Genomic DNA, 57,671 nt, shown 5'->3' on the forward strand with positions numbered 1-57,671 from the left:
TTTTCAGGATGAGGGAAATCATTTTATATAGAAGCTTTCCTGAATAGTTTAGCAGGAAAAAGGAGGTAATTATGTTTCAGGCATTAACCAAACGAACAGCGTTATTTCCGTCTTCCGACGACTTTTTCAAACCCAACTACAACAGCTTTTCGAGGAGTTTCAATTTACCGGATGGGGTCAGGAAAGATAAGATAGAAGCTAAATATGAAGATGGTGTTCTTAAAGTGAAGTTGCCAAAAAGCGAAGAAGCTGTGAAGAACGGGAAAATCGTCCAGATCTCCGTTGATTGATCCAATCAAACTTTTTTCAACCCCGCCGGTATATCGGCAGGGTTGAAAAATGCAAAACTATTTTATGGAAAAGATATTGTATGTAACAGATGCTGTTAAACTGAACCGGGTAGCGCTTGAATTTGCGTGCTATCTCTGCAATCTGACACATTCAAAACTGACCGGCGTCTTTCTCGAAAATAAAGAACTTGAGCTCCGTTCAGGAGAATACATCAGAGAGATGGCAGAGATCCCGGAAGTGCCCGGCGCCGAACTGGCTGGTCAGAAGGAGCTTTACAGAGACGATAGTATCTGCCGGTTCCGGAATATCTGTGAGGTGAATGGTGTTAATAATATCACGCATACGATGCCGGGATTACCTTCTGTTGAAGTAATAAAGGAAAGCCGTTATGCTGATCTTATAGTGATAGATGCCTCCAGCTCCTTCTCATGGAAAACCGAAGCTATTCCGTCTTCTTTTGTAAGAAGTGTATTAAGGCAGGCAGAATGCCCGGTAGTATTGGCTCCCGAAAGTTTTGATGGCATAGATGAGATTGTATTTGCATACAATGGAAGCCGCGCTTCCATGTTTGCTATTAAACAATTCACTTACCTGTTTCCTCAATTCCGCGGGCACCGGGTAAAGTTGTTGAGTATTATAGAAGAAAGAAAAACAGTCAGAGGCGATGAAGAGAAATTAAAAGAATGGTTGGATTGCCATTATGAAAAGGTATCAGTTACTATATCTAAAGACGATAATATGAAGGCCGGCTTGTTGGAGAAGCTGTTCGGAAACGATAGCACTTTCATTGTCATGGGTGCTTTCGGCCGAAGCAGCCTGGCAGAGTTATTTATTCCTAATCCCGCCATCCCGGTAGTAAAGCTGGTAACACAACCGATTTTTATTTCACATTATTAAACACCAAATACTATGACAAGGATTATTGCTGCAATAGACCCGCTTAATTTTTCAGAAAGCCAGATTGCGGGGTTTAAGTATTTTGAAGGATTGGCAGATAGTGATTTATCTATTGTCTGCCTGGATAACCTGACAGCGGAAGTAGTTCCGCAATATGGCCGCACGGAAGCCTATGCTTATAGTGATGAGCGTATTATTGCTGAAACCCGTGCTGCCCTGGAATGGGAACGTAAAAAGAATATTGCCCGGGTGAAGGAAATATGTGGCAACGTTCATTTAAAAGCGGAGATACGGGAAGCCAGAGGATTCCCGGAATACGAAACCATCCTCGACAGCCGGTTTGCCGATTTGCTGCTTATCAGCAACGGTACCTCGTTTGCCGTACTGCAAGACAGTAACCCCACTGTTTTCGTGAAGGAAGTATTGGCGAAAGCGGAGTGCCCGGTTTTAGTAATGCCAGATGTGCTCGGAACAATCAGGGAGATTGTTTTTTCTTATAATGGAACTTTTTCTTCCATGTACGCCATTAAGCAATTTACGCAGCTTTTCCCCGGATTTTCGCACCTTCCCGTAGAGGTGGTATATGTAGCGGAGAAAGGCGAACCTGCAATACCCTGGAAAGATAAATTGAAAGAATATCTTGAGCAACACTACCAACATATCGAATATATAGTGTTGAACGGCGAACCTGCAACAGAATTTCTGGCACTGCTACACCGCCGGACAGATTGTGTAGTCACTTATGGTGCTTACGGAAGAAGTGCAGTGTCCCGTTTCTTTCACAGAAGCGATGCGGAAAGTGTACTGCGTACTACCAATATCCCCGTATTCATCACACATCCTTAAAAGGGTATCTTATGAAAGGTATTATCATTTTTAAAGGAAAGTATGGCGCTACCCATCAGTATGCTTCCTGGCTTAGCGCCATACTTAATATAAAGGCTCTTGTAGCTGGTACCGAAACAACAGAACAACTGAAAGAAGCAGATTATGTTATCCTCGGTACCAGCATATACATAGGAAAACTACAGCTGAAAAACTGGATAGAGAAACATCAGCTGTTGTTGCAGAAAAAGAAACTATACCTGTTCCTGGTATGTGGAACACCTGTGGATGAAACAGAAAAATTGCAGGGGTACATTACGGCAAACGTTCCTGCTGAGATCAGAATACGTTGTGACTGTTATTTCTATCCTGGTAAACTTGAATTTAAGAAACTATCTTTTATTGATAAGTTACTGCTAACCATTGGTGCCAAACTGGCCCGAAGCAGAGGAGAAGAAATTCATCTCGAAGATTATAACCATGTAAAAAGAGAAAATCTGGATGCTCTGGTTAATGCCGTGAACATCCAGATTAAAACAGCTGTTGCATCTTAACCTATTTTTGCTTACCCGTTATTGTATCTATTTTATTTCTTCTTATTTTGCTGATAACATCCCAGGGTTGCGCATTCAGAATATCTGATTTGCTGCAGCCCGCTTTTCTTGCAGTGGCGATGCCAAGGTGGATGAAATCAAAATGCGGTAATGTATAAGCATCAGCATCTATCGCCAGTTTTACTCCATGTTTAATGGCCTGGCGAGCCAGATCTGCACTCAGATCAAGACGATCAGGCCTGGAATTTATTTCCAATGCGGTACCCGTTGCTGCCGCTTTCCGGAATACAGCATCCCAGTCAACCGGATACCCGTTCTGTAAGCTGATGATCCGCCCTCCGGGATGCGCAATACAGTTTACAAAAGGATTTTCACAGGCGCTGATCAGCCGCTGCGTATTATCCCGGTTTAGACCGTCCTGTATCGTAGCAATAACCCAGTCTGCCTGTTGTAACAGCTCTCTGGGCTGATTAAGTTCCATGTTCTCCTGAATAATTGCTTCTACTCCTTTCTTTACAAAATTTAATCCCAGGATTTTGTTAATATTATCTATCTCTTCAAATTGCCTCAGATAATCCAGGTAGTTCATTTGGGCTTTATCTTTACCAGGAATGCTATGGTCTGTTATAACCATATATTGATAATGAGGAAAAGCATGGATAACATACCGGGCTATTTCTATAATACCGGCAGCGCCATCGCAATAGTTGCTGTGGATCTGCATATCGCCACGGATCTGGTTGAAACTGATGAGCGCCGGAAGCTGATGGGCCGCAGCCGATGCTACCACTTCTGCATTTCCCCTTAATTCCGGCTCTGGGTACGACAGGTGCAACAACCGGTATATCTCTTCTTCAGTAGTGCCTCCTATGTAGGTTCCATTATCGGAATTGGATAAACCAGCTTCGCCAAGATGATACCCGTTTTTCTCTGCCAGTTTCATCAATTGGTCGTTGTGAGCAACAGGACCTGTGTAATGTAGCATGGTAGCTCCGTATTGTTCTTTGTTTGTCAGACGTATATCGGCCTGAAGATGATTTTGTAATAACAAACAAATCCTGCTGTTGCCAACAGCTACTACATGGCTAACCTGGGGGAGGGCATTTATTTTACTGATAAGCTTTTTTTTGTTGTTGTTACTCACCTGTACGACCATGTCGATATCACCAATGGTATCATCCTTTCTCCGGAGACTACCGGCAAAAGAAACTTTTTCTGTTTCAGGAAACTGCTCTATGGCCTTGACTATTTCTGTACCAATAAGGGTGGCATCCCAGAGCGAAATTCTGCTGCCTGCTGTCTTGTGAAGTTTTAAAGCATGCTTTATATCTTCAATCTGTTCGTCTGTAAGACTTTTTACTTCCTTTAACCGTCCACTATTTATTGCCCTGGTAAGTGTTGCCAGGTCATTTATATTCAGTTCCTGGTGCAATGCATTGACAACAGAAGGGGTTATTCCCCTGATATCAAGTAGTGCAGCCAGGCCTACCGGAATTTTCGCTGTTGTATTTTCATGTGTTTTCATAAAAAGCAATTTTGAATTTCATAATACATTTATATCCATTCATTCACTTTTATCCGTTGGCAAAGTTGATGACTTTCTTCAAGTACAATAGACTTATGAATCCCATTGATACCAGCTTGAGCCATCCTGTCCGGATTTTCATTCAGTGTTTTACATAAAATGATTCCGTTGTTGAGTAGCTGGTACTTTTCGTGATAACTAAGTGTAGTGAGACAGGTAACAGGATAAAGACCTGACTGATCAATAACGTCTTTCAGACCTTTGCCTGCCGGAGAATCCCACGACATTGTTTTAAGCCCCATGCAATGCGCATATTGGGCTGCATCGGTGCTGAACCGGGTATTGGTAACGATCCATCCGCTGCATTGATAGGTTCCCTTTTCATTCCACTTCAATGCTATATCCTTAAATCTGGACTGCACGTAGAGGGGGATTTTCACATCACAATGTGTGCCTTGTAATTGGTGGTATTTACACTCTATTATATAGGCTGTTCTCTCTCTTGTCGCCAGAATATCTACTTCATGCCGCACACAATGACCATCCATAAGGCTATTGGTACTGGCTGTAAATCCTGTATGCCGGAACAACTCAGCAACGTACTGTTCAAATGGAAAGCCAGAAGGCCCGAGTTCAAAAATGGCCTGTTTCAGATGATATTTTCCGGCAACGGTGTATGAATGTTTTTTCAGTAATCGGGATACGATTTCGTAAATCGCGCTGGTGGACATACCTGGATACACTTCTTTGTACAGCTCATCCAATATCATTTCCACAGTTTCCGGAGCAGCACCGGATCTCAAAAGCGATTTCCTGACTTTACTGCTTGAGAATGGAGCTGTTTTGCCATCTGATTTAATGACATCGAGATGTGGTTGTCTGTTGGCCATATTTCAATAGTTTATTAATTGAAATTAGACTACCGGACCAGGGAGATAAATGATATCTGTTAGACGGGACTATGATAGTTGTCAGTTATCTGAATTGACCATAATCAGCATCAGAAATGAGCATGATCATTGATGGTGGTTCTATTGGGAACTATCTTAGTAACATACTAAATACCTGGTTATGAAGCCTGTTTCCAGAATGCCCGGGCAATTCGCCTGGTTGATAGGATTGCTGATAATAATAAATCTGCTTGTGCCGTTAGGTGCACCTTTTGTTCACCAGGTTTTACGGGTAAAGAAAGAGCGGTATTCACTGGGAATGGAGAGAAAAGATACCATTCCTGTTAAGCCAGCGGAGATTGTCAACCAGGGAGATGATAGTATGATGGCATATAGGAGCAAATACAGTCAATTAATACTTCACCTTGTACATAACAGCCCTTCGGAAAAATGGCCCGTAAAAGCAGGATATCCGGCGTCGGGGGCGCTACTGCCTTTTAACAGGATCGTCGCTTATTATGGTAACCTGTATTCCAGTCAAATGGGCATCCTCGGGGCGCTGCCTCCCGAAGATATGCTTGCGCAGCTACAGGTTACTGCTAAGGAATGGGCGGCGGCAGATTCATCCATTCCGGTTATACCTGCACTGCATTATATAGCAGTTACTGCCCAAAAACAACCCGGTAGAGACAGTAAATACAGACTCAGGATGCCGGATACGGAAATTGATAAAATATTACAGATGGCGGCCGGTATACATGCAGTAGTATTCCTGGATATACAGGTGGGTCATAGTACTTTACAGGAAGAACTTCCCCGGCTGGAAAAATACCTGAGCCGTCCGGATGTTTACCTGGGGATTGATCCTGAATACGCTATGAAAAACGGAGAAGTTCCCTGTACTGTCATCGGCACATTTGATGCAACGGATATTAACTACGCTTCATCCTGGCTCGCAGGAATTGTCCGGCATTATCATCTCTCCCCTAAAATACTGGTGGTACACCGGTTTACACAGGCAATGGTAACCAACTACAGGAATATAGAGTTGCGTCCTGAAGTACAGCTGGTAATGAATATGGATGGATTTGGAGGGGTGGCTAAAAAGAGAGATTCATACAGAAGCTGGATTGAAGGGCAACCGGTACAATTCACAGGATTTAAACTGTTCTTCAGAAATGATGTGGCTACGGGGGGGCATATGATGACTCCCGCTGAAGTATTGCAGTTATATCCGGAACCCATCTACATACAATATCAGTAACCATTGATAGTAAGTAGCATAATCTGAGTTATTATGATATAAATAATCGTTACATCAGGCATAACGCGCCACAAAAAGAGGTATCTCCAGTTCTTCAAGCAGTATGTCTGCCATTCCGGGATAGAACCAATGGGAAAGCCTGCTGCGGCTATGAGAGCCGGTGACCACCATCGCGCCTGGTTTTTCTTCTCTCAGGCGTTCCGGGATATCTGTAGGTGCAAGACCCTTTAGAACAGTAAAAGCAGCATGAGGATAATGACGCCTCATAAATTCCTTCATCAGTTTTCCGTCGGGCACGTGAAGTGAGCCTACAGGGCTTTTCACTGTTATCACTTCTATTGGTAAACTTTTGAAAGATGGAAGAACATATTCGAGCATTCTTATTGCATGTACGGATGCTGGAGAACCGTCATAAAGAATGATCACTTTATTGATCGGACGAAATACGGATGGAACCAGCATCATGGGGCATGCCGCTTTGGTCAGCAATTGTTGTATAAAAGGAGACGGAGATTTCTTTTCAATGCGGTTAAATGATTCGTGACTGTCGATGATTACCAGATCCGCAAATATGCTCTCATGTATAAGCGCATCAATAGCAATATCCTTATCTTCATGCAGGGAATAATTTACCTTAGCCTGCTGACATGCTGTTTCAAACCGCAGCGCGCCATCTGCCCTGGTTTTCCTGTCTTTCTCTGAAAATCTCCTTATTCTTTCATTAGAAACTTTAGCCTCATCAACCAACTCAGAAAGTTTATAACTTCTGTAGGTGATATCATTCAAAAATACACCCACGAGATGAGCACTTTCCTCTCTAACAATAGAAAGCGCGTATTCAACAGTGGAAGAGGAATACCTGAGACCATCGATGGTGGCAAGGATCTTTTTCATAAAATTTTGTTGAATTGATGATGAAATAGATGCAGCATAGGGGCGTCAGACAATTTTTTTACTTTGAATAACAGTATAATGCAGGATGCTATCTGCATTCCCATTGCCGGGATAATCAGCCCTTTACTGTCGCCAAAAGGAATCAATGCCAGGAAAATCGCTGCTGCAACAAGTCCCGCGCTCAATACCCATCCCCTGCCCGCAATCAATAAACCGGTTACCAGCTGGTAAAACGCCACAAATAATAACAACAGGGAAATACTATCGCGGAAAGCTCCATAGATAAACTGAACACCGTACACATAGAAACGTGAATAACTATTATCCCCAAATGAGCCGGGATGCCTGAGTACGGTAACCAGATTCACGATTCCTGCTGTAGTGAAAAGAAGAAAGATAGCCAGCCGCGCAATGCGTGGGTAAAAAATGGATGCTGCAAATACCAGCAGCCCAACTACGTTGGCTATCAGATAGGCATTGGAAGAAATACCGGTATCCATAATAAGCTATTTTATAAGGTTATTAAGATCTGTATACATGTTAAAATTAGTGATACGCAAAAGGCTGGATAATGACATCCGTCAATTTTTTCGCTGATCTGAATCATGATCATTACGGATGATCGGGAATCTGAAAAAACAGGCAATAATTATTCTAGCTTCAAAAAATAAATAAGAATATTCCAAACTAACCCTATATTTGTTTAGTAGAACAGAATAGAACAAACCAATTATAAGTTTTCATTTTGAATTGAATATCAGCAGTATATGCCGATCGGGATTGCTTTGGAATAAGTGGAAGTATTGCTAAAATTCCACGTTATGGCAACAAATACCAGACAGATCAGTCAGCGCACAAGCCGATACTGATAACATGCTTCTTTAGGAACGATCAACCAGTTTATACCTATCATTAAAAAGAACCTTTATAACCACTTTATGCTACACGTTATGCATGTAAGAATTGTTTCCAGGATGTTATGGCTGCTCCTGTTCTTTGCAGCTATCCTGACCAGTGCCTCCAATGGTTTTGCCCAGGGCAACGGCAGGATCTCCGGTACTGTCACTGATATGAAAGGGGAACCTCTCCCCGGTGTGTCGGTGAAGCTCACCGGTACTAAAACCGGAACTGTAACCGACAGTCGCGGTACATTTGTATTAAACACCACTACCCGGGAAGGTATGCTGGAATTCAGTTTCCTGGGATTTGAAACACAATCGGTTCCCTTCTCGGGAGCAGCTCCGCTCAACATCAAACTGCAAAGCGCTACTGCTAACGTAGATGAAGTAGTGGTGGTGGGCGCACGTATGAAGAAATCCGATCTCACGGGTGCGGTCACCAACGTGGATTCAAAAGCACTGCTGCAACGGCCGGTAACTAACATGAATCAGGCCCTGCAAGGCAATGCTGCCGGTGTTTTCGTCAGCAACCCAACCCGCCCGAGCGACGATGCCAGCATCAGAATTCGTGGTATCAATACCATCAACGCAGGCTCTTCCCCCATCTATGTAGTAGACGGCGTGGTGATGGAAAACAACCAGGGCGGATTCAACGCGGTGAACGTAAACGACGTTGCTTCTGTGCAGGTGCTCAAAGATGCTTCTGCCACTGCTTTGTACGGTTCCCGCGGCGCCAACGGCGTGGTGGTGATCACCACCAAAAAAGGGCAGCGCAGAGGCGGCGATGGCCTAGTTACCTACGACAGCTGGGCCGGTTTTTCAAGCATCACGCAAATGCCGAAAACCATGAATGCCGAACAGCTGTTCGCCATGCGTATAGATGCTTACGCTAACGGCTATATGAAAGATCATCCGAACGCTGATCGTCAGACTTACATCGACACCGGACTAATGAAAACAAATGTGGCTTTCTCTAACCAGGAATTTGATACGTACAATAAAAAGAAAAGCTTCAACTGGCTGGATCAGGTAACCCGCACAGGTTTCCAGCAAAACCACGCGTTGAGCTTCTCCGGCGGATCCGACAGAGGAACATTTTACCTGAGCGCAGGTTATGCAGGTATCAAAGGTGTGGTGGAAAAAACAAGACAGGATAAATACACCGGCCGCTTCAATGCCGACTACAACGTGAAGAAATGGCTCAAAGTAGGTACCAACACCGGTTTTACCCGTACGAATGATAACATGCCTTCCGACGATGTGTATGGCAAAGCACTTAACGCCAATCCACTACTGGATTATGCGCCGTATAAAGATCCTGCAACCCGCTATACGTACGACTATCTCACGATCTATTACCGGTCGCACGGGGAACAGAACAACAACGACTTCAACCCGTTCAACTCACTGCTGATCCAACGCAACCGTACCCGTAACCGCGTCACGTCTTCCAACTACCTCGACATTACTCCTATAAAAGGACTGGATTTCCGTTCGAGCTATTCACTGGATTACGGCGCACAGGAATGGTTTGAGTTTACTCCTCATAACATACAGGAAGCGATCCGCCATTACAACGGCGATGCACGCGCTAAACACGAAAGATGGAGCGATACTTACTGGCAGTGGGATAACACCATTACTTACAATACCACTATTGCCAGCGATCATAAACTCACTGCACTCGTTGGTTCCAGCTCCAGCAAACGCAGATCGAATTACACATTGGCCCAGGGCGATCGTTTCGCCAGCGACGATCTGTCTTACTATGATCTGGGCGGCGCTGCTGCTGTGGAGAAATCAGTGTTGGGATCTGATTTCTACGCGTATTCACTACTTTCTTTTCTGGGCCGTGTGAACTACAGTTACAAAGACAAATACTTCCTCACTGCCACGGCGCGTTACGATGGGTCGTCCCGCTTCGCACAGGGCCATCGTTGGGGAGTGTTCCCTTCTGTATCTGCCGCCTGGAATATTACCAATGAAGATTTTATGAAGAATACTGATCTGTTCAGTCAGTTGAAACTTCGTGTAGGCTATGGCGTTGTGGGTAATCAGGATATTAGCAACTACGCCTATCAGACACTCTACGGCTCTAAGGTTAATAACGGTAATGCACTTATCGCAAATGATGGTCGTCGCGGAAACCCGGATATCACCTGGGAAAAGCAGAAGCAAAGCAACATCGGGCTGGATATGGGTTTCTTCAGGTCAAGACTTAATGTTACTGCCGACTTCTTTTATATCAATAATGATAACCTCCTGCTGAACCGCTCCCTGGCTACTACGAGCGGATATACACAGGAATGGGAAAACATCGGCCGCGTGAACAACAAGGGAATGGAATTCTCCGTAACCGGCGAGATCATACAGAAGAAAGATTTCAACTGGTCTGTTTCCGGGAACATTTCATTCGATAAGAACACGGTGAAAAAGCTGTATGGCAACGCCACCGCGTTATACAATGTCAATGAGAATGTGATCCAGCGTGAAGGGAATATTTTCCTTGGCCAATCGTTACACACCATTTATACACTTCGCTCCGGTGGAATTGCACAGGAGTCGAACCGCGCTGAATGGGAGCACCTGACATACAACGGGAAAACCGTAAACCTGGGCGATCTGTTCGCAAAAGATATCTCCGGCCCCAATGGCAAACCCGATGGCGTTGTAGATCAGAACGACAAGGTTATTGTAGCTAAGGAAGATCCCAAATTCTATGGCGGATTCTCTACTAATTTCTCTTACAAAGCTTTTTCGCTGAGCGCGATGTTTACCTATTCCTATGGTGCGAAAAAAATCAGCAGCTACTACGAAGGTCTGATCAACAGCATTGGCGAAAGTATGGCATCCACTGATCTGCTCAACCGCTGGACACCGCAGCATACCAACACCAACATTCCGCGTGTGATTGCTAATACCAGCTACAACCGCTATAATCCTTCTGACCTGGATTATTCCATTCAGGATGCATCTTTCCTCAGGCTGGCCTCACTCACACTTTCCTATACCCTGCCGGAAAAAACATTGAGTGCCTGGAAGTTCAATAACCTGCGTTTGTATGTAACCGGTTCTAACCTGTTCTGCATTACACCGTACAAAGGATTTGACCCTGAAACAGGCGACTATGGTTATCCGCCGGTGAAAATGTTTGTATTTGGAGTGAATGTAGGTTTTTAAACATCAATTGTAAAAATTATGAAACGTACTATATCATGGATGCTGGTAGCCGGATTGGTGACGCTCTCTGCTTCCTGCAAAAAATTCCTGGACGAAACGAGCATGACTAAGCTCGATGAAAATAAAGTATACTCCGATTTGGACCTGGTAGAATCAAGTCTTAAAGGTATTTATGCAAACTGGAAAGCTGTTCGGACCGATGAACAAGGCCTGATCATGATGATGGGGACCGATGAAACACAACAGGGCGCCTTTCAGATGAAGAGCGATCCTGCAAAAGGAGGACTGGACCGCTACGATGCAAACCTGAACGCTACCCTGAATCATATAGCCAATCAGTGGAACATCCGCTGGCCGCTGGTGAATGAAGCCGCTAAAATTGTTCGCGGACTTGAGAAAAAGAATGCCGCAGCTGGTTCCCGTGAAGCTAAGTTGCTGGGCGAAGCTTCCTTTGTACGCGGCTTCGTCGATTTCCAGCTGGCAATGTACTGGGGAGAAATACCTATCCGTGATCTGGACCGCGAAGCTGAACTGGGCTTCCGGCGTCAGCCACTGAAAGATGTCTGGACTTTTATCATAGCAGATCTTCAGCGCGCAGCCGACAACTGCCCGAAAACAAATGAACCTGGCAGAGCTACTTCCGGCGCCGCGTGGGCGATGCTGGGGAAAGCGTATATGTCGGCCCCGGTATCCACCGGCCTGCGCGACTTCTCCAAAGCCGCTGCCTGCTTCGAAAAAATGATGGGCGATTATTCCCTCGTTCCTTACAAAGATCTTTGGGACTATACCAAAATTAATACACCCGAATCCATCCTGGAATTTCAGTTCACCCAGGTTTATCCGAATAACAATAAACTGCAGTTCCAGATAGGCTCACGCGCTGTACAGGCATTCTTCGGAGATGGATGTTACTACTCCGGTTACGATAAAATTGTACCAACTCAATATGCATATTCGGCTGTTGATAGTGGCGGCGTCTGGGAACCGGGCGATCTGCGCAGGACTGAAAGCATTCGCTATGATTTTACTTATTATGGTACAACCCCCACGCTGGATCCCATCAACTGGGAAGACCTCGGAAATGACTATGATGAACTGAAGCCACATGTGAAGAAATATGAAGATTTCCGCACGGACAAGCACACCGACTTTAAGATCAATAACATGTGGAACTCCGGCAAAAACATACCCGTGTTACGCCTCGGAGACATCAAATTATGCTACGCCGAATGTCTGAATGAGCTAAATCGTACAGCCGATGCCGTGAGTGTAGTCAACGAAGTACGTACACGGGCCTGGGGTGGCTCGCTACCCAGTGATAAACGTTGGACGACCATGACGCAGGATGCTTTCCGTACGGCCATCATGGATGAACGTATCCGCGAGCTGTTCGCCGAAGACTGGCGCCGCATCGACCTGATCCGGACAGGTAAGTTTCTGCAGCTGGTGAAGGCACGCAATAAATGGACAAAACAGTCAGGTACCCTACAGGATTTCAATACGATATTCCCGATTCCGGATACCGAAATGAAGCTAAACGGAGATATCAAACCATCCGATCAAAACCCCGGTTATAATTAGTCGAAATAAATAAAGCAGGCCGTTGTATCTTACACGGCCTGCTTCCTGATTTTTTATGAAGAAGATGATATTACAAGGGGCCTCTCATATGTTGATGACAGTGGCCATGTTCTTATTATTCAATACAGTCCGTGCGGTAACACCCGCCGGCTGGAAAATTGTGTACGATAAGTCCACCAGGTCCCTGCACCTGACAAGATCGGCCGGGAAGGCAGACCTTCAGCTGTATGCCTCCTGGAAATGGAACGGACGGCTGATCACCACTAAAGACTACCGCCAGGTTACTCAAACTGTAAAACCGCGGCACGACGCCTTTGGCAATGGAACGATCCTGCAGGTTACCTACCGGGATGAGCAGCTGCCAACCCTGGTGCAGTCGTTCTACCAATACCCCGGAAAAGATTACCTGCTCACCGACTTCTCGCTGGAAGCTTCCTCCGGTAATATCTCCTCCGGTTATATGGCTCCGGTGAATCTCAGCAATATGACGCAGATGCTGAATGCCGGCGATATCCGCGCACTGTTCATCCCTTTCGATAACGATAAATGGATCCGTTTTCAATCCCATCCACTGGATTTCAATTCCCTCACCAGTTACGAAGCTACAGCTGTTTTCGATGCAGGTAGCCGTAAAGGACTGGTAGTCGGATCCGTAGAACACGACTTTTGGAAATCGGCCGTGATCATGAACCGAACTGATAACGGAAAAGCCTATACGCTTACCTGTTACGGCGGCGTGGCCGATTCCACTACCCGCGATCTGCTGCCTCATGGCGCCCGCGAAGGACACGTTATCAAATCCCCGAAAGTAATGCTGGGTGTTTTCGACGATTGGCGCAATGGTATGGACGCATACGGACAGGCTAATGGAACCATCGCTCCCCGCCGGCCCTGGAAGAAAGCAGTGCCCTTTGGCTGGAACAGCTGGGGCGTGTTACAGTTCGGAATCAACTATCAGAAAGCGCTGGAAGTATCAGACTTCTTTAAAGAAAACCTGCAGCCGCAACATTTTGTAAACAGCAATGGGGAAGTAGTGATAGGACTGGATTCCGGCTGGGATAGTTTCACAGAAGAACAACTGAAAAATTTCGTAAAACATTGTAAAGCCAACGGCCAGATGGCCGGCATCTACTGGACGCCTTTCACCGATTGGGGCAAGCATCCCGACGCCGCAATAAAAGAAGCACCGCAATATAAATTCAGGGATGTTTATCTTTATGCCAATGGCAAACCGCAGGATCTGGACGGCGCCTATGCGATAGACCCTACTCACCCCGCGATAGAACAGCGTATGCAGAAAATAGCTGAGCTTTTCCACCGTTGCGGTTTCCAGTATGTGAAAATGGATTTCATGGCGCATGGAGCAATTAATGCCGACAAATGGTATAATCCCCATATAAAGTCAGGGATTGAAGCCTATAACTATGGGATGCAGTTACTGGATAAATACTTCGGGGATATGTATATTAATCTTTCCATAGCCCCCATCTTCCCGGCCCAATATGCGCAATCGCGTCGTATTGCCTGTGATGCCTGGAATAAGATCAGGGATACGGAATATACGCTGAACGCAGTATCATATGGTTGGTGGATTACCAATATATACCGCTTTAATGATGCTGATCATGTGGTGTTACAGCAGGCATCAGAAGGAGAGAACCGCGCAAGAGTAACATCTGCCGTTATTACCGGGTTGTTCATTACTGGTGATGATTTTAGTAAAGGTGGAAGTGAAGAAGGGAAAACCAAAGCACGCAATTATCTGACCAATGCAGAAGTGAATGCAGCGGCGATGGGCCGGAGTTTCCGCCCGGTGGAAGGAAACGGTCGGCGTTCGGAAGATCAGTTTACACTTCAGGATGCGGATGGAAATGTATATTATGCAGTGTTCAATTATACAGATGCAGATCGCACTATACTGCTGCCAATGGAAAGACTGGGCCTGGATCCCCATGGACGTTATAACATCAGGGATCTCTGGTCGCACGCCAACATCAGCGCCACCCAAACCCTCAGCATTCCGGCAAAGGATGTGAGATTTTTGAAGATCAGCAATAAATAAGTGATATAATAAATTCAATCCATGAGGAAAAAATTATCCGTTATCTTGTTTTTCCTGATTGTTGTGACCCATACAGCAGTTAAGTCGGAAACTATTCGCATATCCACTAACGAAACAGAGCTGGTTTTACAAACAGCGGAAAATGGACGCCTGTACCAGTTGTACCTCGGAGCACGGCTGGCTAACCAGGACGAATACACGCTGTTGGCTGGCAGGGTGAAATCTCATGCCGACGGCCAGGGATGGGAAGCATATCCTGTATCCGGAACAGAAACGTTTTTTGAACCGGCATTCGCCATCAGGCATAATGATGGTAACATGACCTCCGTGTTACAGTATGTGTCCCACAAGGTAAACGTCATATCCGGCGATGTTACTGAAACAGTAATTCAGCTGAAAGATGCTTTATACCCTGTGCAGGTGAAACTGTTCTATCGTAGTTATGCAAAGGATAACGTGATTCAGGCATGGACTGAAATTAGTCACAATGAAAAGAAGCCGGTAAACATCGGCCAGTACGCTTCTTCCATGTTGTACTGGAAATGCGCCCGGTATTTTCTGACAGAGTTCAGTGGCGACTGGGCAAAGGAAGTGAATATGAGCACCGCGCCACTTAATTTCGGTAAAAAGATCATCGACTCCAAACTGGGTACCAGGGCGGATTTACACGTATCTCCTTTTTTTACAGTGGGCCTCGGCGCCGCACCGGCGGAAAATGAAGGACAGGTATTGATGGGAACACTGGCATGGACGGGCAACTTCCGCTTTACATTTGAAGTGGACAATGAACAAAACCTGCGTGTGATATCCGGCATCAATCCTTACGCTTCCGACTATACGCTGGATCCTGGAAAAGTATTCACAACGCCTGCTTTTATCTTCACATTAAGTAACCATGGTACTGGTAAAGGTAGCCGTGATTTACAGCGATGGGCCCGCAACTATCAGCTGAAAGACGGCCAGGGTGGCCGCCTGACATTGCTCAATAACTGGGAGTCTACCGGCTTCGATTTTAACGAGCCTAAGCTGGATTCCCTGATGCAACAGGCGAAATACCTGGGTGTGGATATGTTTCTGCTGGACGATGGCTGGTTTGGTAATAAGTATCCCCGCCATAGTGATACGCAGGGACTGGGCGACTGGCAGGTGACCGGCAACAAGCTGCCAAACGGAGTACCATCCCTCGTGAAGGATGCTAACCGTGCTGGAGTAAAATTTGGCATATGGATAGAACCCGAAATGGTGAACCCCAAAAGCGAACTTTTTGAGAAGCATCCTGATTGGGTGATCATGCTGCCCAACCGCGAGCGCTACTATTATCGTAACCAGTTGGTGCTGGATTTAAGCAACCCGGCTGTTCAGGAACATGTGTTCAACGTAGTGGATCACCTGATGACGGAAAACCCGGAGCTGGCGTACATGAAGTGGGATTGCAACAGCCCCGTTACAAATATTTACTCACCTTATCTGAAAGACAGGCAGAATAATTTGTACGTAGATTATGTACGTGGCTTATACAAAGTATTGGATCGTATCCGCGATAAATATCCCCGGCTGCCGATGATGCTTTGCTCCGGTGGTGGCGGTCGCACTGACTATGAAGGACTTCGCTATTTCACCGAATTCTGGTGCAGCGATAATACCGATCCTGTAGAGCGGTTATTCATTCAGTGGGGATATTCCCAGTTCTTCCCGGCCAAAGCAATGGCGGCTCACGTGACCAGCTGGAATCATGAAGCAGGTATAAAATTCCGCGTGGATGTGGCCATGCAATGCAAGTTGGGTTTCGATATTAATCTGAAAGAACTGTCGGCCCGCGATCAGACATTTTGTAAGTCGGCCGTAGCCACCTACAATCGTGTGAAAAATATTAACTTCGAAGGCGACCAGTACAGGCTTGTTTCCCCGTATGAGGGCAACCATACAGCTGTCATGTATGTGAGCAGCTCCCGGCAGCAGGCACTTGTATACGCATATGATATCTACCCGCGCTTTGGCGAAAGTTCCCTGCCTGTATTGTGTCAGGGCCTTGATCCGGCAAAGAAGTATCGCGTCAGGGAAATTAATCTCATGGAAGGATCCCGGCCAGGAGATGCTTTCAACGATAAGGTCTATTCAGGAGACTATCTGATGAAAGTAGGTCTGGATGTATTTACCGCCAGAAAGCTGCACAGCAGGGTGCTGGAGCTGGAGGCGATCAACTGATATGGAGCTTCATAGCTCCGACCTTTGAACAACCACGAATCTGAATGGATGAAAACAGTTTTTGAAAAAATACGGGAGCTGGAAGATATGCCGGCATACTCCAAACACGAACGGTTTGTAGAAGGCATTATTAACGCTATTAATGAGAAAATCATCGGGGTAGGGGACTCCCTGCCTTCTGTTAATGCCATGATCGCCGGTCTGGGATATGCCCGTGAAACCGTGATCAAAGGGTATCGCGAATTACAGGGCCGTGGCCTGATTGAGTCAAAAAACAGGCTTGGATATTTCGTGGCCGACGATAATACACAGCAGTCGCTCAAGGTAGCGCTGTTCATGTATACCATCGATACCTTCCAGGAACAATTCTATCGCAGTTTCCGTAATGAGTTAGGTGCCAATGTTCATCTCGATGTATTTTTTCACCACGGCAATATCGAAGTATTCGAAACGATGTTTTCGCTGGTAAAGAACAGATACGGTATGTATGTGATTTCCCCTATTCATCATCCCCGCACAAAGGAATTACTGAATACCATTCCTCGCCATAAACTGGTAATGTTCGACCGTTACGAGCCACTGGAAGGCGATTTCAATTATGTAGTGCAGGAGTTCGAAAAATCGTCCTATGCCATTTTTGAACAGCTGAGCGACGTAATCCGGAAATTCGATAAAATGATTTTTTATCATAATCCGGATTCCCTGTTCCCGCCGGAAATCGTACGTTCCTTTCAGAAGTTTATCCAGAAGCATCATATAAAAGGTAAAATACTGCGGGAATATGAACCGGGTTCAGTTGAAAAAGGAGTAGTATATTACGTGAATGAGAATGCCGAATTGTGGAATTTACTGAGAGATTGTAACGCAAAGAAGATAAAACCAGGTAAAGATATCGGTATTCTTTCCCACAATGATGAACCGGTAAAGGAAATTGTGGGCAATGGTATCACCACCTATTCCGTTAGTTTCAGCAATATGGGCAGGCGTGTGGCCCGTGCAGTGCTGGACCGGGAGCCTGTACAATTGGTGCTGCCTACGGAGCTGATCAGGCGTAACTCTTTATGATATTATGAATGCAGTATCCCTGCTAAGTTTTTTGTTGATCACTGTTTTAGTGGCGCTGATTTCCTGGTATAAAACCAGGAAAGAGAATCTTCAGACTTCTTCCGGCCTTTTTTTCGCCAACCGCAACCTGGGCTTCCTGGTCGTAGGAGGCGCCTTGTTCTTTACCAATATCAGCGCAGTACAATTCATAGGAGAAAACGAGCTGGTATATACCAACAACATGAGCGTGATGGCATGGGGGCTATCCTCTGTATTTGCCATGCTGGTGGTGTCGGAATTTATTATGCCTGTATACCTCCGCAGTGGTATCTCCACAACACCGGATTTCCTCGAAGAGCGTTACGATACCGGCACCAAACGTTTTGTATCTGTAATTTTCCTTGTCAGTTATATCGTGAACATGTTGCCCTCCGTGCTGTACAGCGGGGCACTGTCGTTCAATGGACTGTTCCGGATATCGGAAACATTTCATATTAGTCATTGGATAACCGTCTGGCTCCTCGTCTGGCTCATCGGGCTGATTGGCTGCCTCTATACGGTGCTGGGCGGTTTAAAGGCTGTTGCTATTTCAGACACTGTGCTGGGGATTGGTATGTTCGCTGGCGGAGTATTGCTGCCCTACGTTGCACTCAGGTATTTAGGCCACGGATCTGTGCGGGCCGGGTTGGATACGCTGCTGGCGTCGCATAGGGAGCATTTGAATTCCATCGGTGCAAAAGGTGATTCAGTGCCGTTTTCCACCATTTTCACAGGGATGCTGCTGGTGAACCTTTATTATTGGGGAACGGAGCAATATATCGTGCAGCAGGCGCTCGCTTCACGTAACCTGGCAGAGAGCCAGAAAGGCATTGCGGTAGCTTGTGTGGGAAAGATTATATCGCCCCTGCTGCTAAACATCCCCGGTCTGATTGCCGTACACTTATACACGCATTTGTCAAACACTGCTGAAGTATTTCCGAAGATCGTCAGCGATATATGTCCACCGGTACTTACCGGCTATATGGCAGCCATTACCTTTGGTGCAGCCTTTACTACTTTTAACGCCGGACTTAACAGCTCCAGCACCCTGTTTGTACTGAATTTATACAAACCACTCATGGAACGCCGCCAGCAGCCGGTCAGTGAGCGAACGATGGTAAGAGCGGGGAAGATGTTTGAAATCATCGTTTGTCTGCTGGCCATGTGCATTGCACCTTTCATTGCTTTTGCACGGCATGGCTTATACACTTATCTGCAAATGGTGAGCGGCTTTTTCAGCGTTCCCATTTTCACGATACTGGTGATGGGACTTTTACATAAACGTATGCCTGCCATCGCCGCAAAGATCGGGCTTACTTTCTTTATCGTTACTTATGCTGTATCGCAACTACTGGTAGATACCGGCTTGCATTTCCTTCATGTGCTGGCCATCCTTTTTATAGTAACAGTATTACTGATGATGATAACAGCAGCATTTTATCCGCGAAAGGAACCATTTGTACAGCAATGGAATAATGTGGTAGATCTGCAACCCTGGAAAAGAAGACACCTGTATACAATACTATTGCTGCTGGCAATGGTGGCCTTATTTGTAGTTTTTTCTCCGCTCGGAATAGCTGGTAAATTATAACAGCAATACAGTTAACGATACTAGCACTATCCCCATTAAGTTATCAACAGCCGTAATTATGTTGATAGTTATAATTTGTCATAGTTTTTCTAATAAAATCACCACCTGTTTTACTCCCATAAGTATTTTATTTGCAGTTAAATAATACCTGAATTAGTAATTGCGTACAATAGTTTTAGAGTTTTTCGAATCCTGGTGCATTATTTAAGGTGCCGGTTTTTTTACAGTTAAATCAGAAAATAATAATTGTTGACAAGTAACAGTCATTATCCGTGTTTACGGACAGATGAATGAGCAGAACATAGTGGGGCTCTTCGCTCAGGGTCTCACTGTGTTCCCTCTGAATACTGGCCGGATATACATTAAACTGGAAAAGACATTTATTACATAATCCGTTAGTTTCCCGACACGATTTTTATTGTATCACTTGTATCTACAGGAAAATACACTGCAACAACCAATTGAATGCAGTAAGCATTCATAATACTGTGGGCTATTAGCCCGCTTCGGTACGAGGTGAACAATTCGACTGTTTCTACAGTCAGATTAAACTTACTGTCACTTCTTCCGTTGAAATTGAACAGTTGGAATTATCTTTTTTTATTACATTTATTCCAGCAGTCAACCGGGGAATATCATGAGCGCAGAGTAGGGCTGGCATTTGAAGGTATCTACTATTCTGATATACGCCGTTGGGGAAACGGCGCTGTTATACGAACTATAGCAGGTCAGCAGGTGGAAGCAGGAAGTTTTGTAGATGCACTTTATCTTTGGCTAATTCCGCAAGGAGAGATGGACCTTAATCCTAAACTGACACTAAATCCAGGTTATTGAAAGTAATATTCATGTCTATAAACAAATATCCCGGCAGCTTGCTCCTGCTGACAGTAATATTGTGTTGCTGGCAGCATCTTACCGCTCAACGTAATACGGCTGTTAAGCAGCCGTATTACGATACTGTATATGTAACCGTCTATGGTGCAACCCCCGATAGCCGCAACGATGCTGTACCTGCGGTGCAGGCGGCACTGGAGGTTTGCAGAAAAAAGCGTAATCCACTGCTTTTCTTCCCGGCAGGCCGCTACGATTTCTGGCCAACGAAAGCCCGGCAGAAAGCATATTATGAGTCTAATACCACCGTCGACAATCCAAGATACAACGCCATCCTGATAGATAATTTCCGGCAACTCACGGTTAGTGGCAACGGCTCTTCTTTTATTTATCATGGCCGTATTCAGCCTTTCACCATCGACCATAGCAGTAATGTCACCATCCGGGATCTTGCTGTCAACTGGGATTTTCCGCTGACAGCGCAAGCCACCGTACTGGACACCGCTGCCGATCATATTGATGTAAGCATCGATACGGCGCAGTATCCTTACCGGCTGAACAATCAGCAACTTGTTTTTGCTGCTGAGGGATGGAGTGGCAAAATAACCGGCGTTATGGAATACGACGCCAAAACTCACCTCATTGCCTACAGAACGGGCGATCAGCCGGCATTGGGAAATAACTGGTCTTCATACAGCGCAGAGATCCGCGGTAATGGAGTGGTTCGTTTGCATCACAGGTTTCTGCGCAAACCAGCGCCAGGTAATGTGCTTGTGCTACGGCACAATGCAAGGGATCACGCCATGATATTTGTAACAGATAGTAAGCATATACAGTTTCAGCATATCAATGGATATCATTGCGCCGGACTGGGCATCCTGTCGCAATACGCTTCAGACCTTACGTTCAGTCATGTGAATATCGTTCCGGATAGCACAAAGGGACGTTATTTCAGCGGCCACGACGATGGGCTGCATTTTTCCAATTGTAGTGGCAATATAGTGGTCGACAGTTGCCGCTTCGCCGGTTTGATGGACGACCCTATTAATGTTCATGGTACCTACGTAAAGATCATCCGGAAGCTCGGCAGCAATCGCCTCCTGTGCCGCTTTATGGAGTCTATGAGCATTGGGATGGAGTGGGCAAGAACAAACGAGAAAGTGGCATTCATTAATCATCATTCTCTTCAAACTATTGGTAACAGCAAGGTAACTGCCTTTAAGGTGAATAGCCCCACCGACTTTGAACTGACGCTTTCTGATACCATTCCGGTACGGGTGGCAGAAAGCGATGGGCTCGAAAATACCACCTGGACGCCCAATGTCACTGTCCGTAATTCATCTTTTGAAAGCTGCCGCGCAAGAGGGTTGCTCGTGAGTACACCAGGTAAAGTGATCGTAACCGGCAACAACTTTTCATCAAGCGGTTCCGCGATACTCATTGCCGGAGATGTGAATTCATGGTATGAATCCGGTGCCGTCAGAGATGTACTGATAAAAAACAACAGGTTCCTGGCGCCATGTAATACCTCGGATTATCAGTTTACCGAAGCAGTGATCAGCATCTACCCCGAAATACCGATTATGAATGCCGCTACGCCACCGTATCATAAGAATATACGGATCGTAGATAATGTTTTTCAGGCCTTCGATTATCCTGTATTATTTGCCCGATCGGTAAACGGGCTGAAATTTGAAAATAATAAACTGCTCAGGAGCTACGACTTCCAACCATATCATGAAAATAAAGTAACCTTTTCACTTTCCGGCTGTAAGAATGTGAGCATTCAGCATAATTCGGTTGATCCGAAGCTGCTGGGAAAGAATATCCGGCTTAAGTTCATGGATAGGGCTGCTTTGCAATATCAACAGGAATTGGTTGTTGAATAACTAAATTCACGATTTAACTACATCATTTCATTATCTGACTACACCGGCCAATTTGTGCTACACCATCTTTGTACCATCATTTTTAAAAAGAAAATTTAAAAAAATGGAAAATTCAAAAGTATGGTTAGTCACAGGTGCTTCAAAAGGACTGGGGCTGGCATTAGTGAAAAAACTATTGAAAGAAGGATTTCGTGTTGCTGCAACTACACGCAATGTTCAATCACTTATTAAAGAAACAGGGGAGCCCACGGAATTTTTTTTACCACTTGAGGTGAATTTAGATGATGATAACGACGTAAAAAACGCAGTCAAAAAAAGCATCGGCCATTTTGGACAACTGGATATCGTTGTGAATAATGCTGGCTACGGACAGCTCGGAACCCTGGAAGAGCTTACAGACGAGGAAGCCAGAGCTAATTTTGATGTCAACGTTTTTGGCGCTCTTAACGTTATCAGAAATGTAATGCCCTACTTGAGAGCGCAAAAAAGCGGGCATATCTTTAACATTTCTTCAGTAGGTGGTTATTTTGGCAGCTTTGCTGGATGGGGGATTTATTGTGCCACCAAATTTGCAATGGCAGGCTTTACAGAAGCGCTGGTGGAGGAAATCAGGGAGTTTGGCGTAAAGGCAACCGTTGTATATCCTGGCTATTTCCGTACCGACTTTCTGACACAAGGTTCTTTGAAGAGACCAAAGCAGGCCATTCAGGCCTACAAGGCAGCAAGGCAATCTGAACAGACTCATGTCAATGACATTAACGGTAACCAGGCTAATGATCCGGCTAAGGCGGCGGATGTGCTGATTGCTGTAAGCAGGGTAGATAATCCGCCCGTACACCTGCTGTTAGGCAACGATGCGTATAACGGTCTCAGGAGCAAAATCGATATCATTACCGGGGATGCAGAACAATGGAAAGCGCTTACTTTATCCACTGCTATATAGATCATTTTTGCAAGATAAATAGGTAGTAAATTTGTGTTTATGGGAAAGACATTTCGCTTTAATTCAATAGCTGAATTTCATACTTTCTGTAATCTGCCCAGGCCTGAACATCCGCTGATCAGCCTGGTAGATTATAGCAAGGTTTCCTATCCAATAGATGGAAGTGACCTGAAATGGATACAGAATTTTTATTCTGTCGGATTAAAGCGGAATGTTAATGCCAAATTCAACTACGGCCAGCAGGAATATGATTTTGACTCGGGGGTGCTTACCTTTATATCTCCCCTTCAGTTTCTTAAAGTGGAGGTTAACCAGAATGTAGAGATAGAGCCAACTGGCTGGCTCTTACTGATCCACCCTGATTTTTTTTGGAACACTTCATTGGCAAAGAAAATAAAGACATACGATTTCTTTCAGTATGCCGTCAACGAAGCACTTTTTCTTTCAGATAAAGAAGAAGGAATTATTGTCGACATCCTGCAACGCATACAGCAGGAATACCAGTCTAACATCGATAAATTCAGCCAGGAACTTATTGTCGCACACATGGAGTTGTTGCTGATCTACTCCGAGCGGTTTTACGAACGACAATTTATCACCCGGAGAAAATCAAATCACGGATTAATAGTCCGCTTCGAGCAGATCCTTTCTCAATATTTCGATAATAAGAAGCTGCCGGAAAATGGAGTACCAACCGTTACTATGATTGCTGAACAAATGAACATTTCCCCCAATTATTTAGGGACGCTGCTTCGTATACACACCAAACAGAACACGCAACAGCATATTCAAAATAAGCTGATCGATTACGCCAAAGAACGTTTAAGTACAACAAATTTGTCAGTAAGTGAAATTGCTTACGAGCTTGGCTTTGAACATCCGCAGTCATTCAGCAAGCTTTTTAAAACTAAAACCAGGCAGTCGCCGTTGGAATTCAGACAGGCGTTTAATTGAGGCTATACTGGTAAGCGATAAAACATCAATCATCATCATCGTCAACCTGTTTCCCTGCCAGGTGCGCCGGGTACTGCTGCTCGCCTTTGGCGGCAAACCAAAGTATGCGGTTCAGTACATCGTCATTGCCACCATCAATACGGTCATATTCCTTGCGCATTGATTGCTTTGCATATTCTAAGGCTTTGCCTTTTAAGGCAGTCAGAGAAGCATTCATTTCATCCAGGGGAATCAGGTTGGTTCTTGCCATGAAAGGAGTAGGGGACGGCATATTTTCAAAACACTCAAACATAGGACGGGCGGTTGCATCCAGCAGGTTCATAGGCGGAATGCCTAGTATCTGTTCAATAGAGCGCACCATGTTGGTTTGATTATAATTCACAGAAACGGTTTTGCCTGTGCGGTTATACGGGCTGATCACAAAACCAGTGGTGCGGTAAGCGGATACATGGTCCCACCCGGCCTGAGAATCATCTTCCGTTACAAATATAACCGTGCTTTCCCAAAAGCGGCTTTTGCTCAGCGCTTCAACAATACGGCCCAGCGCCAGGTCATTATCGGCCACCATTGCACGGGGCGTAGGCATACCAGGGCGGGTACCGGCAGTATGGTCGGTAGACAAAGCCATTACCATTAATTCAGGCAACGAATCTCCCGGCAAAGCTTCATATTCCTTTAGCTCTTTTATAAAGGCATCGGCGCGATACTGGTCCGTAATTTTCAGTTCATCTGAAGCAGGGTAGTTCTGAGAGAGCCACGGTTGTACTCTCGATATAGTGGTGACGTTTTTAAACTCCAGTGGCTCCCCATTTTTATACTTTGTATAGATATCTGTCCAGCTTAGTTTTTCATCCATTTCGGGCAGGGCAGCTTCACCGTATATACGAACTTTTTTCCCGTGATCTGCGGCATTGTTCCATATAAATCCTTTCTGGTTGTACACCATGGCATCAGTTTGTACATGAGGATAACTACGGAACCAGGCGCGCACATTTTTTTCAATGTAGTCTGTTACCATGGCAGCATCTGTCCATTGATGCCCTTCGGCAGAGCATTTACCCGAAGCATGGTAATTGTCCAACAGCACATAATCGTGGGCAAACTTATGTTGATTGGGAGTGATGCTGTCGCCATAGAGGCAAAGTTCTTTAGCGCCATTTCCTTTAGGTAAATCGCCCAATACCTGGTCGTAAGTCCGGTTTTCCTTGATAACATATAGTACATGCTTAAACACGGAAGGCTCGCCAATACGTTCGGGCATTGGCCGGGCAGGTTGTTTTGGGCGCGGACTTTGCCTGCTCAACTCAGTACGAAACAAAAGCATCAGCTTTTTTACATCGGCAGTATATTTTTTTAGCTGCTGTCGGTTGGGGGCAGTGATAAAAGAGAGCGTCGCTTTTTCGTAATGAGAATTGTAGGCAGCGCCGGGATAAGCGCCCGCTTCGTTACGTTTGGTTTCTTTACTGCTAATGCGGGAACCTTCGCCTTCCAGGTTGCTGACGATAAGCTGGTTACCAATAACACGCACACCACCCGGATAAGCTTCTGTAGGAATATAGCCTTTTACAAAAGACGCACGGCTGCCATTGGCAGAAGCGTCGGCACCCAGTTCGATTACCGCCAGTGCGTTGTCCATACCATTGGCTACATACAGGGTTTTACCATCGGCAGATATATCCAGCGCATTGGGCGAATCGCCGATAAAGCCACTGTTTTTATCATCTATCTTCACAGATATGGTAGCGGTTACCGATAAGGTAGCGGTGTTGATCACCGTAATATCATCTGAATTACCGTTGGCAATGTATACAAACCTTCCGTCGGCACTGCGCGCGAGGTCGTTAGGATGCAAGCCTGTCGGTATTTCCTTCACTAAAGAACCGTTCATATCAAATACTGATACCGACCCTTCGGAAGCGGAGCCGGTAGCGGGATCAATAAACATTCTTCCATAGGGTACGCCTGCCGTTTCTCCGGATGCTGCGTTATCAGGCATTCTGCCGCCCCAGTTGGTCACAAATAGCTGTTGGTTTACAATAGCAATACCGTAAGGTGCTACCCCTGTAGGCGCGCTCCAGATGCGTTGTTTGTTGGTAAGATTGATTTTTTCCAGTGTATTGTTACCATTCAGCACCACATAGAGGTAAGGAGTACCATTTTCAATATGCACCGCCACTTCGTTAGGCAATGCCAGTGGAGCCGGGGCTATTGGCGGCAGGTCGATGGTGTCGGTAATATGTAGGTCGGTACCGTTCCATATGGCTTCAAACACCGCCGATTTGGACTGCCCGCTTTGCGCAGCACCCCAGAAAATATGCGTGTCGCTACCGCTTTGCCATACTTCAATGCCGGAATAGGTGCTCATAAACCCTTTATAGGCCGAACCTGCAAACGTACAGGCAGCCAGTTGTTTCTTTTTCTGGTAATCAACAATAGAAATACCGTAGCGGTCTTCAACGGCTATCAATCCGGTACCCGGGATCTGTTTCAGGTCGAGGCTGTGGTTTTCCAGGTTGGGATCTCCATAGCGCAGTATCGATCCTGCCGGGTGAATGATGCGGTTGTAAGGCATTAATACCGGTAGCTCATTTTTGGCCAGCGTACTATTGTCGTAAGCCGCCCCATAAGGATTTGCCGCTTTCTTTGCACCCGCTGCAACCTGTGCCTGCAACGCCTGCGTGTACATAGCTGCAATGCCGATCAATAAAACAGATAAACGAACACCTGGTGATTTTCCTGGACAGAATGAACACATACAATCTATAATTAAGCCGTTTGTTAAATGGATATCAGTAAGATAAAAATAAACAAACGCCATTTTCCCGGGGATAATATTTTATTTTCATTAATTCGTAGTAAAGAATTTCGCTTATTTGCCAACGATTATGGAAGACAAAAGCAACCCGCTCACTGAGCGGGTTGCTCCAAATTCTGCGGACCGGACGGGACCGCTGTATATCTTCTGAAATCCTTGTAAAATCAGTACTTTCTGGAAGTGAGCAAGGTTGTTAACCTTATTGCTAACCTTGGATAGGTTTAACCATTGTTGTCAAGAACTGTGATGCTCAAAAATTTATCCATGTATGTTTTAGGTAAATGCCACAGAATGTAATACTTTACCCTGGGAAATTTCATTGTTAATTTCAAAAAACATACTTATGAAGATGTTAAACATGTATGAATGTACACCACTTAATGAACAGGAATTGCTTACAGTAAATGGCGGCAGCGGGCGTTCTGCCGTTTACTTCGATGTAACAATAGTAGGTAAGGCAGCTGGACGGATTTTAGTCGAACTTTATAATGATACAATAGTTCCTAAAATTGGGGCCGAAGTTAACGTTAATGTCTAATAGCATTTCTTATTACAGTGATCACTATTGGTAAAAGTTAGCCCTTTCCTTTTTACAAGAGAAAGGGCTGTTTAGTATTTGGGATGCTACAGCGAGCTTTTCCCTTTGCTCCGAAGTCGCAAAGGGTATTGAAACGGAATTTACGATTCTGGCCAGTCTTTTGTTGCATCTTCTGCTATATCCAAAAGCTTCATTAAGACAGGAAACATCCCAGATAATATCATCCATGTTTAACAGTTCTGTTCTCCTGGTATGGATGAAGAACAATTACTTACATCCATACAAGCCAGTGCGGCAGCATGAAGGAGTGATAGGAGAAAGCGGGAGGATTAATGGGAGAATGATGCAGGTAAGGTGGAGTTGATCTGAAGATGGATGGATGATAGTTTTACCTGGGGTATAATAGCACATGGCAAAAATGCAGTAAGGTATCGGGTATTTTTCTAAGCAACAATCAGGCATATACCTGTAAAAAAGGCCGGTATTCATACATCCGGACATAGGTATCCATGAACCAATTTCCTGGAAATAATATAAGAGCAGCTGATAACAATCTCCGGTCAGGAAAAAGCTATACCTGTTCATTCCCGTTGTAAGGCTAATGAAGAGTAGCCAATAACAGAACCCTTAAGTAGCAGTACGTCCTGGTACAATGGCCATCGTTTCAATAGTGGCTTGCTGTGTTTTTTACGGGCTTGTGGGGCTGGAGATGCAGCTGTAGTTACAGCGATCACCTCTGCAGTCATGTATTTGCTGTTGTCCATAACCAGGCTCCCCTTGAAAGCGCGTACCTGTAATACGACGATCCCTGTTCCTTTTCCCGGAACGGTCATGTTCAGTTCCATGCCTTCGAACGGTTTACTGAGATCAATCCTCTTTGTGATGGAGACTGCGCCTGTAATCCGCCGGTGGGCAAAATGAGCCCGCACAGCGATGGCTTTTATCTCAAAATGGGTGAATCCGGACAATCGTGATAATTCCTGTGCAGGAATCAGCAGTATGCCATCGGGTGTGAATATGGGGGAGTGAGAGAAGAATTTTTCCAGGCCGGTGTGCCGGTTGAACCGGTATCCTTTTATGCCCTGTACACCGGATTGTATCAGCACTTTGTTCAGCCGGTTTACGAAAGCGTCGTCGCAACGAAGATCCAGGTGGGGGGCGAATGCTTTGCGTATGAGGCGGCCTTTACGGCTGGCAATACCAAAATTGCGGGCAGCCTGCCGGGTGGCCGTTGTTTGTTTTACGCGGGCAGGCATACTACGCAGGAAGTGAACTCCATTGCGTTCGTAGCCAATTACGTTATCCAGTTTGCCGGTAAAGAGGAATGGGCCTGTTTGTGTTGCCATGTTACTTACGTTTTTCTTAAAGTTATGCCAACCGGGGGGATCAGCTCCCGAGACTTCTTTAGCAATTATCAAATGTGTCTGGCCTGGGTGTTAGCGTATATTCAACGGGAAGTACCCCGGAAGAGGGAATTGTTCAGTACTGATTACACGGGTGTAAGAAGATTTCGAAAAGTTGGATGGCAAACTATTGCAGGTTACCTGCCCCAGGATTTCAACTTGATCCGATCTTTTTAGGAAAGATAGCATATCAAAAACAAAAAGCCTCCAGATTCCACATCTGAAGGCTTTTTAAATTTCTGCGGACCGGACGGGACTCGAACCCGCGACCTCCGCCGTGACAGGGCGGCATTCTAACCAACTGAACTACCGATCCGTTTCCTAAAAACCTGTTACCCAACTATTTGGGTCTTCCGTTTTGGGATTGCAAAGATAGCAACAAACTTCCCAATTAAGCAAATCTTTTTTAAAAAATATTTTCAGCGTTATCTTTACACCTGTTCTTTAACCAATTTAATCAATTTATGCAATTCCTGGATTTCGAGAAACCTATCGCTGACTTATATGAACAGCTCGAGAAACTGAAGGAAAATGGCCAGAAATCAGGCGTAGATGTATCTGCTACTGTGAGTGAATACGAACAGAAAATAGCCGCTACCCGCCAGCAGATCTATGACCACCTCACCGCTTTTCAGCGCGTTCAGCTGAGCCGTCATCCTGATAGGCCCTATACTTTGGCGTATATCGAAAAAATGTGCACCAACTTTATGGAACTGCATGGCGACCGGAATGTAAAAGACGATAAGGCGATGGTCGGTGGCTTTGCTGACCTGGATGGAGAAACTGTCATGTTCATCGGTCAACAGAAAGGCGTAAACACCAAAATGCGCCAGCTGAGAAACTTCGGTATGGCCAACCCGGAAGGCTACCGTAAAGCCCTCCGCCTCATGAAACTCGCCGAAAGATTCAATAAACCTATCGTTACGCTCATAGATACACCCGGCGCTTATCCCGGCCTCGAAGCTGAAGAAAGAGGCCAGGCAGAAGCTATCGCCCGGAATCTCTTTGAAATGGTGAAACTCCGCGTCCCCGTTATCTGCATCGTGATCGGTGAAGGTGCCTCCGGTGGCGCACTGGGCATCGGTATCGGCGACAGGGTATTTATGCTGGAAAACAGCTGGTACACCGTTATCTCTCCTGAAAATTGCTCTACAATCCTCTGGCGTAGCTGGAATTTCAAGGAAAAAGCTGCAGAAGAACTGAAACTGACTTCTGATTATATGAGTCAATTTGGCCTGGTAGACGGTATCGTACGTGAACCCCTCGGTGGCGCTCACGTAAATCCCGATGAAATGGCTGTCATCCTCAAGACCCGCATAAAGGAAACACTGGCGGAACTGAAGAAAATCGATCCGGATACCCGCATCGAACAACGCATCGACAAGTTCTCCCGTATGGGTTTCTTTGAAGAGAAATAAAAAATATTTAGAGATCACAATAAAAATTTAGAATTTCGGCCTTCGGAATTCTAAATTTTTATTCCCGTAAACACAATCATGGAACAACTAAAAGGCACCGGGGTGGCATTGGTAACACCCTTTAAAGCAGATGAAAGCATCGATTGGAATGCTTTGGAAAAATTGATCAACCACGTGATCGATGGTGGTGTAAACTATGTAGTGTCTCTTGGCACCACTGGTGAAACACCTACTCTTTCTGCAGAAGAAAAGCTGGATTTGATGAAATTCACTTTCGAAAAGGTGTCGAAGCGGGTGCCCGTAGTTGTTGGCATTGGTGATTATAACACCAGAGATGTTGTAAAAAGATTGGAAAAATGCCCGCTGGATGAGGCTGCCGCCGTACTCAGCGTAGCCCCTTATTATAGCAAGCCTACCCAGGAAGGCATCATTCAGCATTATAAAACCATTGCTGCAGCCTCTCCCAAGCCCATTATCCTGTATAATGTGCCTGGCCGTACCGGCCGTAACATGACTGCTGAAACCACGCTCCGCCTGGCTCATGAAGTCGAAAACATCATTGCCATGAAGGAAGCTTCCGGCGATATGTTGCAATGCATGCAGATTATCCGCGATAAACCTGAGGATTTCCTCGTGCTCAGCGGCGACGATGCACTGGCGCTGGCTCAGCTGGCCTGTGGTATGGATGGTGTGATCTCTGTAGCTGCAAACTATTTCGCTACCGATTTTTCCAGCATGGTGCATGCTGCCCTTATCAACGATTATCCGGCTGCTCGCATACTCAACAATAAAATGCTCCAGGGATTCGACCTGATGTTCGCAGAGAACAATCCTGCTGGAATCAAGGCTTTCCTGCATCATGCCGGCCTTGTTGAAAATACTTTCCGCCTCCCCGTCCTCCCTGTCAGCGATGGCCTCTACAAAAAGATCGGGGAGTACTTAAAAAGCTACTAGCCTTTAGCGCTTAGTCTTTAGTGATCGAAACGAATAGACAGATAACATGCCTGTTTTATCCGCTTCAATCACTAAAGGCTAACCGCTAAAAACTAAAGACTACACCAGGTAGCTTACCCCTTCTTCCGCAATCTCGGTTGCTTCAAAAATTGGGTGTGTCTCGTCCAGAAATGGCTGTAAATCAGTGTATTTAGAAGAGAAGTGACCTATCAGCAGTTTTTTAACTCCGGCAGCAGATGCCAAAGTAGCGGCCTGTACCGATGTGCTATGATACCTTTCCGCAGCTCTTTCCTGTAAATCATGCAGGTAGGTGGTTTCATGATACATCATATCCGCTCCTTTCAGCCAGGGTAGCAGATTTTCATCATATATCGTATCAGCACAATACACGTAGCGTTTACCAGGATGCGGTGGCAGCGTAACCCAGTCGTTTTTCACTATGGTGCCGTCTTTTCGCTCATAATCAGCCCCGTCCTGCAACTTCGGGAAGTATGCAGCCGGAATTTCATAGGCACGGGCCTGTTCCGGTATCAGCCGGCGCTTCCGCTTCTGCATCTCAATCGAAAACCCGAAACAGGAGATCCGGTGCTGTGTAGGGAAACAGCTTACCCGTAACTCCTTGTCTTCCAGTATAATACCACTATACCCAGGCTGAAGTGGCACAAATGACAACTCAAATTTCAAAGCCGTGCCCGAACAATCAAGCTGCAACTGTATGATAGCCTCCAGCTCCGGTGGCGCATACACGCTGAGCGGATCGGTTCGCCCCATCAGACTCAGTGTGTTCAATAACCCTATCAGCCCGAAATAATGATCGCCATGCAGGTGGCTGATAAAAATGTACCTCAATTTACTACGCCTGATCCGGTACCGGGCTATCTGTATCTGCGTTCCTTCGCCGCAGTCTACCAGCAGCAACTGGTCGTTGCAGGTAACTATCTGGGCAGTGGGGTGCCTGTCCAGGGTGGGGATGGCCGAGTTGTTACCTAATATCGTTACAGCAAACATCAAATTATAACTTTATTCTTTGCATTTGGTACCGCCGGCAGTCCGCAGGCCGGCATGGTGCCTTTCCCTATTCCAGTCCATCCAGCAACTCCCGCTCCAGCTCCTCCATCATCACCAGGTCTATCGCCTCCGCCATAGTAGGGGCCAGATTTAGCTGATCGTCGCCGGCAGCCTTCAGCGCTGCTGTTAAAGTGTTGTTAACTCCTGTGATCGCACAGGAAAATTTATTGTCATACATACACCGGTAAACTGTTAAAATGGCTTCCACTCCCTTCTCATCAATTTCCTGCACCAATGCCATGTCCAGTATGAGATTGCGCCCGGACAAACCAGGCAGGGTGGTCACTGTGGAAATGAAATCTTCTGACAAATTAGCATCCAACCTGGAGATATCCGGACAAAAAACAACTATTTTCTCTTTGGTATCAATTTTGAATTTCATGCGTTGGACGTTGTTTTATACATTTAGTAAAAATAAATTTTGATAAGGGGAACCCGCCTATAAAATATAACCGCAAGAGATCGAAACAAAAACCTCCTTTTCTTCGTAAATATTTTTAAACGAACGTACCCGCACCAACGCAAAAATAAATCTTAATATTATTAAAGTGTAAGTTGTTTAAGCGTAAAAAAAGAATAACTTCATTTCAGAACAAAGCGTAATAATCGTAAGTCAGAATTATTCGTTATTATTGTATAAGCAAGCCCCCGTAAGGGTTTTTGATAATTTAATAATCTCACAATGGACCAGAATTTTTCACCGCAAGTTAAGGAGATCATTTCGTTCAGCAGAGAGGAAGCTTTACGACTGGGAAATGACTTCATCGGTACAGAACACCTGCTGCTGGGTATCATCCGGGAAGGCGAGGGTACGGCAGTAAAGATTCTGCAGGCTTTGAACGTAGATCTGTACGAATTACGCAAGGAAGTAGAACTGGCTGTAAAAGATAAGACAGGAAAGAATATTGCGAACATTAATAGCCTCCCGCTTACCAGACAAGCCGAGAAAGTAATACGGGTAACCGTGTTGGAAGCTAAAGCACTCAAAAGTGCCACAGTGGAAACCGAACACCTCATGCTTTCCATACTCAAGAATAAAGAAAACGTTTGTACACAAATCTTACAACAATTTGACGTGGACTACGATACTTTTAAAAACGAACTGGGCTTTGTAAAATCTGCGGACCCTAAATCTGAATTCGACGATCCGGGCGAAGAAGAATTCGAAGACGAAAGAAAGAGTTACGCATCCAAAGCCAAACAGACCAACACTAAATCCAAAACGCCCGTGCTGGATAATTTTGGTAGAGACATCACCAAGTTGGCCGAAAGCGGCAGCCTCGATCCCATCGTGGGCCGTGAGCAGGAAATTGAAAGGGTTTCCCAGATACTTTCCCGCCGCAAAAAGAATAATCCGATCCTCATCGGTGAACCCGGTGTGGGTAAAACCGCCATCGTGGAAGGCCTCGCCCTCCGCATTGTGCAACGGAAAGTTTCCCGCGTATTGTTCGACAAACGCGTGGTAAGCCTCGACCTCGCTGCGCTCGTGGCAGGTACCAAATACCGTGGCCAGTTTGAAGAAAGAATGAAAGCCATCATGAATGAACTCGAGAAAAACAGGGATGTTATCCTGTTTATCGATGAAATTCACACTATCGTTGGCGCCGGCGGCGCTTCCGGATCCCTGGATGCTTCCAATATCTTCAAACCTGCCCTCGCCAGAGGTGAACTCCAATGCATCGGCGCTTCCACTCTCGATGAATACCGCATGTATATCGAGAAAGATGGAGCACTCGACCGCCGTTTCCAGAAAGTAATGGTGGAACCACCTACTGTCGACGAAACCATTCAGATCCTGAATAACATCAAGCCTCGTTATGAAGAATACCATAACGTTAGCTATACCGACGCTGCCATTGATGCCTGCGTGAAACTGAGCGACCGCTACATGACCGACCGTCTCCTGCCCGATAAGGCAATCGATGTACTCGATGAAGTAGGCGCCCGCGTTCACCTCAAAAACATCAATGTTCCTCAGAATATCCTCGACCTGGAAAAACAGATCGAAGATATCAAACAGGAAAAAAATAAGGTAGTGAAAAGCCAACGCTTCGAAGAAGCCGCTGCGCTGCGCGATACTGAAAAGAAACTGGGTGAAGACCTGGAGCGCGCCAAAGCAATGTGGGAAGAAGAAGTGAAGCATAAACGCTACCCGATCGATGAAGAAGCTATCGCTGAAGTGGTGAGCATGATGACCGGTATCCCTGTGAAAAGGATGGTACAGGCCGAAACTGAAAAACTCCGTCGCATGGGTGAAGACCTCAAAGGCGCCGTGGTTGGACAGGACGATGCTATCAGCAAAGTCACCAAAGCCATCCAGCGTAACCGCGTAGGTCTGAAAGATCCAAAGAAACCAATTGGTAGCTTCATCTTCCTCGGTCCTACCGGGGTGGGTAAAACTGAGCTCGCCAAAGCACTGGCCCGCTATATGTTCGACTCCGATGAAGCACTGATCCGTATCGATATGAGCGAATACATGGAGAAATTCTCTGTAAGCCGCCTTATCGGTGCTCCTCCGGGATATGTCGGTTATGAAGAAGGTGGTCAGCTGACCGAAAAGGTTCGCCGCAAACCTTACTCCGTAATCCTCCTCGATGAAATCGAGAAAGCGCATCCGGATATTTATAACCTCCTGTTGCAGGTACTGGACGATGGTATCCTCACCGATGGTCTCGGCCGTAAGGTGGATTTCAAAAATACCCTCATCATCATGACCTCCAATATCGGAGCCCGTCAGCTGAAAGACTTCGGTGCCGGCGTAGGTTTCTCTACCAATGCAAGGACAAGTAACGAAGAAGAAAACACAAAATCAGTGATCGAAAAAGCGCTCAAACGCACTTTCTCTCCTGAGTTCCTCAACAGGATCGATGATGTGATCATCTTCAACTCCCTGGCAAAAGAACATATCTACACCATCATCGATATCACGATGAAGAGTGTACTGAAACGCCTGAATACACTGGGCTTCAGCCTCGAATTGACAGAAGAAGCCAAAGGCTTCCTGGCCGATAAAGGCTATGACCAGCAGTTCGGCGCCCGGCCCCTGCACAGGGCCATCCAGAAATACCTGGAAGATCCCCTGGCAGAAGAAATACTCAATATGAATATTCATGATGGAGACATCCTGGTGGCTGATCTCGATAAAGAAAACCAAAAACTGGTTTTCACATTGAAAAACAACTCCTCTAAGAGTAAGTCCGAGAAATCAGAAGCGTAATCATACGCAGGAACATACTACACAAACCGGCCGGTATCATACCGGCCGGTTTTTTTGTGCCATCACATAAAGATGTTAACCAACTATGGGGAGGCCCGGTTTAGTTACATACTCTCTCTTAATAAAATAGAAAAAATGGTTAATGTAAAACGATTGCATTCTCACCTGGTGGTCATGAGTAAACTATTCTAGTGTTTAAAAAATGGTATGATCATGTCATTTTTAAAAGGCAGGAATATTTCAATTTTGTGGCATGTGCTAAATGTGGTTTATATAAAATATTATTTTATATAGATAAACATCTTAATAAAATATATTCTGTATATCATTTCCGGAGACGTTGCTTTACTATATACCCTGACGATTTCACTTTTGGTCTTATTCAAATTTAACCTGGTAATTTAATACCAGAGATATGTAACTATTTATCCCTTTGTCTATGAGAAAATCTCTACGTATTGTAGCGCGCTTTATCTTATTGGCCGGTATCGGCTTGATTGCCGCTCAGGCAAATGCCCAGCTGAAAGTGGGTTCTAATCCAACTAACATTCAGAAGTCTGCTATCCTCGAACTGGAAAGCAAAAAACAGGGGTTACTATTGCCTCGCCTCGATGATTTTAACGCCATCAACGGCCTTGGCGTAACTATCCCCGATGGAATGATGGTGTATAAAAACCAGGCCGCTGATGGAGCTGCGGGTTTGTATATCCGCCGCGCCGGCGCCTGGATACTGATTGCCAGCGCCTCTGATGCCGCCAATAATTGGTCGCTCAGCGGTAACAACGGCAAAGCAGGCGATTTCCTCGGAACGAAAGACAACTTTCCGGTTGAACTCAGGACCAATAACCTGCCCCGCCTGACCATTACCGCTGCCGGTAATCTGCAGGCCGGATCCAACGTGGTGCCCGTTGCCGCTAATACAGAACTGAATGTACTCGTGCTGGCAACTGATGGTACTATCTCCCAGAGAAAACTCGATGCCAACGCTTTCGGGAAAGTGGTAAGCACCCTGAATGGACTCGATGGCTCCGTAACCCTCAATCTGACTGGCGACGCAGCCACCACGGCAATTACCAACACTACGGATGTAACAAATCCGGCGAATAAAAAGCTGAATGTTACAGTGCCGATAATGAGCACTACTACACAGCAATATGGTTTCCTGAGCCAGGCCGACTGGAGCCGCCTGCAGGCAACGCAGAAACAAATCGTAGTTGATGCTTTCGCCACGGCCAGCGCACCAAACGGTCTTACGATCGATAACACCGGTACTCAGGCCAAACTGCAGCTGCACCCCGCGGATGACGTAAATCCAGGTGGCGTTTCAACTACCGCCCAAACCTTCGGAGGTGATAAAACCTTCAAAGGCAAGATCATCGGCACCGGCGGCCTCGATGTATCAAACGGCGCTACCATCGCCAGCGGGCTGACAGTATCTACCGGCGATGCGAACTTCAAAGGCAACACCATTACTGAACTGAACAGCACTGTTAACGGAAAGATCTTTGCCAAGGGCCTCGCTGCCAGCACTACTGATAAAACTGTGCTGATACAGGTACCGGTTACTGGTGAAATTATGACCCGCACGCTGACAGATGCAGCGTTCACCGGCGCCATCACCAAAATCAATAGTCTCACCGGGCCGGAAGTTAAGCTGCTGACAGGCAATGCGGGCAACGACTTCAACATCGTTACAGATGGAACCAAAACTGTTAACGAAATAACACTGAATATTCCCAACGCTGCAGTATCTGTCCAGAGAGGGCTTGTAACCAATACCGCGCAAAGCTTTGCCGGTGTGAAGAAATTCGGCGATTCCCTGTACACCGCTAAGGCACTGCATGTGGGCGATTCTTCCAATGCCGCTAATTCAACATTGCAGGTAGGCTCCGCCGGTTCTGGTACGGTATCTATGCCTATCCTCACTGTCAACGATGCTAACGCTTCCACCGTTTCTCTGGACGATGCATATACAGTGCTGGTAAAATCCAACAACCCGATAAATCTCTCCCTGCCTAAGGCCGATAAAAGAGAAGGCCGGATCATCACCATCAAAAAGATCCCTGTAAACGTTGCTACAGACGATAACCTGGATAACGCAGTCTCTATCGGTGTAGTGGCTGGCGATAATATCGAGGGAGGAAATGCTTATAAGATCACTAACGACTGGACTTTTATCACCGTGCAATCAGACGGTAAATCCGGTTGGTATATCATCAAGAAATAATCGGCTGAAGATATCGGGAACGGTGATAAGTCTATCACCGCTCCTGGTATTTATCGGCTATCGGTGATCTTTTAAAGCTGAAAATGTATGAAGTTGCAATCCTGGAAAGCAGGAGCTGTCCTTGCTGTATGTTGTATTTTCGCTGGCAGGTTAACCGCTCAGCAGCTTAAACTGGGTAAAAGTCCTACCCAATTGGATAAAAATGCGCTCCTTGAACTGAATAGTGAAAAACAAGGCTTCCTGTTACCCCGTGTACTGAAATCGCAGTTACTGGCAGGTGGTACCCTGGAAACTGCACAGGACGGGATGTTTGTGTTTGTCAGAGATGAAGCCTGCCTGTACCTGAAAAAAAATGGTGTATGGGTGAAAGTGGCAGACTATGGTTCCGGCGCTGCATTGAACAACTGGCTGCTTTCCGGTAATACCGGCGCTACCGGTTCATTCCTGGGTAATATCGACGATGTGCCCATGGTGATTAAGTCTAAAAACCTTTCCTATCTTGAATTCGGCAGGCGCGACCTGCTGGGACTGACAGATAACTATCCCGACTATACGAATAAAGACCAGAAGGTAACTTATCTCCGGTCCGCACTCCAGTTCGAAGCCCCGGGCGCCAGCTTTTATAAGCCCATGTTCTTCGTGGATGCCAACGGCAACTTCAGGATGAAAGGCAGCTCCGCCGGTACGGATCTCTTTGAATTTGGTGCCACCGGCACCAATAACAACGGTGGTTTTGATTTCATCATAGGAGATGATGGAAATGAACCAATCATCTTTAAATCGTACACCTTTAACGCTACGCCCAATATTGCAGAGATGATGAGAATACAGAGTGGCAAAGTAGGGATAGGGCTAACCGGTATGCCCGCCAGAACATTCCATGTCAACGGGGATATGCGCCTCGTTGGAAGCGCAGGCACGCCTACCGGCATGCTGGGCCGTGATGCCAATGGAGATGTTGGAAATGTGGGTATTGATGCTACACTGAAAATGACTGCCGGCGTACTATCCGCCAACAGTACCACAGCGCTCTGGAATGCTTCGCAGATACAGGGCATGAACGTAGCCACTACCACTCCCGGTGATGGCCAGGTACTGAAATGGAATGTTGCTTCTTCCTCTTTCCTGCCGGCCGATGATATCACCGGGGGTACTTCATATGGTACGCTAACCAGCAGTGATATCAAGGGCGCTATTTCCACGGATCCTATGTACAGGCTGAGGATATGGAAAGGTAATGGCGAGAAAGTAACCAACGGGCCGGATACCGGCCCCACCGGCGCTGCTGCATGGAGCGTACTGTCGTTTCAGAATACAGCAGGCGCTGACTATACCACACAGATGTACTTCGACAAAAATACGCTGGCGCTAAAGGAATGGTCGGGCGGCCCCACTTTAACGGATAACGGAAATCCCTGGTATAAAGTAGTAACTACACCTGGTTCTCTCAACTTCACAGATGGAGGCCTGATCTATGCCTCGAAGTCAATTGATGCTACTTCCGAAGTAAACCAGGATGCTGCTAACCTGTTCTGGGACAAGGGTTCGAAAGATCTGGGTATCCGGACTAATAGCCCCAACTCGGCATTGCAGGTGAATGGCTCGTTTAGTTTGCCGGTGAATTATGTACCTGTTTCAGGTACCGGCGGTGGAACGATCACTTTTAATCTGAATGCTAATATGTATTCAGCAGTGGTGAGGAGAACGAGTAGCAACTCCAAATCCGTCAATGTTACGCTGCCGGCCGAAACAAACATGGTAGGAAGGATCTATATTATCAGAAAGCTTTCCAGTACGTTTGGAGCCCCCACTGTCACGCTCTCTGCCAGCGGAGGTTATACGATTGATAGTAACGCTTCCATCACTATCACCAATTACGCAATGGTACAATGCCTGAGCACAACCGAATGGGTTACGCTTGTTGCCAACTAAAACTACCATACCGGTCAACACCAAATATGAGGAGATTTATCACATCCATATTATTCAGCTGTAGCTGCTTTGTCGCAGCCGCCCAGCAGGGCGTATATATACCTGCAGGCGCTACGGTATGGGTCTCCGGTAATACTACCGTTGGCATCTTCTCCGATATTACCAACTATGGCATACTCGGATCAAATCCCAACAGCACCTTGTATTTTCTCAGCCAGCTATGGACTAACGGAAACGGATCTACGCTACCTGATGAAAGCGCAGATGGTATCTCCGGCACCGGCGGTACTTTTCTTTTCAATGGCACTACCCGTCAGAAAGTATTTGGCGGCTACAGCCTCATTACCAAAACAGGTACTTCATTTCCCAATCTCCAGGTGAATAACCCTCAGGGCCTGCTGCTCGACGATTTGAGCGATCTGAAGGTCCGCAATAATCTTCATTTTGCCAGTGGCCATGTGTATCTCAATGGCTGGAACCTTCAGGTGGGCGAACAAACGCCCGGTACTATCACTGGTTACAACGACCGCCGTTTCGTGGTTACGGGAAAAGATGCTGCCGGTGGTGCTCTGTTCAGAGCCGGTATCAATAATGCTGCCGGCAAGGTGGTGTTTCCTGTTGGTACTGCCGATGACAGCTATGCACCTGCAGCAGTACTCATTACCGGTGCCAGGGATATGATCGGCGCCCGTGTATACGACAGCGTATTCAGTGCGGCAGGTGGGGGTGCTGCTTACCAGGACAGCTTTGTGAATAAAACCTGGAATATTCGCCGGGTCGACAACAGCGGGGGAGAAGTGGATGTGATCCTGCAACATATGGATACCCATGAAATGCCCGCCTATGCAGGCTCGCGCGATAGCAGTTTCATCTCCCGTTTTGTGAGCGGCGTATGGGATCAGCTGCCTTTTATTCCCAATAAACCATTGCCCGGCACTTTGTCTACCACAACGCTGACGGAGCCTGCTACCATGCACTTGCGGCATTTCAGTGAACTGGGCAGTAATGAATATTTCACGAAAACAACCCTGGCCTCCAACGCCAAACCCGCCATGTTCCTCAGTTTTGAGGCATTCAGGGTATTGCCTGCAATGGTGCAGTTGAACTGGACTACCAGCCGTGAAGTGAACAATGCCCGGTTCGAAATAGAACGCCGCTATGAACAGGAAACACAATTTACAAAGATAGACGCGGTACCTACTAAAGCACCCAATGGCAACAGTAATGTGCCACTGGATTACGCCCGGATGGACCTGAATAATAACGATGACTGGACCTACTATCGCATTAAGGCGATAGGTAGAAACGGCAAAGTGGCCTACTCTGAAATCCGTGCCGTTCCGCCGTTCGTACAGATCAAGGTGTACCCGAACCCTAACAATGGAAACTTCAAAGTGAGCATCCGGGGCATAAGGGGCGAAATGCTGCTGCAATTACACGATACCTGGAGCCAGGTAATGCGCCGGTACCAGGTAATGAAAGATATAGATGTGAATATCAGTAACTTACCGTCAGGTACTTATTTCCTCGTACTCTATCATAAAGAAACCATGAAAGTGGCTTATACCTGCAAAGTGATAGTTGTCAACTAACTGTCAGTCTCCCGGAATTCGGGAGACTGCCTCCTTTTAGTTTTGCTTTTCTCGAAGAATTGCCTCAATTTTGTATCGTTCTTCCCTATAATTGAATTCATTAAAAAGATAGTTTTGAAAAAAATAATCATCACGATAGATGGCTATTCCTCATGTGGTAAAAGCACCCTGGCTAAGCAATTGGCCAAAAAGCTGAATTATACCTATATCGACAGTGGGGCCATGTATCGTGCTATTACGCTTTATTTTATTCAAAACCGTATCGATTGGCTCTCTCCCGAAGCCGTAGTAGCTGCGTTGAAGGACATCCATCTCGACTTTATCCCCAACAGCCTGACAGGGCTTTGCGAAATGTACCTGAATGAAGAGAATGTGGAACACCTGATCCGCGAAATGATTGTGGCGGAGAAGGTAAGCGAGGTAGCAGCTGTGAAAGAAGTGCGCGACTTCGCGGTGGCACAGCAAAAGAAAATGGGTACCCGTAAAGGCATTGTCATGGATGGCCGCGACATAGGTACCGTTGTATTCCCCCATGCTGAGCTGAAAATCTTTATGACAGCCGATATCGCTATTCGTGTGCAGCGCCGTTTTAAAGAGCTTTATGAAAAGAACAGGAACATTACTCTGGAAGAAGTGAAAGAAAACCTTGAATTAAGAGATTATATAGACGCTAACCGCGAAATCAGCCCATTGCGGAAAGCGGAAGACGCTATTATCCTGGATAACAGCTATTTAAACCTCGATGAGCAACTGCAGTTAGCGATGCAGTGGGTGGAAGACGCTATTATGGCCCATTCCTGACAAAATATTTTTTCTTTTGTTAAAACAGTTTTATACATTTGTAATGTGGCCCTGTTGCCATAAACCCGATAATTTTTCCCACATCCTCCGAAATTTCCAGCATTATTTAATTGGTATGCCTTAAGCACTTGTTTGCTGAATGGCTGTGCATTATAACCAACCTTATCCTCCCTGAGAAAATCTGCTTAGGTATTTTTTGTTTGGACAGAAGTCGTGCTGTTGTTAGGTGTGTCCGGTTCTGAATAAGACAGGTATTGTGTTCAGAGAAGGTGCGGTGTCTTTTATCATGCCATGGAAGAAAGGTTTTATCCTAGCTATATCCACAATGATCCTTTGCTATTAACCGATATTAAATACGGTAATAAAATATAAACTCATGCTGATGCGGTGTTCACCTGCTGCCGCCAGATATTAAAGATTAATGTGGGGTGGCATGCAATGCCATGACTATCCCATATTTTCAGTAGGTGTATTCGGTTAATAGGAAGAAGGGGCGAATTCTTTCGCCCTTTCGCTTTTTTTGAAACCGTCCTTTTATCGTAATTCTTTTTTAACTTGTGTAGTCACACAGTCCCTGCCAATGTCTATTAAAGGTGTATGTCTTTTGTGCTGGCTCCTGCTATGGTCCGGTTTAAGGGTGGCAGCCCAGGATTCCCTGCGTATATACCAGTTACTGGATTCTATCCGTCAGTTACCATCTGATACGGCAAAGGTGTCGCTGTTACTGAAAAATGGCAGAAGTATGAGCCGTTTCTTTGATGCCCGGAAGGTCGAAAATCCTTTCTGGCTGGAAGGTCTGGCAGTATCGCAACATCTCCGGTATTTTAAAGGGGCATCCCTATGCTACAATGAAATGGGCTCCAGTAAGCGGAATAAGTCGTTGTATATTGTTGCGGAAGATTACCACGAAAAAGCCCTCAAAGCAGCAGAGGAAGCCAGAGATACGTCGCTGATCATTTTGTCGCTGAACAATGCGGGTGTCGACTGCCGCCGGCAGGATAAACTGCAGAAGGGATTCGATTACCATATGAAAGCCCTGCTGCTGGCGGAGGATGTTAATGATGTCAGGAATATTTGCATCGCTACCAACAGCATTGGGAATATTCAGCTGTCCACAGAAAAGTATGCCGATGCCATCACGCATTTCAACCGCGCCCTCGCCCTGGAAGAACAGAGTCACAACGATCTCGGCGTTGCCATCAATCTCGGTAACCTCGGTTATGCCTACCAGGGACTGCATAAGCTGGATCTTGCCATCTCCTTCTATAAACGCTCGCTGGCCGTGAACCAGAAGTTGGACAATCCTACGGGCATGGCTATATGCTATAATGCGCTCGGGGCTGCATACAAGGAAAAGAAAGACTATGCTACCGCAATGGACTATCTGAAGAAAGCCCTGGAAGTGAACGATAAAGTGGAAGATAAAGTGCATGTGGCAGAAAGCTATCTGAATATCGGCAAGCTGCTGGGCGCAGAAGGAAAGCATGACGAAGCCCGGAAATATATGATGCAGTCGGTAGATGTCAGTACATTCTGGGGATTCAAATCTATGCTCATGGACGCATATAAAGCCCTGGCAGAAGATTTTAAAGAGAGTGGCGATTTCAGGAAATCGTTGGAAGCAACAGATAAATCGTTGTTGTATAAAGACAGTATACTTGACGAAAAGTCGGCGCTGGCGCTGGCGCAGATGCATACCATTTACGAGGTCGACCGAAAGGATAACCAGATCCGTTCCCTGGAACATGAGAAAATGCTGACGCAGTTGCGTACCAAGCGGAATGTAGTGATTACTTTCTTTCTGGCAGCATTTCTCCTGATGGCCGTTGTGGGAGGTTTTTTCTATATCCGCCATCGCAATCTGGCGACTAATAAGCAAACATTACAGCTGGAGCTCCGGTCGCTCCGCTCACAGATGAATCCTCATTTCATCTTCAATTCACTCAGCTCCATTCATCGTTATATCTGGAGTAATAATCAGGAAGAAGCGTCAGATTACCTGACTAAATTTTCCCGGCTCATGCGCCTGATTCTCGACAATACGCAACATACCTTTGTAACATTGAATAAGGAACTGGAATCGCTGAAGTTATACCTGGATCTGGAATCTTTACGCTGTAATGGTATATTTGACTACCGTTTTTGCCTGGACCCGGGAATCAACGATGAAGAAGTACTGATTCCTCCTATGATATTGCAACCATACGTGGAAAACGCTATCTGGCATGGACTGGTACATAAAAATCCCGATGAGAAAGGTCTGTTGGAGATAGAGATCCTGTTGAAGAACCGCAGCCTGATATGTACAGTTACTGACAACGGCATTGGCCGGAAAAAAGCAATGGAGATCAAAGACAAGAAAGGCCGGGTACATAATTCCGTTGGTATGAAGATGACGGAGGGCCGGATAGATCTTATCCGGAAGATTAATAATAAAGAAGCTACCGTAACGATCACAGATCTGGAAGATGAAAATGGGCAGGCCACCGGTACCCGGGTAACAATCGTATTGCCGGCAGAGTTTATATTTTAGCATTTAAATCGTAAAAACAGCCAAAGCTAACCGCTGAAAGTCAAAAGCTACTTTGTATGAGCGAAATCAAAGCTATCATCGTGGATGATGAGCAACACTGTATCGATGCCCTGTACACCATGCTGCAAAAGAAATGCCCTGGAGTACAGGTAGTGGGGTGGGCTAAAAGTGTAAAGGAAGCAAAAGAGATCGTGGATGAATTACAGCCCGACCTCGTATTCCTGGATGTGGAAATGCCTTATCAGAACGGGTTTGAGCTACTCAAACTTTTCGATAAGGTGTATTTCGATGTTATTTTTACAACTGCATATGAACAATATGCCCTGAAGGCAATCAAATTCAATGCCTTGGATTACCTGCTGAAACCCTTTAGTGTAAAGGAATTACAGGAAGCATTGGATAAGTGCAGGGAAAGAAAAACCCAACGGCCGAAAGAGCAGGGCGCAACGCCGATGGAGGTTTTTCTGCAGAATATGAAAACACTCCAGCAGGTACACAAAAAAATTGCGCTGCCTACTATCAATGGCCTGGTGTTTATGCCGGTGCAGAATATTGTGCGATGTGAATCTACCGGAAATTATACCCGTATATTTTTTACAGATAAGAAAAACCTGATGGTTTCCCGTCCACTGAAGGAGTTTGAAGAACTACTTTCTGATGTCGACTTCTTTCGGGTACACAATTCCCACCTCATCAATATGCAGCAGATGCAATCGTATATCCAGGGAGAAGGCGGCTTTGCACTGATGAGCGACGGCACCCAGGTGGAGGTTTCACGGCGGCGGAAAGCAGAATTCCTGAAGAAGGCGATGCAGTTCTAAATAGTGATTTACAGGGATTTCGACTACCAACGACTCCGATTTTTTTCTATTTTATGCCAGTTATGATTAATTCTCTACCATCTAATAAATGGCTATTGCAGTCGTATCAGAGATAACATAGATTTGGGTACGATTTCAATATAAACGCAATATAAAGATTTTATACTCTGCATTACTAGCGTGATTAGCCCCAAAGAAAAAAGACACCTTAGTGGTGTCTTTTTTGATTATCGTGTTGTTAAGTATATTCTTACACTTAATTGTTTTCTGCCATTTCATCTGCTTTATACTCCAGATCGTAAAACGACAGCAGTTTACGGATTACGCCTTCAACGAGGGCATCCGGACAGGAAGCGCCACTGGTCAGCAGAATGGTCACCTGTTCCTTTGATGGCAGGAAACGCTGACTGTTGATCTCTTCTTTATGATGGAAGTCCCAGTGATTGATGGCATTGGTAGAAATAATATGTTCGGGAGATGAGATAAAATAAGTGGGCAGTTTTTCTTCACAAAGCTCTACCAGGTGTGAGGTATTGGAGCTGTTGTAGCCACCAACCACGATCGCCAGATCGGCCGGCTGTTCAAGCATCCCAATAACGGCAGACTGGTTGTCGTTTGTCGCGTAGCAGAGGGTATCGCGGGTGTCGGCAAATCGTTCACCAATAGTAGCGGCGGTGAGTCCGAAGGTATCAATCATTACCTGGCGGATATAGTCCGCAATGGCCTGGGTTTCCGTGGCCAGCATAGTGGTTTGGTTCACCACGCCCACACGCTGCAGGTCTTTCTCCGGATCGAAACCTTCAGAGTATTGTCCTTTGAATAGTTCGTAGAAAGTAGCTGCCGGTTGTTGGCCGGTAATGAATCCTGCCAGCAATTCAGCCTCATGTATATCTTTTACAACCACAGTAGGAGTACCGGACTGGCTGTGGGAGAAGGTGGCCCGGGTTTCTTCGTGTTTGGGTTTTCCGTGCACGATTACCGTATAGTGCTTCTTCCCGATTTGTTCGGCCTTGTTCCAGACTCTTTCTACAAATGGGCAGGTGGTATTATATTTCAGTGGTTCAATCCCGAGGGAGGCAAGCTGCTGTTCTGTTTCCAGGGTGGTACCAAAAGCAGGGATGATCACGATATCATCCGTCATGAGTGCTGACCAGGGTACCAGTTGCCTGCCGGCTGTATCCATGATGAACTGAACGCCTCTGTCGAGCAGATCGTTGTTCACGTGAGGATTATGGATCATTTCACTTAAAAGGAATATTCTTTTGCCGGGATTTTCGTCTACCGTTTTGAAAGCTATTTCGATGGCGTTTTCCACTCCGTAACAGAAGCCGAAATGCCGGGCAAGTAATATTTTCAGCGGGCCGAAATTGAGTTCAGTTGGCGTGAAGTCTTTTTTCATGCGGTCCTGCTCTTTACGCCTGTTTTTAATAGCGCTGATGAGCGGACTGCGGTAAATCACCGGTACATTAAATGTTTTCATGAGGGCAAAATTAATTAGTTTTCTTTGCTCACCTTGTCTAACCAGGCTTTTTCTTCTGCACTCAGGCTATTATAGCCCTTTTCATTGATTTTGTCGAGCAGTTGGTCTAACCTGGAAGGGTTGCTGTCGTCTGCTTTCTTTACCACTTTCAGTGGCGACTTTTTGGGTTTAAACTTACGGTTGCTTTGTTTGGGCCGGCGCCAGTTGGAGGCATCAAACAACCATATCAGCGGTTGGCAGAGGTCGGTGCCTGCCTGTAGGGTGCGTACATAGAGAAATCCCAGTAAGACCCCGCCCAGATGGGAAACAATGCCACCTATATTACCATCGGGGATGGAAATAAGCCCCAGTACAATCAACGCTATTGCCAGCCATTTCAGCTTTACGCCGCCGATGAACAACAGCCCGATCTCATAATTGGGCATCAGGGTAGCTGCCGCCATCAGGATACACATGATGGAGGCGGAGGCGCCCACCATCGTAGAACCGGCATATCCCGGGAAAATAACCCCGCATAGCAGGTATAACAGCCCTCCGGCAATACCTCCCAGCAAATACAGGGGAAGTACCCTTTTATTGCCCAGGAAATCCCGGAAAAGGTTACCGAACCAGTAAAGGTTGATCATGTTGTATAATACATGAAACACCGCTACGTGCGTGAACATGTAGGTGATCAGCCCCCAGGGCTTCAATATAAAAGCGGCTGGCGGCATGTGCATGGCCAGCTGGTCGTACGTCCAGATAAAAGGAGCGGGTTGCTTGGTCAGAAATGCGATGAGGCGCAGGATATTCAACCCCAGGAAGACAACTATATTCCAGAAAAGCAAATGATTTACTGTGTTTCCTTGCCTGAGCCAGTAGCGAATATCCGATTGAAATGAGGTCCCGTTCATATACACAAATTAATATAAAATTACGAATTAGGAATTACGAATTGCGAATGAAGAACACACAAAATTTTCTTTAGGGCAATAACCTGTAATACCATAGCAGCCCACCATTCACCGGTAAACCGGTAATCTTTAACAGCCCTGTTTCGGAGAAGGGTTTATGATAAAGGAGAAGACAGACAAAAAGGGGGGCAGTTGCTTAAATCTTCGCGCCAGTCCGTAATTCGTAATTCCTGATTCGTAATTTCACAAGAAGATAGCAGACTCACCAGTAAAAACACCGCATTATTTCTCTCCTTCCCGGTATTTTTTCGTATTTTTGCAGTCCCATAAAAAGGGAGCCCGGATATCCCGGGTTTAAATTATCAATTTTTATTATGAGCGAAAACAACATTATTAACGAACAAAACGCTGAACAACAGGCACCGCAGGCTGCTGCGGCTGAAACAGCGACAACAAAGGCACCTGTAGCAAAAGTTGAAACTGCACACGACGATTTCGACTGGAGCGTTGACAAACGCAACGTATCTTCTTACAGCAAAGAAGAAAAAGAAAAGTACGATCAGACTTACGAAGGTACTTTCAAAGTGTTTGAAGAAAACAGTCTGCTGACTGGTACTGTAGTAGGTTTAACCAACACCGACGTGGTGATCAACATCGGTTTCAAATCCGACGGTTTGATTTCCCTGAACGAATTCCGCGACTTACAAGGTCTGAAGATCGGAGACGAAGTGGAAGTGCTGGTTGTTGAAAAAGAAGACCGCGATGGTAACCTGCACCTGAGCCGTAAACAGGCTCGCCAGAAACGTGCATGGGAAAAAATCGTGGAAGTTTACAAAACAGGCGAAGTGGTTACTGGTACTGTTACCAGCAAAACCAAAGGCGGCTTGATCGTAGATGTATACGGTATGGAAACATTCCTGCCAGGTTCTCAGATCGATGTGAAACCAGTTACAGACTACGACCAGTTTGTAGGAAAAACTATGGAGTTCAAGGTGGTGAAGGTAAACGAAACCATCCGCAACGCCGTTGTTTCTCACAAAGCCCTCATCGAAAGCGATATCGAACAACAGAGAGTGGATATCATCAGCAAACTGGAGAAAGGCCAGGTGCTGGAAGGTACTATCAAAAATATCACCGACTTTGGTGCGTTCATCGACCTGGGTGGTCTGGACGGTCTGCTGTATATCACCGATATCAGCTGGGGCCGTATCTCCCATCCGAGCGAAGTGCTCCAGATGGATCAGAAGATCAACGTTGTTGTGCTTGACTTCGACGACGAAAAACGTCGCATAAGCCTCGGTTACAAACAACTGACTCCGCATCCGTGGGATACTTTACCAGCTACTATCACCGAAGGTGCTAAAGTAAAAGGTAAAGTAGTTAACATCGAAGATTACGGTGCATTCCTGGAAATCATGCCAGGTGTTGAAGGTCTGGTTCACGTATCTGAAATCTCCTGGGCTTCTACTCCTATCAACGCTAAAGAATTCTTCAAATTAGGCGAAGAATACGAAGCAGTGGTAGTTACCCTGAGCAAGGAAGAACGTAAGATGAGCCTGTCTATCAAACAACTGACAGAAGATCCATGGTCTACTATCGAAACCAAATTCCCTGTTGACAGCCGTCACAAAGGAATCGTGAAAAACATCACTCCTTATGGCGTATTCGTTGAACTGGAAACCGGTATCGGCGGTATGATCCACATCTCTGACCTGAGCTGGATCAAACGTTTCAACCACCCATCTGAATACACTAAAGTAGGCAACGAAATAGATGTAGTGATCCTGGGTATCGATAAGGAAAACCGCAAGCTGAGCCTCGGTCACAAACAGATCGAAGAAGATCCTTGGAACACCTTCGAAACTATCTTCCCGATCAACTCTGTACACGAAGGTACTGTTGTGAAGAAAGATGAAAAAGGTGCTACCGTTCAGCTGCAGTACGGTCTGGAAGCATATGCTCCTGCACGTCACCTGAAAACTGAAGATGACAAACCAATCAACGTTGAAGATGTGAAAGAATTCATGATCATCGAATTCGATCGCAGCGAAAAACGTATCCTGGTTTCTCATACAAGGGTTTGGGAAAAAGCACAGGCTGAAGAAAAACAGGCTGTCGTGAGAGAGAAGAAAGAAGAAGCTGACAAAACCCGTAAGGCTGTGAAAAACATCCAGGGTAAAGTTGAAAAAGCTACTTTAGGTGATCTGGGTGCACTGGCTGAACTGAGAGAAAAACTGAAACAGTCTGAAGGCGGCGAAGAAAAAAGCGCACAGTAAGAACAGTTTCATTAAATAATAAATCCCGCTTCGTGTAACAACGGAGCGGGATTTTTTTATTGGTAAGATGACCAAAACTGCCACAACTGTAGCACTGCTGCAGTTACTTCATCAGCTGTTGCAGTTGCGTTTCTTTGAACTCCAGCAGGGAATCCAGCTGCATATTGGCTACTGAATAACGGATATCTTTACGGTTATGTGCCTCTGGTACCACTACTACCGTCATACGGGCGGCTTTGCCGGCTATCATGCCGGTAACGGAATCCTCAAAGGCCATGCATTCCAGCGGATCGCTGCCCAATGCTTTTGCACAGGCCAGGTATACCGCAGGGTGAGGCTTGCCATAATCCTCAAACTCTGCCGAATACACCGCCTGGAAATGATCTGTCAGTCCCAGGTGCACTAATACCGCCCTGATCAGGCGCAGGGGAGAAGAAGACGCCAGTCCAAGTTTGAACCCTTTTTCCCGGAAGAACCCCAGGATGTACTCCACGTCCTCCATCGGCCTGCCTTCTGCTATAATCTTCCCGATAACATTATCAATAATCTCCTCAGTTACCTGCTCCGGGCTTTTACCCTCCCATTTAAAATAGCGATGCCAGTAGCTGACCACTTCCTTGGTCCTTAAACCCGTTGTCAGATGCGTCAGTTCAGGAGAAAGTTGTACGCCTACCGTTGCAAATACTTCTCTCAACGCAATGCCCCAAAGGGGCTCAGAATCCACCAATAGCCCGTCCATGTCGAATATTACCGTGTTAAGCATGAATCTTCTTCGTTTGTGAAGCGCAAAGATAGATAATAGTAGTCAGCGGCTCGTAGTCATAACAATAAGTTATACCGGATAAAATCTGGTTATCGGCCGTGGTGGAATAAATACGGCCTCCATACCTGTAATAACCCTTCTATGGCTCATTTGCCGGGAATTTGCCACTGCAGTTCCCATATCTGCCTAATTCCCCTCCTTTTTGGTGCCTTTTTACCCTTCAAAAAAGTTTTGGAAAGATGGAGGGCTTTTTTAATCTTTGTATTACTCTACTAAAACGATAGGGAATATGGGTAATAAATGGAAAATGTGTTGTAATAGTCGTTGTTTATCAGCAACCGCAGGGCGCGTGTAATATCAGTGATCAACTTACTGTAAATTATCATTATACGAAGGCCTCCGCATGATACACGGAGGCTTTTTGATTTCAACTTAAACAATTTCGCCGGCCGCCAGGCATAGCACTATGAGGGAGCGACCGGCATCCACATAAAATTTACCACCAGAAAATACTTTTTATGCAAAGCTTCAGAACAGAAATAGAAAATCCGGTTGTAGAACAGGATATCATTGATCTCGAGAAGAAGATCCGCCTGTTCCGCGAGGGCGCTGTTTCAGATGAAAAATTCCGCAGCCTTCGTCTGGCAAGAGGTATATACGGCCAGCGCCAGCCTGGAGTGCAGATGATACGCATCAAGCTGCCTTACGGTAAAATGACCCTGCAACAGTGGAAAAGAATTACTGATATTTCTGATGAATATGCTACCAGCAACCTTCACCTTACTACCCGTCAGGATGTGCAGATTCACTATGTGAGCCTCGACAGAACGCCGGAACTGTGGTCGAAGCTGGAGCAGGATGGTATCACCATCCGTGAAGCCTGTGGTAATACAGTCCGCAACGTTACTGCATCCGACCGCGCCGGCATCGATCCGGAAGAGCCGTTCGATGTAACGCCTTATGCCGACGCTACTTTCCGCTACTTCCTGCGTAACCCTGTCAGCCAGGAAATGGGACGTAAAATCAAAATTGCTTTTTCTTCTTCTGATAAAGACACTGCCTGGTCGTTCATGCACGATTTCGGGATGATCCCCAAGATCAGGATCATTGATGGTAAGGAAGTAAGGGGCTTTAAGGTACTCGTGGGCGGCGGCCTCGGTGCTCAGCCTTTCCTGGCCAAAACGGTATATGAGTTCCTGGAAACAGACCTCCTGATACCTTACATTGAAAACGTGCTCCGTGTATTTGACCGTTATGGTGAAAGAACCAGCAGAAACAAAGCACGCATGAAATTCCTGATCCAGAAAATCGGTATGGAAGAATTTGAGCGCCTGATTAACGAAGAGTATAAAGCCGTTAAGGTGAAGAGTGTACCTGTGGATGCCGACGCATGGATCCAGACTGCACCTCCGCCGGTGCCCGCATCTATTCCGGCATATACCATTAAGAACCCTGCCGCATACGAGGCCTGGAAAACAACCAATACTTTCGAACAGAAGCAGCGTGGTTACTATGCCGCCTATGTGAAAATCACCCTCGGAAATATCGGATCAGCTATCAGCCGTCAGCTGATTGAAGCGCTGCGCCCGGTAGTAGCAGACGATGTAAGGGTTACAGCCAACCAGGGACTGCTACTCAAATATATTCTTCCTGAACATCTGCCTTATGTGTACAGTGCGCTGGAAGAAGCCGGTTTTGCTAATCCGGGTTTCGACAGTGTGGCGGACATCACTGCCTGCCCTGGTACAGATACCTGTAACCTGGGTATTTCCAGCAGTACCGGTATTGCCAAAGTATTGGAAGAAGTGATCACTGATGAGTTTCCTGACCTGATTTATAATAAGGATATCAAGATAAAAATCAGCGGCTGTATGAACTCCTGCGGTCAGCACGGTATTGCCAGCATTGGCTTCCACGGTTCTTCCATGAAGAGCGGCGGTAAGGTATTGCCTGCATTGCAGGTACTGCTTGGCGGTGGTATCGTAGGCGATGGTGCAGGCCGTGTGGCTGATAAAGTAATCAAAGTGCCCAGCCGCCGCGGTCCGGATGTTCTCCGCAGCCTGCTGCACGATTTCGAAACCAACGGTGGAGAACAGGAATTGTTCAACGAGTACTACGACCGTCAGGGTGAAAAGTATTTCTACGAATTGCTGAAACCCCTGGCTGATCTGAGCGCATTAACAGCGAACGACTTCATCGATTGGGGGCAGGCACAGGATTACGCTACAGCTATTGGCGTAGGTGAGTGTGCCGGCGTGATCATAGACCTGGTAGCAACACTGTTGCTGGAAGCAGAAGAAAAGATAGAATTGGCCAGTGCAGCGATTCTCAAAGGCGCTTATGCAGATGGTATCTATCATACTTATTCTTCCTTCGTACAGGGAGCTAAAGCCCTGTTGCTCAGTGAAGCCATCAGCGGAAATACACAGATCGGTATTATCAACGATTTCGATAAACATTTCGTTGCTACCGGTAAATTCAGCTTCGAACCTGATTTCAAATCAGTGGTATTGCAGATTAACGCTAACGAACCTACGGAGAGCTTTGCAAAAAACTACTTCAGTCAGGCACAGGCATTTTATAACAACGCGCAGGCATATCGCAAAGCGGCCAGTGAACTGGTGCAGGCGTAATTATTTTCATCTTCCTAAATAATATCATCATGCAGCATATACAACCCAAACTCACATTAATAGGCGCTGGTCCGGGCGATCCGGAACTGATCACCGTAAAAGGGTTAAAAGCCATTCAGAACGCCAGGGTAATTCTTTACGACGCCTTGTCGAGCAACGAACTGCTCGATTATGCGCCTGCTAACTGCCTTCGCCGCTTTGTGGGTAAACGCGCCGGTATGCATGTTTATTCACAGGATGAAATAAACCGCATGATAGTAAAATATGCCTTAACTTATGGAAGTGTAGTGCGACTGAAAGGAGGCGACTCCTTTGTGTTTGGCAGAGGACAGGAAGAAATTGCCTTTGCGCAGCAGTTTGGCATCACTGCAGAGGTAATTCCCGGGATTTCCAGCGCTATAGCGGTGCCGGGGATCAATAAGATTCCGGTAACAGCCCGCAATATCAGCGAAGGTTTTTGGGTGATTACCGGTAATACGCAACACGGCGACCTGTCGCGCGATCTGGATCATGCCATCAATGCCAATACTACGGTAGTAGTGCTGATGGGCATGAGCAAGCTGGCCGAAATAGCAGCCATCTACAGTGCAGCCGGCAGAGGCAATACCCCTGCTGCTATCATCCAGAACGGTACCCTGCCCACCCAGAAAATGGGGCTGGGCCATGTGGCCGACCTGGTAGAAATAGCTGCTACCAATGACCTGCGTAACCCGGCCGTTCTGGTAATAGGCGAAGTGGTACGTTTCCATGAAGCCTTCCAGGAACTGCAGCGCAAGGTTTCAGCGGAACTTAAAATTGCAGTATAAATGGAAAATCAGTTATTCCCGGTGTTTTTCAAGTTACACCGCCTGCAGGTACTCGTAGTGGGCGGTGGCAACATCGGACTGGAGAAAGCCAATGCCATGCTGGAAAATTGCCCACAGGCAAATATTACAGTGGTGGCATTGGAGTTTTTACCTGCTTTGGAAGCTCTCACACATCAGTATCCCAACATTACCCTTGTTCAGAAAGCATTTTCCTGCGGAGATCTGTTGGGGAAAGACCTGGTGATTGCGGCTACGAACGACAAAGCACTCAATTTTTGTGTATGGGAGAAAGCCAAAGGCAGCAAAGTACTGATCAATGTGGCTGATACGCCGGATCTGTGCGACTTCTACCTGGGTTCTGTTGTAAGGAAAGGTAATCTCAAGATTGCTATCTCCACCAACGGTAAATCCCCGACCATTGCCAAACGCCTGAAACAGGTATTGCAGGAAGCTATCCCCGACAGCCTGGATGAGGTGCTCAACAAGTTATCCCAGATCCGCGACAGGCTCACCGGCGATTTTGCCAGTAAAGTGAAGAAGCTGAACAGTATTACTGATGTATTGGTTAACCATGAGCGCGAAGGAGCCTGATTATTTTTTCAACAGCTCCAGTAATACCTGTGCCTGATTGTTTGTTTCGTCTTTTGCCCCGTATACCAACGTGACCCGCTGATGTTGTGCTTTCTTTTTAATAGCTGTCAGCAAATCTTTTTTCCCCTGTAATTCCTGCAGATATTTTGTTTTGAATTCGGCAAAGTTGCTTTGCTCATGGTGAAACCATTGACGCAACTCATTGCTGGGCGCAATGTCTTTTGCCCACTCATCCACATGTGCCCGATCTTTTGTAAGCCCTCTGGGCCAGAGCCGGTCTACCAGGATGCGGTATCCATCTGACGGAGCGTACTCCTCATAAACTCTTTTTATCTGTATCATGTTACCTGTAACAAAGTAGGCTGTAGAAATGTTCTTTCCGCTTTTTGTGTTCCGGAAAATTAAATATTATTGCGACCATGATGCATCACGATGAAATAATAGCAGCTACTGTAGATTTTGTGAAGACAACATTGCAGGGAGCTGAAGGAGGCCACGACTGGTGGCATATAGAAAGGGTATGGAAACAGTCGCGCAGTATAGCGGAAAAAGAAAAAGTAGATCTCCTGGTGGTGGAGCTCGGGGCGTTATTACACGATATCGCTGACTCTAAATTTCACAACGGCGACGAAAACATTGGTCCGGAGAAAGCAGCTGCTTTCCTGCAATCCCTGCAGGTACCGGGTATGGTAACGGAGCATGTGATAAACATTATCCGGCACATCTCCTTCAAGGGAGGCAACAATGAGCGCATCTTCTATTCCATTGAGCTGGGCGTAGTGCAGGATGCCGACCGACTCGATGCTATCGGGGCCATAGGTATAGCCAGGGCCTTCAACTATGGAGGATTCAAAAATCGTCAGATCTATGATCCCGGGGTGAAGCCCGATTTAAATATGACAAAAGAAGCTTATAAGAAAAGTACCGCTCCCACGATTACACATTTTTATGAAAAGCTGTTATTGCTGAAAGACAGGATGAATACGGAAACGGGGAAAGCACTGGCCGTAGAAAGGCATGCATTTATGGAGCAGTTCCTGGAGCAGTTTTACAGGGAATGGAACGGAGAGAATTAAGAAGTAGCCCGAAGATCTCAGCGGATAACATCATCAATCGCTAAGATCTTCGGGCTACTTCTTAATTCCATATTCTTAATTCTTAATTTCGAACAACGCTTTCAACTCATCGGCATCTTCCGGTTTCATCTTTCCGCCGAGGATAAGACGCAGCTGGCGGCGGCGAAGGGCGCCATCATATAATCTTTTTTCTTCTTCTGTATCGGTGAGGATACCTGGCACGGGTCTGGAATTGCCGTTGGGATCCAGTGCTACAAATGTCATGAAAGCCTCATTGGATTTATAGCGGTATTGTTGCACCGGGTCTTCACCCCATACCCGGATATGCACTTCCATAGAAGTGTTGAAGGCGCGGCTTACTTTGGATTCAATGTGTACAACGTTGCCCAGCTTAATGGGATTTTCGAAAGATATATTATCTACGGAAGCTGTTACCACGGGCGCGCTGCAGTGTTTCATGCAGGCCAGGGCAGCAGCTATATCCATCCAGTACATCAGGCGTCCTCCCATCAGGTTTCCGAAAGTATTGGTGTCGTTCGGTAAAACCAGCTCGGTCATCTGTATCAGCGAATCTTGCGCTCTCTTTGGCGTTAATGTCATTATTAATGTATTTCGGACGCAAATTTATGGTTTATATATTATAGTTGCGGAATGGATGTATGCATGGTATAAAGGTTTTCAATAAATAATTTCAGGTGATTGAAAAATCTTTAAAACCCGCTGCAGATCAGTGATCAGAGCTGAAGAGATTCTTCGAAAAATTAACAAACAAATAAAGCCCCTGCTTAAAAAACTTGGGTGCGACGCAAATTTGTGTAACTTTGCATGACCTTCGGAAGTAGTTTACTTGATCGGTATTACACCAAACGCAGTCCGGCACTTCCCCGTTTATAGGTCAAGTACATTTAGCTGAATTTTAGTTTTATGGCAAAATATATCTTCGTTACGGGAGGTGTTACTTCCTCTTTGGGTAAAGGAATTATAGCTGCTTCTCTTGCAAAACTTTTGCAGGCACGCGGCTTTAGAGTGACTATTCAGAAATTTGATCCATATATCAATGTGGATCCGGGTACATTAAACCCTTATGAACATGGTGAATGTTATGTAACGGAAGATGGTGCTGAAACAGATCTGGATCTCGGGCACTATGAGCGTTTCCTTAATACGCCTACATCCCAGGCCAATAATGTGACTACCGGCCGTATTTATCAAACTGTCATCAACAAGGAAAGAGAAGGGGCCTACCTGGGTAAAACCGTGCAGGTAATCCCGCACATCACCGATGAAATCAAACGCCGTATCCTGTTGCTGGGTAAAGACGGTAAGTTCGATATCGTGATCACTGAGCTGGGTGGTACTGTGGGTGATATTGAGTCGCTTCCTTACATTGAAGCAGTTCGTCAGCTGCAATGGGAGCTGGGAGAGGAAGATTGCCTCGTGGTACACCTGACACTGATCCCGTACCTGCGCGCAGCC

General features: G+C 46.0%; 43 protein-coding genes and 1 tRNA gene (1 of these 44 cut by a window edge). 30 read left to right on the top strand and 14 right to left on the bottom strand.

The window, feature by feature from the left end; genetic code table 11:
* The first annotated feature begins 71 nt into the window (after positions 1-71).
* The 4 genes from UNH61_RS02320 to UNH61_RS02335 all read left to right on the top strand — a co-directional run bounded on the left by UNH61_RS02320 (position 72) and on the right by UNH61_RS02335 (position 2,567).
* Positions 72-290 carry an Hsp20/alpha crystallin family protein gene (locus tag UNH61_RS02320; RefSeq protein ID WP_326990497.1) on the top strand — a complete coding sequence of 73 codons (219 nt, stop codon included), beginning with the start codon at positions 72-74 and terminating at the stop codon, positions 288-290.
* 64 nt (positions 291-354) lie between these two features.
* Positions 355-1,188: a universal stress protein gene (locus tag UNH61_RS02325; RefSeq protein ID WP_326990498.1), complete on the top strand. Its 834-nt coding sequence runs from the start codon at positions 355-357 to the stop codon at positions 1,186-1,188.
* Positions 1,189-1,200: 12 nt separating this feature from the next.
* Positions 1,201-2,034, top strand: coding sequence for a universal stress protein (locus tag UNH61_RS02330; RefSeq protein WP_326990499.1), 834 nt, complete (start codon positions 1,201-1,203; stop codon positions 2,032-2,034).
* Positions 2,035-2,045: 11 nt separating this feature from the next.
* Complete coding sequence (locus tag UNH61_RS02335; RefSeq protein ID WP_326990500.1) at positions 2,046-2,567, top strand: flavodoxin domain-containing protein; 522 nt, start codon at positions 2,046-2,048, stop codon at positions 2,565-2,567.
* A 1-nt stretch (position 2,568) separates the two neighbouring features.
* Here the strand turns inward: UNH61_RS02335 and UNH61_RS02340 are convergent, their stop codons facing one another.
* Both UNH61_RS02340 and UNH61_RS02345 read right to left on the bottom strand, forming a co-directional pair.
* Positions 2,569-4,092, bottom strand: a complete 1,524-nt coding sequence (locus UNH61_RS02340) for a DNA polymerase III (protein WP_326990501.1) — start codon at positions 4,090-4,092, stop codon at positions 2,569-2,571.
* A 29-nt stretch (positions 4,093-4,121) separates the two neighbouring features.
* Positions 4,122-4,982, bottom strand: coding sequence for an ATP cone domain-containing protein (locus tag UNH61_RS02345; RefSeq protein ID WP_326990502.1), 861 nt, complete (start codon positions 4,980-4,982; stop codon positions 4,122-4,124).
* A gap of 181 nt (positions 4,983-5,163) precedes the next feature.
* Here UNH61_RS02345 and UNH61_RS02350 point away from each other — a divergent pair, with 181 nt between their 5' ends.
* Positions 5,164-6,246, top strand: coding sequence for a hypothetical protein (locus tag UNH61_RS02350; protein ID WP_326990503.1), 1,083 nt, complete (start codon positions 5,164-5,166; stop codon positions 6,244-6,246).
* Between the two features lie 54 nt (positions 6,247-6,300).
* On the opposite strand, the gene UNH61_RS02355 is transcribed toward UNH61_RS02350, so the two are convergent.
* Both UNH61_RS02355 and UNH61_RS02360 read right to left on the bottom strand, forming a co-directional pair.
* A complete protein-coding gene (locus UNH61_RS02355) occupies positions 6,301-7,140 on the bottom strand; it encodes a universal stress protein (protein ID WP_326990504.1) in 840 nt (279 codons plus the stop codon).
* Positions 7,137-7,640 carry a hypothetical protein gene (locus UNH61_RS02360; RefSeq protein WP_326990505.1) on the bottom strand — a complete coding sequence of 168 codons (504 nt, stop codon included), beginning with the start codon at positions 7,638-7,640 and terminating at the stop codon, positions 7,137-7,139. Before UNH61_RS02360 ends, UNH61_RS02355 begins: the two co-directional genes overlap by 4 nt.
* 438 nt (positions 7,641-8,078) lie before the next feature.
* Between UNH61_RS02360 and UNH61_RS02365 the strand changes: the two genes are divergently transcribed.
* The 9 genes from UNH61_RS02365 (at position 8,079) to UNH61_RS02405 (ending at position 24,358) form a co-directional block, all read left to right on the top strand.
* Positions 8,079-11,219 (top strand): TonB-dependent receptor, encoded by a 3,141-nt coding sequence (locus UNH61_RS02365; protein WP_326990506.1) that lies wholly within the window; start codon positions 8,079-8,081, stop codon positions 11,217-11,219.
* An 18-nt stretch (positions 11,220-11,237) separates the two neighbouring features.
* A complete protein-coding gene (locus UNH61_RS02370) occupies positions 11,238-12,800 on the top strand; it encodes a RagB/SusD family nutrient uptake outer membrane protein (RefSeq protein ID WP_326990507.1) in 1,563 nt (520 codons plus the stop codon).
* A gap of 55 nt (positions 12,801-12,855) precedes the next feature.
* Entirely contained in the window at positions 12,856-14,862 is a 2,007-nt protein-coding gene (locus UNH61_RS02375) for an alpha-galactosidase (RefSeq protein ID WP_326990508.1), read from the top strand.
* Between the two features lie 21 nt (positions 14,863-14,883).
* Positions 14,884-17,067: an alpha-galactosidase gene (locus UNH61_RS02380; protein ID WP_326990509.1), complete on the top strand. Its 2,184-nt coding sequence runs from the start codon at positions 14,884-14,886 to the stop codon at positions 17,065-17,067.
* A 48-nt stretch (positions 17,068-17,115) separates the two neighbouring features.
* A complete protein-coding gene (locus tag UNH61_RS02385; RefSeq protein ID WP_326990510.1) occupies positions 17,116-18,132 on the top strand; it encodes a GntR family transcriptional regulator in 1,017 nt (338 codons plus the stop codon).
* A 4-nt stretch (positions 18,133-18,136) separates the two neighbouring features.
* Positions 18,137-19,741 (top strand): solute:sodium symporter family transporter, encoded by a 1,605-nt coding sequence (locus tag UNH61_RS02390; protein ID WP_326990511.1) that lies wholly within the window; start codon positions 18,137-18,139, stop codon positions 19,739-19,741.
* A gap of 845 nt (positions 19,742-20,586) precedes the next feature.
* Entirely contained in the window at positions 20,587-22,461 is a 1,875-nt protein-coding gene (locus UNH61_RS02395; protein ID WP_326990512.1) for an alpha-1,3-galactosidase B, read from the top strand.
* Between the two features lie 103 nt (positions 22,462-22,564).
* Positions 22,565-23,404, top strand: coding sequence for an SDR family NAD(P)-dependent oxidoreductase (locus tag UNH61_RS02400; protein ID WP_326990513.1), 840 nt, complete (start codon positions 22,565-22,567; stop codon positions 23,402-23,404).
* A 39-nt stretch (positions 23,405-23,443) separates the two neighbouring features.
* Positions 23,444-24,358, top strand: coding sequence for a helix-turn-helix transcriptional regulator (locus UNH61_RS02405; protein WP_326990514.1), 915 nt, complete (start codon positions 23,444-23,446; stop codon positions 24,356-24,358).
* 25 nt (positions 24,359-24,383) lie between these two features.
* Here UNH61_RS02405 and UNH61_RS02410 read toward each other — a convergent pair whose 3' ends face one another.
* Positions 24,384-27,113: a bifunctional YncE family protein/alkaline phosphatase family protein gene (locus tag UNH61_RS02410; protein WP_326990515.1), complete on the bottom strand. Its 2,730-nt coding sequence runs from the start codon at positions 27,111-27,113 to the stop codon at positions 24,384-24,386.
* Positions 27,114-27,516: 403 nt separating this feature from the next.
* On the opposite strand from UNH61_RS02410, the gene UNH61_RS02415 reads away from it, so the two are divergent.
* The gene (locus UNH61_RS02415; protein ID WP_326990516.1) at positions 27,517-27,711 is read left to right on the top strand and encodes a hypothetical protein; all 195 of its coding nucleotides are present in this window, start codon (positions 27,517-27,519) and stop codon (positions 27,709-27,711) included.
* A gap of 581 nt (positions 27,712-28,292) precedes the next feature.
* Here UNH61_RS02415 and UNH61_RS02420 read toward each other — a convergent pair.
* Entirely contained in the window at positions 28,293-29,057 is a 765-nt protein-coding gene (locus UNH61_RS02420) for a hypothetical protein (RefSeq protein ID WP_326990517.1), read from the bottom strand.
* 299 nt (positions 29,058-29,356) lie between these two features.
* Positions 29,357-29,430: transfer RNA gene (locus tag UNH61_RS02425), tRNA-Asp, on the bottom strand.
* A 148-nt stretch (positions 29,431-29,578) separates the two neighbouring features.
* On the opposite strand from UNH61_RS02425, the gene UNH61_RS02430 reads away from it, so the two are divergent.
* A complete protein-coding gene (locus UNH61_RS02430; RefSeq protein ID WP_326990518.1) occupies positions 29,579-30,532 on the top strand; it encodes an acetyl-CoA carboxylase carboxyltransferase subunit alpha in 954 nt (317 codons plus the stop codon).
* A 78-nt stretch (positions 30,533-30,610) separates the two neighbouring features.
* On the top strand, positions 30,611-31,486 hold the full coding sequence (gene dapA / locus UNH61_RS02435) for a 4-hydroxy-tetrahydrodipicolinate synthase (RefSeq protein WP_326990519.1): 876 nt from the start codon (positions 30,611-30,613) through the stop codon (positions 31,484-31,486).
* Positions 31,487-31,585: 99 nt separating this feature from the next.
* Here dapA and UNH61_RS02440 read toward each other — a convergent pair whose 3' ends face one another.
* Together UNH61_RS02440 and UNH61_RS02445 are read right to left on the bottom strand one after the other, a co-directional pair.
* Positions 31,586-32,494 carry a ribonuclease Z gene (locus UNH61_RS02440; RefSeq protein WP_326990520.1) on the bottom strand — a complete coding sequence of 303 codons (909 nt, stop codon included), beginning with the start codon at positions 32,492-32,494 and terminating at the stop codon, positions 31,586-31,588.
* Between the two features lie 67 nt (positions 32,495-32,561).
* Positions 32,562-32,936 (bottom strand): STAS domain-containing protein, encoded by a 375-nt coding sequence (locus UNH61_RS02445; RefSeq protein WP_326990521.1) that lies wholly within the window; start codon positions 32,934-32,936, stop codon positions 32,562-32,564.
* A 300-nt stretch (positions 32,937-33,236) separates the two neighbouring features.
* On the opposite strand from UNH61_RS02445, the gene UNH61_RS02450 reads away from it, so the two are divergent.
* From UNH61_RS02450 to UNH61_RS02480, 7 genes are all read left to right on the top strand, one after another.
* A complete protein-coding gene (locus UNH61_RS02450) occupies positions 33,237-35,771 on the top strand; it encodes an ATP-dependent Clp protease ATP-binding subunit (protein WP_326990522.1) in 2,535 nt (844 codons plus the stop codon).
* Positions 35,772-36,210: 439 nt separating this feature from the next.
* Complete coding sequence (locus UNH61_RS02455) at positions 36,211-37,998, top strand: hypothetical protein (RefSeq protein WP_326990523.1); 1,788 nt, start codon at positions 36,211-36,213, stop codon at positions 37,996-37,998.
* Between the two features lie 87 nt (positions 37,999-38,085).
* Positions 38,086-39,930, top strand: coding sequence for a hypothetical protein (locus UNH61_RS02460; protein WP_326990524.1), 1,845 nt, complete (start codon positions 38,086-38,088; stop codon positions 39,928-39,930).
* A 26-nt stretch (positions 39,931-39,956) separates the two neighbouring features.
* Complete coding sequence (locus UNH61_RS02465; protein WP_326990525.1) at positions 39,957-41,522, top strand: T9SS type A sorting domain-containing protein; 1,566 nt, start codon at positions 39,957-39,959, stop codon at positions 41,520-41,522.
* Between the two features lie 114 nt (positions 41,523-41,636).
* Entirely contained in the window at positions 41,637-42,323 is a 687-nt protein-coding gene (gene cmk, locus UNH61_RS02470; RefSeq protein ID WP_326990526.1) for a (d)CMP kinase, read from the top strand.
* A gap of 580 nt (positions 42,324-42,903) precedes the next feature.
* Entirely contained in the window at positions 42,904-44,856 is a 1,953-nt protein-coding gene (locus tag UNH61_RS02475; protein WP_326990527.1) for a tetratricopeptide repeat protein, read from the top strand.
* Positions 44,857-44,912: 56 nt separating this feature from the next.
* The gene (locus UNH61_RS02480; RefSeq protein WP_326990528.1) at positions 44,913-45,677 is read left to right on the top strand and encodes a LytTR family DNA-binding domain-containing protein; all 765 of its coding nucleotides are present in this window, start codon (positions 44,913-44,915) and stop codon (positions 45,675-45,677) included.
* Between the two features lie 256 nt (positions 45,678-45,933).
* Here the strand turns inward: UNH61_RS02480 and UNH61_RS02485 are convergent, their stop codons facing one another.
* Positions 45,934-47,157: a 4-hydroxy-3-methylbut-2-enyl diphosphate reductase gene (locus UNH61_RS02485; RefSeq protein WP_326990529.1), complete on the bottom strand. Its 1,224-nt coding sequence runs from the start codon at positions 47,155-47,157 to the stop codon at positions 45,934-45,936.
* Positions 47,158-47,171: 14 nt separating this feature from the next.
* Positions 47,172-48,050: a rhomboid family intramembrane serine protease gene (locus UNH61_RS02490; protein ID WP_326990530.1), complete on the bottom strand. Its 879-nt coding sequence runs from the start codon at positions 48,048-48,050 to the stop codon at positions 47,172-47,174.
* A gap of 374 nt (positions 48,051-48,424) precedes the next feature.
* On the opposite strand from UNH61_RS02490, the gene rpsA reads away from it, so the two are divergent.
* Positions 48,425-50,326: a 30S ribosomal protein S1 gene (rpsA, locus tag UNH61_RS02495; protein ID WP_326990531.1), complete on the top strand. Its 1,902-nt coding sequence runs from the start codon at positions 48,425-48,427 to the stop codon at positions 50,324-50,326.
* 103 nt (positions 50,327-50,429) lie between these two features.
* On the opposite strand, the gene hxpB is transcribed toward rpsA, so the two are convergent.
* Positions 50,430-51,089: a hexitol phosphatase HxpB gene (gene hxpB, locus UNH61_RS02500; protein ID WP_326990532.1), complete on the bottom strand. Its 660-nt coding sequence runs from the start codon at positions 51,087-51,089 to the stop codon at positions 50,430-50,432.
* Between the two features lie 518 nt (positions 51,090-51,607).
* Between hxpB and UNH61_RS02505 the strand changes: the two genes are divergently transcribed.
* Genes UNH61_RS02505 through UNH61_RS02515 form a run of 3 tightly spaced genes read left to right on the top strand, consistent with a single transcriptional unit; the run spans position 51,608 to position 55,119 of the window.
* Positions 51,608-53,722 (top strand): nitrite reductase, encoded by a 2,115-nt coding sequence (locus UNH61_RS02505; RefSeq protein ID WP_326990533.1) that lies wholly within the window; start codon positions 51,608-51,610, stop codon positions 53,720-53,722.
* 29 nt (positions 53,723-53,751) lie between these two features.
* Positions 53,752-54,528: a uroporphyrinogen-III C-methyltransferase gene (gene cobA / locus UNH61_RS02510; RefSeq protein ID WP_326990534.1), complete on the top strand. Its 777-nt coding sequence runs from the start codon at positions 53,752-53,754 to the stop codon at positions 54,526-54,528.
* The gene (locus UNH61_RS02515; protein WP_326990535.1) at positions 54,529-55,119 is read left to right on the top strand and encodes a bifunctional precorrin-2 dehydrogenase/sirohydrochlorin ferrochelatase; all 591 of its coding nucleotides are present in this window, start codon (positions 54,529-54,531) and stop codon (positions 55,117-55,119) included. It begins immediately after the preceding gene.
* Here UNH61_RS02515 and UNH61_RS02520 read toward each other — a convergent pair whose 3' ends face one another.
* On the bottom strand, positions 55,120-55,461 hold the full coding sequence (locus UNH61_RS02520; RefSeq protein WP_326990536.1) for a DUF488 domain-containing protein: 342 nt from the start codon (positions 55,459-55,461) through the stop codon (positions 55,120-55,122).
* 77 nt (positions 55,462-55,538) lie between these two features.
* Here UNH61_RS02520 and UNH61_RS02525 point away from each other — a divergent pair, with 77 nt between their 5' ends.
* Complete coding sequence (locus UNH61_RS02525; protein WP_326990537.1) at positions 55,539-56,195, top strand: HD domain-containing protein; 657 nt, start codon at positions 55,539-55,541, stop codon at positions 56,193-56,195.
* Between the two features lie 75 nt (positions 56,196-56,270).
* Here the strand turns inward: UNH61_RS02525 and UNH61_RS02530 are convergent, their stop codons facing one another.
* Entirely contained in the window at positions 56,271-56,795 is a 525-nt protein-coding gene (locus tag UNH61_RS02530; RefSeq protein ID WP_326990538.1) for an acyl-CoA thioesterase, read from the bottom strand.
* A gap of 324 nt (positions 56,796-57,119) precedes the next feature.
* Between UNH61_RS02530 and UNH61_RS02535 the strand changes: the two genes are divergently transcribed.
* Positions 57,120-57,671, top strand: the 5' portion of a protein-coding gene (locus tag UNH61_RS02535) for a CTP synthase (protein ID WP_326990539.1). The gene runs 1,095 nt beyond the window's last position; the window shows 552 of its 1,647 coding nt (coding positions 1-552); its start codon is at positions 57,120-57,122; its stop codon lies off the right edge, out of view.

The sequence above is a fragment of the Chitinophaga sp. 180180018-3 genome (assembly GCF_037893185.1).
GTDB lineage: Bacteria > Bacteroidota > Bacteroidia > Chitinophagales > Chitinophagaceae > Chitinophaga.

What these genes read in the sequence shown, in the direction of transcription:
- UNH61_RS02395 (WP_326990512.1), top strand. Translation starts at nt 20,587, where the DNA reads ATGTCTATAAACAAATATCCCGGCAGCTTGCTCCTGCTGACAGTAATA.
- UNH61_RS02445 (WP_326990521.1), bottom strand. Translation starts at nt 32,936, where the DNA reads ATGAAATTCAAAATTGATACCAAAGAGAAAATAGTTGTTTTTTGTCCG.
- UNH61_RS02375 (WP_326990508.1), top strand. Translation starts at nt 12,856, where the DNA reads ATGAAGAAGATGATATTACAAGGGGCCTCTCATATGTTGATGACAGTG.
- UNH61_RS02330 (WP_326990499.1), top strand. Translation starts at nt 1,201, where the DNA reads ATGACAAGGATTATTGCTGCAATAGACCCGCTTAATTTTTCAGAAAGC.
- UNH61_RS02505 (WP_326990533.1), top strand. Translation starts at nt 51,608, where the DNA reads ATGCAAAGCTTCAGAACAGAAATAGAAAATCCGGTTGTAGAACAGGAT.
- UNH61_RS02515 (WP_326990535.1), top strand. Translation starts at nt 54,529, where the DNA reads ATGGAAAATCAGTTATTCCCGGTGTTTTTCAAGTTACACCGCCTGCAG.
- UNH61_RS02490 (WP_326990530.1), bottom strand. Translation starts at nt 48,050, where the DNA reads ATGAACGGGACCTCATTTCAATCGGATATTCGCTACTGGCTCAGGCAA.
- dapA (WP_326990519.1), top strand. Translation starts at nt 30,611, where the DNA reads ATGGAACAACTAAAAGGCACCGGGGTGGCATTGGTAACACCCTTTAAA.
- UNH61_RS02340 (WP_326990501.1), bottom strand. Translation starts at nt 4,092, where the DNA reads ATGAAAACACATGAAAATACAACAGCGAAAATTCCGGTAGGCCTGGCT.
- UNH61_RS02460 (WP_326990524.1), top strand. Translation starts at nt 38,086, where the DNA reads ATGAAGTTGCAATCCTGGAAAGCAGGAGCTGTCCTTGCTGTATGTTGT.
- UNH61_RS02405 (WP_326990514.1), top strand. Translation starts at nt 23,444, where the DNA reads ATGGGAAAGACATTTCGCTTTAATTCAATAGCTGAATTTCATACTTTC.
- UNH61_RS02465 (WP_326990525.1), top strand. Translation starts at nt 39,957, where the DNA reads ATGAGGAGATTTATCACATCCATATTATTCAGCTGTAGCTGCTTTGTC.
- UNH61_RS02420 (WP_326990517.1), bottom strand. Translation starts at nt 29,057, where the DNA reads ATGGCAACACAAACAGGCCCATTCCTCTTTACCGGCAAACTGGATAAC.
- UNH61_RS02485 (WP_326990529.1), bottom strand. Translation starts at nt 47,157, where the DNA reads ATGAAAACATTTAATGTACCGGTGATTTACCGCAGTCCGCTCATCAGC.
- UNH61_RS02385 (WP_326990510.1), top strand. Translation starts at nt 17,116, where the DNA reads ATGAAAACAGTTTTTGAAAAAATACGGGAGCTGGAAGATATGCCGGCA.
- UNH61_RS02525 (WP_326990537.1), top strand. Translation starts at nt 55,539, where the DNA reads ATGATGCATCACGATGAAATAATAGCAGCTACTGTAGATTTTGTGAAG.
- UNH61_RS02325 (WP_326990498.1), top strand. Translation starts at nt 355, where the DNA reads ATGGAAAAGATATTGTATGTAACAGATGCTGTTAAACTGAACCGGGTA.
- UNH61_RS02350 (WP_326990503.1), top strand. Translation starts at nt 5,164, where the DNA reads ATGAAGCCTGTTTCCAGAATGCCCGGGCAATTCGCCTGGTTGATAGGA.
- UNH61_RS02430 (WP_326990518.1), top strand. Translation starts at nt 29,579, where the DNA reads ATGCAATTCCTGGATTTCGAGAAACCTATCGCTGACTTATATGAACAG.
- hxpB (WP_326990532.1), bottom strand. Translation starts at nt 51,089, where the DNA reads ATGCTTAACACGGTAATATTCGACATGGACGGGCTATTGGTGGATTCT.
- UNH61_RS02440 (WP_326990520.1), bottom strand. Translation starts at nt 32,494, where the DNA reads ATGTTTGCTGTAACGATATTAGGTAACAACTCGGCCATCCCCACCCTG.
- UNH61_RS02335 (WP_326990500.1), top strand. Translation starts at nt 2,046, where the DNA reads ATGAAAGGTATTATCATTTTTAAAGGAAAGTATGGCGCTACCCATCAG.
- UNH61_RS02360 (WP_326990505.1), bottom strand. Translation starts at nt 7,640, where the DNA reads ATGGATACCGGTATTTCTTCCAATGCCTATCTGATAGCCAACGTAGTT.
- UNH61_RS02380 (WP_326990509.1), top strand. Translation starts at nt 14,884, where the DNA reads ATGAGGAAAAAATTATCCGTTATCTTGTTTTTCCTGATTGTTGTGACC.
- UNH61_RS02520 (WP_326990536.1), bottom strand. Translation starts at nt 55,461, where the DNA reads ATGATACAGATAAAAAGAGTTTATGAGGAGTACGCTCCGTCAGATGGA.
- UNH61_RS02415 (WP_326990516.1), top strand. Translation starts at nt 27,517, where the DNA reads ATGAAGATGTTAAACATGTATGAATGTACACCACTTAATGAACAGGAA.
- cobA (WP_326990534.1), top strand. Translation starts at nt 53,752, where the DNA reads ATGCAGCATATACAACCCAAACTCACATTAATAGGCGCTGGTCCGGGC.
- UNH61_RS02365 (WP_326990506.1), top strand. Translation starts at nt 8,079, where the DNA reads ATGCTACACGTTATGCATGTAAGAATTGTTTCCAGGATGTTATGGCTG.
- UNH61_RS02390 (WP_326990511.1), top strand. Translation starts at nt 18,137, where the DNA reads ATGAATGCAGTATCCCTGCTAAGTTTTTTGTTGATCACTGTTTTAGTG.
- UNH61_RS02455 (WP_326990523.1), top strand. Translation starts at nt 36,211, where the DNA reads ATGAGAAAATCTCTACGTATTGTAGCGCGCTTTATCTTATTGGCCGGT.
- UNH61_RS02475 (WP_326990527.1), top strand. Translation starts at nt 42,904, where the DNA reads ATGTCTATTAAAGGTGTATGTCTTTTGTGCTGGCTCCTGCTATGGTCC.
- UNH61_RS02345 (WP_326990502.1), bottom strand. Translation starts at nt 4,982, where the DNA reads ATGGCCAACAGACAACCACATCTCGATGTCATTAAATCAGATGGCAAA.
- UNH61_RS02410 (WP_326990515.1), bottom strand. Translation starts at nt 27,113, where the DNA reads ATGTGTTCATTCTGTCCAGGAAAATCACCAGGTGTTCGTTTATCTGTT.
- UNH61_RS02400 (WP_326990513.1), top strand. Translation starts at nt 22,565, where the DNA reads ATGGAAAATTCAAAAGTATGGTTAGTCACAGGTGCTTCAAAAGGACTG.
- UNH61_RS02370 (WP_326990507.1), top strand. Translation starts at nt 11,238, where the DNA reads ATGAAACGTACTATATCATGGATGCTGGTAGCCGGATTGGTGACGCTC.
- UNH61_RS02480 (WP_326990528.1), top strand. Translation starts at nt 44,913, where the DNA reads ATGAGCGAAATCAAAGCTATCATCGTGGATGATGAGCAACACTGTATC.
- UNH61_RS02355 (WP_326990504.1), bottom strand. Translation starts at nt 7,140, where the DNA reads ATGAAAAAGATCCTTGCCACCATCGATGGTCTCAGGTATTCCTCTTCC.
- UNH61_RS02530 (WP_326990538.1), bottom strand. Translation starts at nt 56,795, where the DNA reads ATGACATTAACGCCAAAGAGAGCGCAAGATTCGCTGATACAGATGACC.
- UNH61_RS02450 (WP_326990522.1), top strand. Translation starts at nt 33,237, where the DNA reads ATGGACCAGAATTTTTCACCGCAAGTTAAGGAGATCATTTCGTTCAGC.
- rpsA (WP_326990531.1), top strand. Translation starts at nt 48,425, where the DNA reads ATGAGCGAAAACAACATTATTAACGAACAAAACGCTGAACAACAGGCA.
- UNH61_RS02320 (WP_326990497.1), top strand. Translation starts at nt 72, where the DNA reads ATGTTTCAGGCATTAACCAAACGAACAGCGTTATTTCCGTCTTCCGAC.